Here is a 57,219-nt window from a genome sequence, read left to right on the forward strand (position 1 = left end):
AGAAAAGCTGTCCTCAAAATAAAAAATGCCAAATCGATGCACTCATCGTCCGCAAGCCTTGATATTAAAAGGTTTTTCCAAAAGTAGAAAATCGGGAAAAGATAGGCCTTATTGGATAAAGAAAATGCGCATTTTTCTATTTTGTATGGATATGAAAAAGATTTTCGTTCTTTTGGCGTTTTTCTGTATGGCGCCCCTGTCTTGGGCGGCGCAGGATTCTCGTTTTGAACAAGGCGCGCGCTTTGAATCCGCCGGGCAATATGAAAAGGCTCTTGGCGAGTATCGGGCGATTTTGGCGGGCGATCCGCACAATGCGCAGGCTTTTTGGGCGGCGGGCAATGTCCGTTTCAAAATGAAGGATTACAAGGGGGCGATTGCCAATTTCCAACTGGCGTATAAATATGCACCGAAAATGGCAGAAGCCTATGAAGGCTCGGCAAAAGCTTATGAAAAGCTAGGGGACAAGGGAAAAGCCGAAGCGGAACGTAAAAAGAATCCAAATTACAAAGGGAAAGAATCTCCTTCGGTAAAAGAAAACGCAAAGGCGGGAACGGACATTTTGGCAAAAACCAAGGCCGCTTTTGAAGCTAAAGATTACAAGGCCGCTTGTGCTGCTGCCCGTGAGGTCTTGACGCAAGAGCCCGGTAATTCTGGGGCATATTATTATGCGGGCGCAGGACGCTATGAACTGGGAGAATTCGACAAGGCCGAGTATAATTTAAAGCGGTCGTTCGGCTATGCGGAATTGGGCTTCAACGCCCACTATTATTTGGCTCTTATTTACAAAAAACAGGGAAAGAAGGATTTGGAAAAAGCCGAGTTGCAGGCTTATATCGGGCTTTCCAAAAACGAGTCGGCGATTGCTCGGGCGAAATCCCGGTTGGCGGAAATTTCCGGTGACGTTTCCGAATCCGCAACCCAAGTTCCAGAAGAAAAAACGGAGACGTCGAAAATCGAATCCGCAAAATCGGAGGAACTTCGGACGCCGTCCGCGGAATTGCCGGAAAAAACGCCTGTCGATTCGGTGAAAAAGAAAGTGCCATCGCCCGAACCGAAGAAAGTTTCAGAAAATCCCATGGAGAGGGCGAACGAAGCGTATCGTCAAGGAGACTACGCCGCCGCTTTGTCGCTTTATCAGGCGTTGCAAAAAAAATACCGGGATGAAAATATGCGGGCCTATCTTCTTTTTCAAATCGGCAATGTCTATCGGATTCGTCGGGATTTTCGTTCGGCGGTGTCCAAGTATCGTGAACTTGTAGAATTGTATCCGAATGGGGAATGGGCTGTGGAAGCGCAGCGCGCCTGGGAAGACGCCGTGTGGCAAGAGAAAAATGCGGAGTTGCTTCCGCGTTAGGGAATAAGCCTATTCCAAAGGCGAAACATCTCGCTGTCCGCGAGAAAAATTCACTTTGTGAAAAAGAAATTCTCGTTCTGAAAAAAGTTCCCCCCTGCGAAAGAATCGGCCTGTTTGAAAAAAGCTTAGGCTTTGAAAAACTTTAATTGCGGACATTTCATGGAGAAGTATATCATCCCCAAAAAAGGACTAGTCCGCTTGGAGCAAAAGCCCTTTTAGATATTGCCCTTCGGGAAAGCTGGTTTTTACAGGATGATCGGCGGGTTGGCCGAAACGTTTGATGATTTGCATTGTTCGGTGTGCGTCCTGGGTCGCGTCGGCGACGATTTTTTGGAAAAGTCCCATTTCCATGAGACCGGAACAGCTGAATGTCGCTAAAATGCCATGCTCGTTCAAAAGTTTTATCGCCAGCAAATTGATGTCTTTGTATCCGCGCGCTCCTTTTTCGAGATGCGCTTTGTTTTCAATGAATTTTGGCGGATCAAGAACGATAAGGTCGAAGGTCTTCCGGCTGTCTCGGCATTTGCGCAGGTAGGCAAAGACATCCGCTTCGACGAGTTCCACGCGGCTTTTATCAAATCCGTTTTTTTGAATCAGCGAATCGGCAATGTGGAGTGCTTCTTGAGAAACGTCCACTTCGGTAACTAGGCTGGCACCATTTTGCAGGGCGAAAAGTCCGAAGCCGCCCGTGTAAGAAAAACAGTTGAGAACGTGCTTTCCCTGTGCGAATTTTCCAACTTCAAAGCGGGCGTCCCGTTGGTCCAGATAGTATCCGGTCTTGTGTCCATTCCAGATGTCCACGTCAAAAAGGATCCCGTTTTCCCGCATTTCAATTGGTGTGCGAGGCACATCGCCATAGACGATTCCTTTTCGCAAGGGAAGCCCTTCTTTTTCGCGGACGTCGGCATCGCAGCGTTCCAAAATTCCTTTGGCTCCGGTCTTTTCCGCTAGAATTTCATACAATGTCGTGCGAAAATATTCTGCTCCAGCTGAAAGGATTTCGATGGACAGGAAGTCGGCGTATTTATCGACGATGCAGCCCGGAATGCCATCGTTTTCTGCGTGAATCAGGCGGAAAGCCGCCGTTGGATCTTTGACGTCAAAGCCGCGCAAGCGGCGATTTTCAATCGCCCTGTCGATGACGTTTGCAAAGAAATTCCGATCGATGGGAGTGCGCTCCCGGTAAGTCCAAAAACGGGCCCGGATTTGCGAATCGGGAGAGTAGGCGGCGTAGCCCAAAAATTCCCCTTGTGCAGAACGCACTTCGACGGTTTCTCCGGATTGCGGATTGCCGATAACATGTTGAATGGCTCCGCTGAAAATCCACGGATGATTTCGGATCGCGGATTTTTCTTTTCCCCGGACGAGAACGATGGCGGGAAATTCAGCGCTGGACATTACAGAGAATCCTGAAATTGGTGGAAACAGTCCAAAAGCTCGCTGTAGGAATTTGCCGAATCGAGCTGGGGAAATTTTTCGGTGACGTTGGATGGGGCGAACAGGAACGAACCTTTGTCCGCCGCCAGAAGCATTCCCGTGTCGTTGAAGGAATCGCCTGCGGAAAAGACCTTGAAATTCAGCGATTTTAAAGCTTCGACGGTTTTTCTTTTTTGATCCTGCAAACGTAAATGATAGCCGGTAATCTTGTCGTTTTGAACAATCAGGTTGTGACAGAAAATGGTCGGCAGGTTCATTTTTTTGATGAGCGGGTAGGCGAATTCCTGAAAAGTGTCGGAGAGAATAATGACTTGGGCTTCATCTCGCAGGGTCGCTAAAAATTCCGTGGCGCCATCCAGTAGCGGAAGGCTGCCGATGACTTTTTGAATGTCCGAAAGCTTTAAATGTTCGCGTTCCAAAATGCGGAGACGTCCGCGCATAAGCTCATCGTAATCCTGAATGTCGCGCGTGGTCAGACGCAATTCGGGAATGCCCGTTTTTTCGGCGAAAGCTATCCAGATTTCGGGGGTTAGAACCCCCTCCATATCGAGGGTGACAACACATTGTTTGGTAAACATAGGCGTTCTTATTTTAAAAGGCGGTTGTTGATAATTTCTTGGATTTCGTCCGGAGTGACCACATACTTGTTCCGGCAAAAATCGCAGACGAGTTCCACGTTTTCGCCGCTTTGAATGAGTTCTTGCAAGTCGTCCGTTGGAATGCTGGCAAGCGATGCCAGGGAACGTACTTTGCTGCACGGGCAATAAGGGCGCGGTTCGATTTCGCGGACAATCGTTGTCGGGTATTCGCCGGAGATGGTATTCTGGAGAAGCTCCAGATTGAATCGGTTTCCGTCAAAGAATTCCGAAAAGGGCGGCAACTTGGCAATTTGTTTTTCCAGAACGTCGAGCTCTTCATCGGCAATGTCGGCATAAGGCTCCAAGTAGAATCCGACGGCGTAGTCCAATTTTTGCGGGTTATCCTTGTTCAGGCGGGCCTCGATTCCCACAGCGGATCGCGTTTGCGCCGATTGCAGCATATAGACGGAAAGATTTCTGCCCATGCTTTCGGAAACCGCTTCGATAATGCTTTCCCGCGCCCGTTTTCCGTGTTCGTCCAAAGTGACGACTTCAAAGCGTTGAGGGGAAAGAGCCGGCTCGTATTGCTTATTGTGCAAAATTTCATCTTGCGGAATCATCGCTCGGAAAAGGCCTTGTGGGGTGGAGTCCGCTTCGGCAAAAGAAATGTCCCCGGAAAAAGAAACTTTGACACAGACGGTGCCGGGAAATTTCAGGCTGGACGAAAGAAACAGGGATGCGATAGAGGTTTCCGCCAAAAGCTTTAGTGCTTCTGAGGACGCTCCGTGCATTTTGCCGACTTCTTCGGCGGAATGGGTAATGTCCGCCAGAACAAGGCGAAAGGGAACGTGTGCTCCTGTCGCGCGAATCAGACGGTCTTTTTGAGAATGTTCCATCATATTGTAAATATAGGAAAATGAAAGGGCCGCCCGGTTGGACGGCTTTTGGAGATGGGCTTATCGCAAAATATTTATGCGGTATATTCTTTGAACCATTCGGCAAAGCGGGCGATGCCGTCTTCCAAATTGACGCTGGGTGTGTATCCGATTTCCTGTTCAAGGGCTTCGGTGTCTGCCCAAGTGATTTCCACATCTCCCGGTTGCATAGGAAGCATTGTCTTTTCGGCTTCGTGCCCAAAATTTTTTTCGAGAGTGGCAATGAAATCCATCAGTTTGATGGGTTCTCCGCGTCCGATATTATAAAGGCGATTGAGAGCTTCCGATTTTTCGGTTCCATTGTAGGCAATGCGGCGGATTCCTTCTACAATGTCGTCGATGTAGGTGAAGTCGCGCATCATGTTGCCGTTGTTGAACACTTTAATCGGGCGGTTGTGCGTAATGGCATCTGCAAAAAGCCACGGAGACATATCAGGACGTCCCCAAGGCCCATAGACGGTAAAGAAGCGAAGGCCCGTCAGGTTCAAGTGAAAAAGATGGTGGTAGGTTTCGGCCATCAGTTCGTTGGAACGCTTGGTGGCGGCGTAAAGGCTGGACGGTTTTTCCACGCGATCCGTGGTGCGAAACGGCGTTTCGGTATTGCGTCCATAGACGCTGGAAGACGAGGCATACACAAGATGCTTGGGCGGAAACGCTCGTGCGCATTCTAGAATATTTAAAAAACCGGTAATATTGGAATCCACATAGCTTTGCGGATTGATGAGGCTGTATCGGACGCCGGCTTGGGCGGCCAGATTGACAACGATGTCGAACCGGTTTTCTTGGAAAAGCCGAAAAACCGTTTCTTTATCGGCCAGACTGCATTCCGTAAAATGAAAACGTTCGGAGGGAATGCGTGCCAATCGGTCGCGCTTGAGTTTTGGGTCGTAGTAGTCGTTCAGGTTGTCGATGCCAAAGACTTCATGACCGTCTTTCAAGAAGGCGAGAACGGTTTCGCAACCGATAAAACCCGCCGCTCCGGTAACAAATACTTTCATGGGAATCTCTTTAGAAACCGATGCCAACCGAGAAGAAGGGACAGGACATTGTGTCAAAGTCCAGCATAAAGGAATGGTCGTCTTCTTTCCAGTTGTGACCGTTGTAAGTGTGGAAATAATAGTGGGTGCTTCGGAATCCGGCGAAAACGGCAAAACGGCGAATGCTCGCCTGCAAGCCTATGCCGCGGACATAACCGAAAATCAGTGGGTTTCTGTAATAATCGTCGTCCAGAATGGAGTAGCCGAACATTCCTCCCAAAAATCCCAGTGCACGAATCTGGTAGTTTGTGCTGCGGATAAAGGAAAATCCGATTTCAAATCCGCCTTGAAGAAGCAAATTGTCCGCGGTTGTCGATTTCTTCTTGCTGGATTTGTCTTTGGGCGTATAATCTATATCGAAGCGGTTATAGGAAAAAGCGCCGAATAGGGAAATCCAGTTGTTGACGGCGTATTGACCGGCGACTCCAATCATGTTGGAAATATCAACGTCAATATGGTAGCGCTTTCCTTTGCGCGTCATATGATAGGCGACATTTGCTTTTTTGATAGAGGAAATTTCATAGAGAAAGCCGATGCCGAAGGGATGTCTTGTGGAATAATCCGCAGTGTTTATTCCCGCATTTGCAGAGGAATCTTTTTCGAGCGGAGCATTTGAAGCGACATTTATAGAATCGGCATTGCTTTCCGTATTCGCTCCGGCAGTAGAGTCTTTTTCGATCGGAGCATTTGAAGCGACATTTGTTGAATCGGCATTGCTTTCCGTATTCGCGCTGGCAGTAGAGTCTTTTTCGATCGGAGCATTTGAAGCGACATTTATAGAATCGGCATTGCTTTCCGTATTCGCTCCGGCAGTGGAATCTTTTTCGATCGGAGCATTTGAAGCGACATTTATAGAATCGGCATTGCTTTCCGCATTCGCACCGGCAGTGGAGTCTTTTTCTGCTGGAGTGGGGGAGACGACTTTCACCGAGTCTGGTGGAATAGCATTTGATGAAGTGGGTTCTGCAAAAGCGGAGATTACGCCGAAAATGCTCACGGCGATGGAAATAGAGCCAAAGAAACGATTCAGATAAAACATCGTCCTCTAATTCTACATTTTTTTGGAACTCTTTTTCCAGATTTTTACAAATTTTCGGGAAAAATACTTTTTACTTAAAGAATTGTCGGTTTTAAATCATCGGCTGGCGTCGATAGGGGATTGGCGGTGGTGGCCTCGGTTAGGGCCCTTTGGAAATGAGGCTCTTCTTTGCACGGATTTTTCCAAACGAGGCCGAAATCGTGGAAATAAAGAGAAATTTTTAGAATTTAAGAACAATTTGGTAAAAAATTGTGTATTTTCAAAGGGAATTTTTTTTACTGGAGTTTTTATGAAAACAAAAAAAATTTTGGCTCTTGGTGCGTGCGCATTATCTCTGCTTTTTACGGTCGCCTGTTCGGATGAAATGGATCCGAATGATCCCGCTTCTGTCCGCAAGCATTTGACGAAACAGGGAATTCCGTTCACCCCGAATAAATTTATGTCGTATATCGCTCAAAATGATACGGCGGCCATGTCCTTATTTTTGAAGGCGGCTTACGATATCAATTCGACAGATGGAAATGGAAATTCTGCGGTGGCGATTGCGGTGAATAAAGGAAAAGTCGATATTCTCCAGTATTTGATTCAGCATGGTGCCAAGCTGGACGGCACCAACAGCAACGGCAAAACCTATTTGGAAGATGCGATAGAGAACAAGCATCGGGAAGTGGCGCAGCTTCTGATTTCGAAAATGCGGGAATCCGGCGAAATCCAATCCACGGCTCCGGCTGTTGCTTTGGCGGCAAAGACCGGCGATGCGGAAGTTCTGAAAATGCTCGGCGATGCGGGTGCTCCGCTTGAAGTGCGCGGCGCAGATTCGTATTTCCCCATCCATTTGGCGGTGAAGGGCGGCAATTACGATGCGATGGTCTATCTGATTTCCAAGGGTGTCGATGTGAACGCCAAGTGCGGTCAGGGTTATTCTGTCTTGGACTGGGCGAAAAACGAAGGCTACACCCGCTTGATCGCTTACCTGAAAAAGCACGGTGCTAAAAATACGCCTGCCTATATTAAAGAGTTCGGTAAATAACGGTTGCATCGAAGGTGCTTTGAACTTCAAAAACGTCTGGCTCGCTGTCGGGCGTTTTTTGTATCTTTGAATCTATGGCAACTTCTAAAAATTCCTTTTCAAAAAAACGGTTGCGACATATCGCACCGCTTAGTCTCTTAAAGAGACCGATACATCCAGTATTGCCCGCTTTTCCTTTCTGCCGCTTGGTCTCATGCGATTTTTCTTCACCAAAGTCCTTTTTAGAAATAGCCTTATGAAAAAATGTTTTTTTCTCTGTTTGATCTTCTGCTGCGGCGTGGCTTTTTCCGCAGAAACGCTGGATGGCGTTCGGCGCCAGATTCAGACCGTAAACAATGAAACAGCTCGCGAAAAGAAATTGCACGCGGATGAAAAAAAGCGCCACGAGGATTTTATCCGTTCCGGGCGCGAAAAGGTGGTGTCGCTTTCCAACCAGAAAAAAGCGCTGCGCGCCGATATCGATGCGATGAAGGCGGAACTTTCCCGTTTGAATGAAGCGAGAAACAAGTCTTCTGGAGTTTCTCGTTGGTATGATTCGAAAAAGGCGAAGTATGCGCAGGAGCTTGCCGTTGTCATCGAAGAACTCGTTCCGTTTTTTGAATCGGATTTTCCGTATCGGGCAAGTGAAACCGCCGAGAGCTTGCGCGAGATGGCGATGGAGCTAAAGAAGGGCGTGATTGCCCCGGACGATGCTTTGGGAAGAGTCTTGGAAGTTTTTGTGGATCGTATTCGCATGGGATATACTACGGAAAGTTGGGACGGTTATTTAACCGATGCGGAAAGCGGTCGGCAGATGCAAGGCAAGTTTTTCCGCTATGGGACGGTGGCCGCTATGTTTGAAAGCGCGGACCAGTCCGATTATTATTGGCTGGATAGGGTGAATGGCGTCTATTCCTGGAAAAAATTTCCAGAATCTTTGGAACTTCGAGCCGACGTGAAAGACGCGTTTCGAGTTGCAGAGGGCAAATCCGCTCCGCATATCGTCAAAATCCCGATATCTTCCCGGCGAACGGATGCTGAAAACGAATTGAAGAATACAAAAGAAAGCTCGGCGCAGGAGCAGAAAAAATGAAAAACGCTTTGAAGAAAATAACCGTAGTGCTTGCCATTGGAACAGGAATTCTTTTGGCGCAGCAGCCGTTGGGCGGAAGTTCTAACGGAGACGCCTTGGTTCGGGAACGTGCGGAATTGAACAAGGCAAAAGCCGATTTGGAAGAGGCCCGCCAGAAACGGGATATGGAAGTGGCCGCTCGCTGGAACGACAGGGAAAAAGCGAATCAGGAGCGGGAACTTTTCAACCAGAAATACGAAGAAGCCAAGGACGAATTGGATCGTTTGATGGAAGAACGGGTTCGGTTGGAAGAAAATGTGCGCGTTGCCCGGGAAGATTTGGCGCAAGTCAAGGAAAATGCGGAAGGAAAAAGAGCCGAATTTTTGGCGTTGGTCGCGGACAAGAGTGTCTTGGAGCCCCTCTCTCGCTTGAAAGAGCAAGGCATTCCCTTCCGTTTGCCTGCTCGAATCGAGGATTTTAATCGCACGTCCAAGAACATGACGCTCTATCGTGACGATCCGATGAAAGTGGCTAAAAGCGTGATTGAACTGGCGAAACGGGAACTGGCGTTTAGCCGGGAAATCGAATGGAATAAGGGCGAAATTCTTTTTGGAAGCAAAGTGGCTTTTGGGGATGAACTCCGTCTGGGAGGAATTTTTGCGATGCGCGCGTCGTCTGGCGTGGACAGCTCGGTTTCGATGATGCTTCCCGCTGCGGGGGACAAAGGACGCGTCTTTTCGTGGCAGGAAATGAACACGGTGGAATCCAAGAGCGGCGTCATTGAAGCCTTTAAGATGGCGCAAGATTCGTCCTTTACGATGATTCCAGTGGATGTTCTTCTGAGTACCACCCTCTCTTCGGAACTGGCAAACGCCGAAGAAAAATCCTTTTGGGATATTTGCCGTCAGACTTTCCGCGATGGCGGCATTTTGATGTATCCGATTGCGGCTCTTTTGTTGCTGGGGCTCTTGCTGGTGCTGGAACGCGGAATCGTTCTTTCGGCGAAAGGAGTGACGCTTCGGTATCGCAAAGTGATTGAATTGGCGTCGGCGGGACAATTGGAAGAAGCCCGTGGGCTGGCGAAAAAACTTCACGGCTCTGTAGGAAAGGTGGTGCAGGCCGGTATTCTCAGGGATTATCCCGACCGCGAATCGGCGGAAAAGGCGATAGAAGAAGTTTTTGCTGGTGAGGTTCCTTCTTTGGAACGCGGGCTGTCTTCGATTTCGGTGATGGCGACGACCGCTCCTTTGATTGGACTTTTGGGAACGGTCATGGGAATGATTCAGCTCTTTCAGGTCATCACGATGCACGGGACTTCTGACCCTAAACTTCTTGCGGGTGGCATTTCGGTGGCTCTCATCACGACGGAAGCGGGACTGATTGTGGCGATTCCTTTGCAATTTTTGCATACGTTTATGGCGAATCGAGCCGATGCGATTCGGATTCGGATGGAAAAAGCGGGGCTTGCCGTTTTGAACTCCCGCTGGATTAAGGGCTAGCGATGAGATTGTTTTCTGTTTTTGAAGAAATCCGCGCGATGCTGGTTCAGGGCGGCTGGGTTTTGCTCCCGATATTTTTGCTGGGCTTATTTGCTTGGACGTTGATTTTTGAACGCTATTTTATGTATCGTCGCGCCAAGAGTCTGGGAAAATTCGGTCTTCTTCACCGGTTTCAGACGACGGTTTCGCAAACGGAAGCCTTGGGGCGGCTTGCTGTCGATTTTCGGCTGCATGAAATGCGTCATGGAATGGAATCGGATTTTGCAAAATCTTTTCCGACGATTGCCGCTTGCGCTTCGCTGGCGCCGATGCTCGGGCTTTTGGGAACGGTGTCCGGAATGGTTCACGTTTTTAAAACAATCCAGCTGTTCGGTTTTGGAAATCCCGTTCTTATCGCTGACGGAATTTCTGAAGCGTTGCTCACGACTCAGGCAGGACTTTTGGTCGCATTTCCCATCGTTCTGGCGAATAACCATTTGCAATCGAAACTGGAGCGTTTGAAGAGCAAGAGATGGAAGCAGGTGTTGCAGTTTGAAAATGAGAAGTTCTTCGGGGAGGCTAAATGAGTTTTATCCGTCGCCAACGCCGTCGAGTCGGCGGTATCGATATTTCGCCGATGATGGACATGACTTTCATCCTCCTCATTTTTTTCATTGTGACTTCTACGTTTACGCGGGAAACGGGAATCGACGTTTCCAAGCCCAAGGCGAGCACGGTGAAGGAACTTTCCAAGGAGAGCATCCTGATTGGCATTACCCGGCAGGGAACTATTCACATCAACGAGACCCAGGTGAACCTCTCTTCGTTGCAAACCATTTTGAAGCAGATGATGAACGAGGCTCCGGATAGACCTGTCGTGATTGTTTCGGACAGGGACGCGCCTTCGGGAAAAATTGTCGATGTCCTGGATGAATGCAATCTCGCCCACGTCCGGAAGGTTTCCATTTCGGCGGCAAAGGAGTAGCCTTGAAAAAACTTTCCGGAATTCTGTTTCATTCCCGATGGTTTTTTGCGGTCGTCTTGGCCGTGGTCGTCAATACTTTTTTCTTTTTAACGATTCCCGTATTGAATGTTCTGTTTTTTAAAAATGATATGGGAAGACAAAAACCGAGACTGGAAGAATTGACGGAAGTAGAAGTGTCCGTGCAGGAAAAAAAGAAAACCCAACCGCAGAAGATAATCCAGAAAATTGTCCAGCCGAATAAATTCAAGCTGAACAGCATGTCCAATGCGGCTCGCTCTCCATCGAATTTCAGCATGGATCTTTCGCTTGCCCGGGGAGATGGTGCTGGCGATGGGGTTGATGTCGGTGCTGGCGGCGGAATGCAGAATTTTGTCTATGAAGCGGGCGATGTCGATGAAGAGGCTCAGGCTCTTAAAATGGTGAACCCCGTTTATCCGGAACGGGCGAAAAAGCTGGGCGTCGCGGGCTATGTGAAAGTCTATTTGGTGATAGACGTTTATGGAAATCCTACCGATGTGAAAGTCTTGTCCGTAGATCCTCCGGGATACGGTTTTGAAACGGAAGCTTTGAAAGCGATTCGCTCTTGGAAATTTGAACCTGCCAAATTGGGGCATTATCCGGTGGCGCAAAAGGCTTCCAAGGAGTTCAAATTTGTTCCGTGATTTCTGCAAAATTTGGAGGCGTGCGATTCATAAGTCGTTTTTGAAAAAGGCGGCGTTCGCTTTATTTGTGCTGGGACTTGGCAGCGCATTCGCTCAGGATTTTTTCAAGCAGGCGAATGAACTTTACGATAAGGGCGAATACAAGCAAGCGGTAAAAATGTATCGTGCAGCGATTCAGGACGGTAGATATGAACCGTTTGCCTGGTTTAATTTGGGAAACACCCTGGTCCAGCTGAAAAAAAACAATATCGCGATGGTTGCGTATAAACGAACGGTTGAACTGATGCCGGATTTTGCAAAGGCGTGGATTCTTCTGGGCGATTTGTATTATCTGGGTGGGGATTTCGGTCTGGCGATTGCGGCTTATTATCGCGCGTTGGAATTGGGCGAAGAATCGGATCATATTCACTATGCGCTGGGCGAGTGCTTTATCCGCTCGAACAGCCTTGCTTTTGCACAAAAACATTTTGAAAAAGCGACGCAGCTGAATCCGGATAGAATTGACGCCTGGTATGGCCTTGCCGAAGTTTATGAAAAATTAGGCGATTATGAATATGCGATAAGAACATTGAAGCGCGCGGTGGACAATGCCGTTTCTGCCGGTGCGGATGTGCATTACACCCTTTCGCATTATTACAGCAAAATGGATTCGTCCAAAAAGGCGATTCGGGAAATGGAAAGCGGGCTTTTGACGGATCCGCGCAATACGTCGGCTCGGCGTTTTTTGGCGCAGATGTATTTGCAGGATGCTTCGCCGTGGATGGCGATTTTTACCCTGGAAGAGGGTTTGCGCTTTCAAAAGGACAGCGACAGGCTCCATGTGGATTTGGGGCAAATTTATTTTGCACAAAAGCGCTACGACGAAGCTCTGGAACATTACATGACAGCCTGGAAAATGGGAAATTCTCAAGGCCGCATTGGAGCCGAAAACGTGGGGAATACATTCTACAATGCGGGCGATGAAAAAAAAGCGCAAGAGATTTATTTGCGCATCATTCAAAGGAGATAAAATTTTATGGCGAAACAGAGAAAAGTCTGGAAATCCTCGGCATTGGATGCGGTAAATTTCTCGAAAGCCGACAAGGTTCGTCAAGTCTTGATTGCTGTCGCCAAGGGTGAGCACCCGGCGATTGCCGACTCGGAAAAATTATACGACTTGCTCTGCGGGATGTTTAGAAAAATAGAAGACCTGAAAAAGAATCGCGAAACCCTGGAAATGCTCTCCTGGTTCCTGAATTGCGATGCCTATTTTACAGTTCCCGAAGAAGATTTTTTATTTCTGGAAGACATCCGGGAATTGTTTGGGGATGCGGTGTCCTTTTTCTCGGAAATGGCGAATGAATCTACAGACCGCGCTTACGTTATCAATCTGATGCACGACCTGCTATTGAATGCCGTCAGCGAATACGATGCCCGCTTTGATTTGTTCTTTGCCGTTCGCCAATTTATGTCGGCAGAGGAAATTCGTCAGCTGGCGGACGAAGTTCTTGAAACATTGGACAAGCATAGCCTGGAAAATGAAAATGAAGTTTTTGCGGGCATTTTGGACGTTGCCGATGCTGCAGGTGATGCGCCGCTTTACGAAAAAATCATGTTCCGCCGAGATCCCGATAGAAAAAACGGTTCGCTTATCGCTGCCGCCAACGCCTATTATGTGGCGGGCGACATTCCCAATGCGAATCGCCTTTTGAACGAGGTGCAAAATCCCGTACAGCGGGACGAAGAGGAATTTTTGGATTTGAAGGTCGGCATTCTTTTCAAGGAAGGAAAGGAAAAGCAAGCGCATTCCCTTGCCGAAGAATTATATGAAAAATTTCCGCGGGAATATCACCTGATGAGCCTTTGTAAAATCGTGTCGCCAGATCGCAAGGAGGAATTGCTGAATGAACACGAAAGTCTTCGGCTTGGCGAATCCGTGAGTCCCGATTATGTCAATATGCTGATAACGCTTTCGGAATTCGATCGACTTTCCTGCTATTTGGAAAATCATCGGGAGCAAATCCATGCGATGGACGGCGAAACCCGTGAAGAACTGGCAATCCGTCTGGAATCCTTTAATCGCAAGGACTTGGCCAAAATGTTGCGCCGCGTTTAATCGTATTTTACTACATTTTTCGCGGTTTAATCAAGAGGTTGCTTATGAGTAAAAATTATAAAGTTGCCGTGCTTCCCGGCGACGGAATCGGTCCGGAAGTCATGAACGAAGCGGTTCGCGTTCTGGACGCTGTCGCTGCCAAGTTCGGGTTCTCCACAGAAAAAGAATGGGCCGATGTCGGCGGAATCGCCTATGATCATTTTCAGAATCCGCTGCCGGAAAGTACCCTGAAGATCGGTGAAGCTGCCGATGCGATTCTTTTCGGTTCCGTGGGCGGACCCAAGTGGGAATCCCTTCCGCCGAATTTGCAGCCGGAACGGGGCGCCCTGCTGCCGCTTCGCAAGCATTTCAAGCTTTTTTGCAATCTGCGTCCGGCACGCGTGTATAAGGAATTGGCTCCGGCTTGTCCGCTCCGCGCCGACATTGTGGGCGATGGATTTAACATTCTGACGGTTCGCGAACTGACCGGAGACGTCTATTTTGGACAACCCAAAGGCCGTGAAGGAAGTGGCAAAGACGAAATTGGCTTTGACACGATGAAATACAGCCGTTACGAAGTGGAGCGCATAGCTCGTTTTGCCTTTGACGCTGCAATGCTCCGCCATAAAAAAGTCGCGAGTATCGACAAGGCGAATGTTCTGACGACCAGCGTATTTTGGCGTGAAATCGTCAAGGAAATTCATGCGAAGGAATATCCGGAAATCGAACTCGAACATCTCTATGTAGATAATGCCGCCATGCAGCTTCTGCGTCGTCCGCGGGAATTTGATGTGCTTCTTTGCCCGAATCTCTTTGGCGACATTTTGACGGATGAATGCGCGATGCTCACGGGTTCTATGGGTCTTCTGCCTTCGGCTTCCATTGCGGAAGGTTCTTTTGGACTGTATGAACCGGCTGGTGGCTCGGCTCCGGATATCGCAGGCAAGGGCATTGCCAATCCGCTTGCCCAGATTCTTTCTGTCGCATTGATGCTTCGCTACTCCTTCAAGGAAGAAGATGCCGCGAAGGCGATTGAAACCGCTGTGGAAAAAACGATTTCCGCTGGTTTCCGCACTGGCGAAATTTGGAAAGAGGGCGACACCAAGGTCGGTACGACCGGCATGGGAGATGCGGTTCTTTCTTTCCTCAAGTAAGTTCTAAAATTTTTCGACGAAAATCGAATACGGTTTTCCTTTTCAAAAAGTCCGGCGTTTTGCTGGACTTTTTATGTTGTGAAATCGGATTCGAGTTCTTTTAAAACAGCATTTGCTTTTTATTGCTCCGGCGGATATATTTTTTACATAGTCATGCTGCATAAGAGACATGCTTGTCGCCAAAATACTTGATTACTCGTTCAGGGCTGTTGCTCACCATTTTCATGTGGGATTCCGCATGGGAGCGTAGCTTTTCGCGAGTCCGAGCCGGTGCGTTGGAAGATATTTCGTGTTTCAGGTCGGCATTAAGACGTTCGTCAGGATTCAGCTCGGGACTGTAGCTGGGCAGGTAGAATACGCTTATCTTGTCCGTGTTCGCTTCAAGCCATTCCTTTACCGGCTTGCTGTGGTGAACCCTCAGGTTGTCCATCACGAGAAACACTTTCTTCCCTTTCCCGTCTGCATACACATCCTTCACCAGAGCCGTCATGAAGTCGATGAGCTTCGTCGCGTCGAACGCCCCGTCAATCATCATCCAGTGGCACTTCCCGCGATTGTTCACCGCCGATATCATGGAAAAGCGCTCCCTGCATCCGGGAGCCTTCACGACCGGGGTCTGCCCGCAGGGGGCGTAGCTGCGGCCACGGACATCCGTGTTCACGATGGCGGTCTCGTCCGCCCAGTGGATTTCCGCATTCTCGCATACCGCATCGGCCTTTATTTTCGGGTATTCCTCTTCGAGCCACTTCTTCACCGCTTCGGGGTTTTGCTCGTACGCGCGGACAATCGGTTTTTGCGGGGTGAAGTTCCATCTTTTGAGGTAGTCGCCGACCGTTCTCTTGGCCAGCTTCACTCCAAATTCGCTGCGGACAAGCTCCGCAACCGCTTCGCGGGTCCAGAGGGCGAACTTGAACTTGAGCTGTTCGGGACGCTTGTCCCGGATTAGTTTCTGTATCTCGGATTCTTGATTGGCGGAAAGGAGCCTTTTTTCCCTTTCCTTGCGGCCCCTTGTCTTCGGCTTGAGCGCATTCATCCCGCCTTCTTCATTTTTACGATTGTCTTCCGTTTTTCGAGAAGGCTCTGGACATTCTTTCTTGCATCATCTTTTTCCATGATGCAAATATAGTAAACTTTGCTTGTTTTGTAAAGTATTTATCTGCCTAATCTATAACGAAAATAGAAACGTTTATTTGGTGGATTGAAAAATCGAGAGCGAAAGGATTTGCTCTGCCGGAATTTGAATAGACGAAACGCTCGGGGCAATTTGCTGTGGTTGGAATCCGGAAATTTTAAAACAAAAAGGTTCGGTTTCTTTAGAAACCGAACCTTTATGCGGTCGGACAGACTTGAACTGTCAAGCGGTTGCCCGCACTAGCACCTCAAGCTAGCGTGTCTACCAATTCCACCACGACCGCGTCGTGAATTGATTTACGCGCGATAATATAATTTTTGTTCTTTTCTCTGTCAAGGGGATTTTTGATTTTTTTGGTAATTATGTGCAATTATCCATGAAGTTCTCACGATTAAAAATTTTCCTCAAGATGAATTTCTTTTCGCAAGGTGAACCCGGTTATCAGTTCTAACTTCCAACTCTCAACTTCCAACTCTCAACTCTCAACCGATCCCTGAGCTAGCCGAAGGGCACTAACCATTAACTTGTTTCAGGGATGCTTGCTTCCTTTAGGCGAATAGTCTCTTGATTATGAAAAGATGATAGGAGGATTTTCTTTTGACGGAAAGTGTCCGGTTTTAGAAATTCAAGTTGCTGAATGATATATTAGAAATGGGTTTTCTTTTCTCTGGTTCTACATTTTTGAAAGGTTTGCTTGCAGAGAAAAGTAAATGCTATAAAAACGGCTCTTTTTTTTGCTTTTTTTGCCCTCAAATAAGCATAGAATTCTATTTTTGTACCACAAAAAATTTTGAAAACTCGAGGTAACTATGTCCGGACACTCTAAATGGGCTACGACGAAACGTAAAAAAGCAAAAACCGACGTTGCCCGCGCAAAAGCCTGGAACAAATTCATTAAGGAAATTTCGATAGCCGCCAAACTCGGCGGCGGAAATCCCGATGCAAACCCGCGTCTCCGTGCGGCAATCCTCAAGGCCAAGAGCCAGAGCCTTCCCGCGAAGAACATCGAATCTGCTATTGCCAAAGGCACGGGCGAAGGCAAGGATGTGGTCATGGAGGAACCGGTTTACGAAGGTCGCGGTCCCGGTGGAGTCGCCATTTTTGTCAAGTGCATGACCGACAATAAGACGCGCACCGTTTCCAATATCCGGAATATTTTCAATAAGAATGGCGGAAGCATGGGGGAAGCGGGCTCTGTGGCTTGGGCTTTTACGCACAAAGGCGTTATCGACGTGGATGCCGAAAAATATGCGGAAGACCAGGTGATGGATGTCGCTTTGGAAGCGGGAGCCGATGATATGGCGACCGAAGACGGCGTACATGAAATTTCGACGACTCCGGAATCTTTTGATGCCGTCACAAAAGCTCTTGAAGCCGCTGGCATTGAAATGCTCAGTGCTGAAATTTCCTATGTGCCGAACGATCCGGTCAAGCTGGATCACGCCGATGCCCAGAAGCTGCTCAAAATCATCGACAAGTTTGAAGATGATGACGATGTTCAGGACGTTTATCACAATGCGGAAATCAGCGACGAGGACATGGACGCCGCGGAATAATTCGGCTCTTGTATTTTTTTAGGCTCGGTTTTTCCGGGCCTTTTTTTATAAAAAAAGGGGCTTGCTGTATGGAATTTGGAGTAGTGCAACGTGTTGAAAATTCAGAAGGAATATCTTGTTTGGAAGGCGTTTGCTGCCCTTCGGCAGGCTCAGGGACCGCTGGTTGGTGTGCTTCGACGGACTCAGCAACCATGCTTCGACAAGCACGGCAGCCGTTGGTTAGTGAGCTTGTCGAACTAGTCAAGCACACGGATCACTAACCGAATCGGGTGGAATTTCGTATATAAGGTCCCAAAAAATCCTTTGCAGGAATTTTTCCTGAATCTATTTCAAAAGTTCTTTAATCAAATTTTCCAACTGTTCGTCGCTTTTTTTGGAAAGATCGCTGAAACGGTAATAGGAACCGTCCTTGTTTACCACGAATACGACAGGAACGTAACCCGTTCCGTAACGAGGGCCAAATTTGGTGTTCACGTCTTGGAAAATGGGAATAGAGGCGTTGAACTGGTCAATAAAAAGCCGAATGTCGTTTTTCTTGATTCCGCCGCCAATAGAAATGCCCATCCCTAGAAGTCCCTGTGCTTCGTATTTTTTGACGAGTTCCTGAATGCTTGGGAAATGGGATTGGCAGTGCGGGCATTTGGGGCTAAAATAGTAGATGAGAAGCGGCTTGCCGCTGAAGTGGGCGAACAGCATTCCCGGGTCGTTTACGCCAGATAGCGGAATGGTGAAATCGATTTTCTGGACTTCGCCCGATGCGGAATCCTTGAATACTTCGGGCGGTTGAACTTTGACGGCATTTTGCGCAAATGAAAAAATCGAACAAGCGAAAATCAACGGCAAAACGCGGTAAAGGAAACTCATGCGGCAAAACTCCTATAAAGTATGACTAAAATACAAAATTACGCAGCGGGGGACTATGGAATTTATGGCTTCAGCCTGTGGGGGAGTCGAGGGAAGGCTCCCGTTTCGCGAACATGAGGAAGGTTGCAAATCCAGGCGACAGTTCTTTCGAGTCCGAGCCCGAATCCCGCATGAGGAACGGAGCCGTATCGGCGGACATCCAGATACCAGGAGTAAACCTCCGGGGAAAGTCCTTGCTTTTGAATGGCGGCTTCGAGAACGGCTAAATCCTCTTCGCGTTGCCCGCCGCCGATGATTTCGCCGAATCCTTCGGGAGCGAGAATGTCCATGTTGCGGACGAGTTTCGGATTTTCTGCGCTTCTCTTCATATAGAAGGGCTTGATCTCTGCGGGATAATCATAGACGACCACGGGACGGTTGAAGTGGTTGCCTACGATGGTTTCGTCGGGACCGCCGAAGTCGTCTCCCCACTGGAATGGGGCGCCAGAAGCCTGAATGATTTTGACGGCATCCGTGTAGCTGATGCGGGCGAAGGGTTCGTTCGCCGTGATTTCCAAGGCTTTGGTGTCGCGATCGAGCAGGCGGAGTTCGGAGGCGCATTTGTCGAGAACATGTTTCGCGATCGATTGCACAAGTCCTTCCGCCAGTTCGATATCTCCTTCCAGATCCATGTAGGCGACTTCAGGCTCGACCATCCAGAATTCAGTCAGATGACGGCGGGTGTTGGAATTTTCCGCCCGGAACGTGGGGCCGAAGCAATAGGCTCTGCCAAAGGCCGCACAGGCGGCTTCCATGTAAAGTTGCCCGCTTTGGGAAAGGTATGCGGTCTCGTCAAAATACGGCGTGGCAAAAAGTGTGCTCGAACCTTCGCATTCGTTGGGGGTAAAAATCGGCGCATCAACAAGGGTGAAATCCCGAGAATCGAAGTATTCCCGAATCGCCTGTGCAATGTGGTGGCGAACGGTCAAGATGGCGTGCTCGCGGGGACTCCGGATCCACAGGTGCCGCCAGTCCATCAGAAAATCCGTGCCGTGTTCCTTGGGGGAAATCGGATAGTTTTCGGTCTTGGAAACGAGATCGACGTGGGAAGCGACAATTTCAAAGCCGCAGGGAGCCTTGGGCGATTCGACGACTTTGCCGTGAACCCGGATGGAGCTTTCCTGGGTCAGATGCTTGATGGTTTCAAAATCGTCGGAGGGAACGTCGGTGATTCCCGCAACGACTTGGACGAATCCTGTACCGTCGCGAAATTGAATAAAGCAGACCTTGCCGGATGCGCGTACCCGCATCGCCCAGCCGGAAAGAACGACGCATTTTCCAATAAAATCTTTCAAATGCCGGATATATGTCTTTTGAAGCATGGCTAAAAAATAACCATTTTTCTTACATTTGTAACCGTGAAACGCTATCTTCGATTTTTCGTCTTTCTGTTTTTATTTGCAGGCTTGCCGCTTTTTGCGCAAGAGGGCGAAAATGCGCCTATCGGGCGAACGGAGGCGTTTCGCAAAAAGGTCTTTGATGGAGGAATTCCGCTGCCTCGGGAAACGAGTTATCAGCAGCAGGGCTTTGGAGTCGGACTCGGGGGCGGGGCGCTTTTTTCCAGTGGAACGCACTGCAATACGCTGGCCGTGTGGCAAGGAACTTTGGAATACTATTATGCGCAGTATTTGAGCGCGGGCTTTTCGGCTCGGATGTATGGCGGCAATGTCGATGACAAGTATTCGATGATATACCAGCGCTATCACACCCATTTGCGTATGCATCACTTGATTTGGGAACGCTGGAGCGTTTATGTGGGACCTACTCTGGGCTTTGAAACTACCGATTTGACGGAAATTCGTCATGGGGATAATGTGGACAATTCCCTTGTTTCCAAAGACGAAGAAATCGAGGCGGTCGGCTGTAAGAACGAATACAGCCTGGACGGGCTGTCCGGCGGCATCGCGATGGGAACGGGCTTCGCTTTTTCGGACGATTGGGCGGTAAACGGCGGCACCAGCATGGAATACAATACGGCGGAGGTGGGGCAGCTGACGGTCGCTTTCGGGCTGGGATTCAATCTGCGGAATCATGCGGATTTTTTGAAAAAGAATTTTCTGGGCGGCTGGATTGTTTTGGAAGGGCTTGCCCATCGCTATTTTGGAACGGACACCGGCGCTTGGGGATTGTCTGTTTTTCTCGCCTTCATCTTTAACATTTGACGGATTCCATTTTTTTTACTATCTTGGGAGTCCCCCGTGAAAATGGGGCCCTCCTGTGGCCATGGTGGTTACGGGCTGAAGTCCAAAGGGATTTTATGAAACAATACGAGACAATGGTGGTTCTTGATGCCATGCTCTCTGACGACGTGATTGCGTCCGAAGTGCAGAGCTTTGCCGAAAAGATTACCGCTGCTGGCGAAATTCTTCGTCGTGACGACTGGGGCAAGCGCAAGCTGGCTTATGAAATCAACCACAAGACTCACGGCTACTATGTCATTTTCTACTACAAGGCGGAATCTTCCGTTGTGGATACCTTGGAAAGAATTTTCAAGCTGGACGAAAATGTCCTCCGTTGGATGACTCTTGCAGATTATCCGATGACGGATATTATTTATGACAAGAACTTGAGCCAGACCGAAGACGTGACTCCGATCGACGCAGAAGAAGGGGAGGCTGAATAATGGCTTTTGAAGACAAGAAGAACAATTCCCGTGTTCGCCGCAAAAAGACTTGCTGGTTCACCGAGAACAAGGTCGCATTTATCGATTACAAAGACGAAAAGGTCCTTCGCCGTTTCATCTCTGAACGCGGCAAGATCATTCCCCGTCGCATTTCCGGCACGAGTGCCAAATATCAGCGCATGCTCGTCGAAGCTATCAAACGCGCCCGTCACATGGCTATTTTGCCGTTCGTTGCAGACACTCTGCGCTAAGGAGCAAAAATGGAAGTTATTCTGAAAGCCAACGTGCCGAATCTCGGCAACATGATGGATGTGGTTAAGGTGAAGAACGGCTACGCCATGAATTACCTTATCCCGAACAAGCTTGCCATCCGCGCTACCGAAGAAGCGAAAAAGAAAATCGCCGAAAATCGTGAAGCGATGGAAGCTCTCTTTAACAAGGAACTTGGCAAGGCGAAAGAACTTGCAGCAAAGCTCGCAGAAGTGACTGTCAACTTTTCGCGTCGCGTTGTGGAAGGCGATCGCCTTTATGGTTCTGTGACTGCCGCCGACATTGCGGACGAACTCACCAAGCAGGGTCTGAAAATTACCCGTGCTCAGGTTGCTTTGGCGGAACCTCTCAAGCAGCTTGGCAATTACCCGGTCAAGGTAAACGTCTTTGGTGAAGTTTTTGCCGAAGTGAACGTCTGGGTCGTCAAGGCCGACTAATTCCTTTTTTTTGAAAGAAAAGGCCGCTCCGTGTGGGCGGCTTTTTTGTATTGAGAAAAAGGACAGGTTTCTTTATGTGTCGTTGCGGAAGCGCAAACCGCTAAAGTTCTTCAGATCGCTATAACGAGCGGGGTAAGCGATTTGAAATGGCGGAAGTCTCGGATTGGCGAGAGGACACTCGGATCAAGCTGTCGGCAACATCGAAAAGACGATGGCCGGGATGTCGATCTTCCCTGAAAGCTTTTGATTTTTTTGCGATAAAAAAGAGACCCCGCGGGGGAGTCTCTTTCGCCAAAAACGGGATTTGCTTAGGTGATCGCTTCGCCTTGCAGCATGATGACCTTTCCCGTGCGGATGTATTCCAGCACTTCGAATTTGTCGAGCAGATGCTTCATCGCGTCGATTTTGTCCGTGTTGCCGGTAATTTGAATGATCATCGAGCTTTCCGTCATATCTACGGTTGTCGCCTTGAAGTGGTCGCAGTATTGGAGAATTTCGGTTCTCTGCTCGGCGCGGCACTTGACCTTGATCAGGGCGAGTTCCTTTTCCACGGTTTTGGAACCGGTGTGATCCTTGGCCTGGATTACGTCCACGAGCTTTTCGAGCTGCTTGATAATCTGAACCAGAATTTCCGGGTTTCCGTGCGCAACGATGTTCATGCGGCTGAAGTCGGGGTTCAGAGTCGGCGAAACGACGAGGGAGTCCAGATTGTAGCCACGGCGGGAAAATACGAGGGCGATGCGCACCAGGACGCCCGGGCGGTTGGCGACGAGTAGGCTCAGGCAGTGAGCGGTTTCTTTTTTTGCATTTTGTTCAATCATATTAGGTACTCCCTGTCGGCTTTTCGAGCTGACCTTTGGGTTGTTCCGTGAGCATTGCGGTAAGCGGGGCTCCTGCCGGGATCATCGGGAAGACGTTGTCTTCTTCTTCGCATTCGCAATGGATGAGGACGGGACCTTCGTTGTATTCGAACGCTTTTTGAATGATCCGTTCGGCATCGGCGGAACGTTTGATGCGCAATCCCTTGATGCCGTAGGCTTCCGCCAGTTTTACAAAGTCCGGGTTGCCTTCCATGCTCACAGAAGAATAGCGCTTGCTGTAGAACATATCCTGCCACTGGCGAACCATGCCCAGGTATTTGTTGTCCATGACAAAAATTTTGATGGGCAATTTGTGGATGGCTGCGGTCGCCATTTCAAATTCAGTCATTTGGAATCCGCCGTCGCCCGCAAAGCAGCAGATGGGCCAGTTTGATTCGGAACCGATACCGATTGCCGCACCGATTGCCGCGGGGAAGCCGAATCCCATCGTGCCTGCGCCGCCGCTCGTGATGAACTGGCGCGGATAATCCGCCTTGAAGAACTGGGCGACCCACATCTGGTGCTGCCCGACATCTGTCGTGATGATGGCTTTGCCCTTGGTGAGTTCATATACGGTAGAAACGATGTGCTGCATCCGAAGCCCGCCCTGCTTGGGGTAGGTGAGAGCGTAGCGTTTCTTGTATGTCTGGATGGTTTTCACCCATTCGTCCGTGTCCAAGCGGGACACCAGCGGCAGGAGCTGCTCCAGAACAAGCTTGGCGTCGCCGCAGAGGAAAGCGTCCGGCTGCAGGATTTTGCCTTCTTCGGCGGGATCGATGTCCAAATGGATGATGGTCGCGCCTTTGCAAAATTCTTCCAGCTTGCCCGTAATGCGGTCGTCAAAGCGGGAGCCGATGCTCATAATGAGGTCGCATTCCAGAAGAGCCTTGTTCGCATAGGCTGTGCCGTGCATGCCCACCATGCCAAGGGATAGCGGGTGGGTTTCAGGGAAAGCTCCCAGACCGAGAAGGGTTTCCACGACGGGGGCGTTCAATTTTTCAGCGAGTTCCTTCACCTGGCGCGATGCGTTGGAAATCAAAGCGCCGTGCCCGACAAGAAGAACCGGCTTTTTCGACTTTTTCAGCAAAGCTGCGGCCTTTTCCACGGAAGCGGTATCGGCGTGGGTCGGAATTTTGTAACCGGGCAGATGGATTTCGTCGGAGAAAGAAGCCGAGCAGTTTCCTGCGGTCACGTCTTTGGGAAGATCGATGAGGACGGGACCCGGGCGACCGGTGCGCGCAATGTGGAACGCTTCCTTCACAATGCGGGGAAGATCGTTCGGATTTTTGACGAGGAACGAATGCTTGACTGCGGCAAAAGTCATGCCGCTGGTGTCGCATTCCTGGAAAGCGTCCTTGCCGAGATTGGGAGTGGTCGTTTGTGCGGCGAGAACGACGATGGGCGAAGAGTCCATCAGGGCTGTATAGATGCCCGTAAAGGTGTTGGTGGCGCCGGGTCCGCTCGTGACGAGAACGACACCGACTTTTCCTGTCGCGCGGGCATAGCCGTCGGCCATGTGGGTTGCGCCCTGTTCATGGCGAGAAAGGACCATCTTGATGTTGGAATCAAGAAGAGCGTCGAAAAGAGGGATCGCGGATCCGCCCGGGTAACCGAAGATTGTATCAACGCCTTCGCGCTTGAGACAGTCGAGGATCACTTGTGCGCCGCTTTGTGCGTGATTTGTCATGTTGTGTCTCGAATGTTGAATGTTTTTCGATGCGGAAAATATAGAATATCTTTTGTTGAAATGGAATTTTGCCGGAAAAATATTTGATTTTTTGATTTTTGATTTTTTGGAAAAGTAAAATTTGAATGAAAAATGGCTGATTTTTTGGAAAAATGATTTTTTGAACTTTTGTTTAAAATGAAAAGCGTTTTTAAAATGGAAAAATTTGCTGTTTTGGGAAAAACAAAATTGGAAAAATGCGGTTTTGGAGCGACTTATGGGTTGTTGTCTCTGCTGTTAAAAAGGATGTTTTGTGAAAAAATTGCTTTTTGATGGGATGTGTACAATCTTCTACCAAATACTCGCTGTTGTTTTTTCAAAGCGGGAACTTTCTTCCGCAAGGGTAACTCGGTTCTTAGTTCTCAGTTCCAACTCCCCGCTCCCCACTCCCCACTCCCCACTCCCCACTCTCAACTCCTAACTTCGTGGAAGGCCTTTGTGGGTTCTGAAAATTTTCCCGGAAAATTTAATCGTTAAAAAAATGAAAATCGAGGTGGATATTTTTCCGCCATAAGCGTTTTAAATAATGTCGAGAAGACGCTTTGCAAAATTTTGGCTCCGTTTGGAGTACGATTGGAGGAACGATGATTGTCTGTGAAAAGGAAAATCTTCCGCGGGAACGCTTGGAACGGAGCGGTCCAGAAGGGCTTTCTACGGAAGATTTGCTTGCTTTGGTTCTGGGGCGGGGAAACGCCCGGAAAAATGTTTTCGCTCTTTCCGAGGAATTGGCGAAATTTCTTTCTCAATCGAGCCGTCGCCCGACGCTTGCGGAACTTTGCCGCATTCAGGGGCTGGGAAAGGCGAAGGCCGCGCAGATTCTCGCTTGTCTGGAATTGTCGAGTCGCTTTTTTATTGGCACCCAGATGACGAGTATTACGACACCGGCTCACCTGGTCGCCCGCTTGTCTTTTCTCAAGTTCAAGTCGCAGGAATGTTTTACGGTAGTATCTCTCAGCAGTGCCAACGGTGTTTTGGGAATTCATCTGATTACGGAGGGGCTTGTAAATAGTACCCAGGTTCATGCGCGGGAAGTCTTTGCCGAAGCGATACGCGACCGGGCGACGGGAATCATTCTGGCGCACAACCATCCATCGGGTTCTTTAATGGCGAGCGAGAACGACAAGGCGGTCACGAGATCGCTCAGCGCGGCTGGTCGGCTGTTGGATATTCCTATTCTGGATCATCTGATTATCTCTTTTCGGGGTTATGTCAGTTTAAAAAGGGACTTTCCGGAGCTTTTCGACGGCTATTTTCCCGAAACTTCTGAATCCGTATGTAAAAATAGAGAAACGAAGTTGCGCTAAAACAATTTGGGAAAGACAAAAAAGTTGTTTCTAACTATCTTTGAATGCAGGATTGTGGCTCGCCGGGGTCGGCGAGTTGAGGATTGGTTTAAATAAGGAGAACCAATGAAAAAAGGTATCAAGTGTTTAGCGCTGCTTGGATTATCGGTTTCAGTAGCTTTTGCTCATGAAACCTTTAACCGGGACGCGCAGCTCGGCTTCGATAAAACCTATTCGGCTCAGTCGATGAAACATGGCCAGTTGGGAATCACCGTTTTGGGAGACATTTCCAATGACAAGGGCGTTTTTGACGGCGGGGAATACTATTCCAATACCGGTCGTAACCGTATTGCCGAATATTATGGCGGAAGTGCCTATATCGGTATGGCGTTTGGCATGTTCGAAATTGTGGACGTGTCCATTATGCTTCCGTATTACTACGACCACATCGGTTTTGATGACTATACAGACGAAACGGAAAAAATTTCTGCGGGCGATGCTGCCAATCAAGGTTATTTGGGCAATTTGCGCGCCAGCTTGAAATTCCGCGCGCCTCTTCCCGAAGACCAGATGTTTGACATCGCTCTTGTTTTAGGTGCGGACTTCCCGACGACCGATGCGAACAAGCGCGGCATCTGGATTCGTCGTCCGGATTATATCAATAAGGATAAAGGCGTCGGGTATGCGTTTGGTTCGAACCAGTCCATTTTCCGCACGACCGCTGCTGTGACGATGGACCTCCGCAAAATCGATGCGGCTCCGCTCCTTTTCCATTTGAACGGCGGTTATCGTTTTACGGTCGGCAATGACGAATTCCCGAATTTCTTCTCCTTTGCCGCGGGCTTGGAAGTCTATCCGCTGCCGGTCGTTTCGATTTTCGGCGAATACTACATGGATATTGCCGACGGCGACTACAAGATTATCGACAATATGGGTATGAACGAAGCTTCTGTGGGTCTGGTGTTCCATATCGGCTCCCATCTAGACCTTCAGGTCGGCGGTCATTTCGCCATTTCCAAAGATTATACGAAGGCCCCGGTTTCGGGCGGATTCTCTCATGACGGCTCTCACCATAATTCCAATGGCACACAGGAAAAAGTGTGGCGCTACAAGACCCGCACAACGCCCTCGGCTTACGGCTTTGGCGGCATTACCTGGTCTGGCTTCCTCATCGACCCGGATAGGGATGGTGACGGCGTTCCCGATAGCGAAGACAAGTGCCCGGATGAAGCTGGCGACAAGCGCAATGACGGTTGCCCTTGGGCGAATCCCGACTTGGATGAAGACGGCATTTGCGATTCTTGGGTTGCAGAAAAAGGCTTGCATGCGGAATTTGCTGACATTTGCGAAGGGATTGACAGATGCCCGAACGAACCGGGGAATGGTTCGGACGGCTGCCCGCTGGATAATCCGGATGTCGATGCCGATGGAGTTTGTGATCCGTGGGTAGCGCAAAAGAATATGTTGGCGCAATTCAAGGGTGTTTGCGAAGGAATCGATGAATGCCCGAGCCAAGCTGGCGACATTGCGTTCAACGGTTGCCCCTCCAAGAATCCGGACCCGGATCAAGACTCGATTTGCTCTCCGTGGGTAACGGACGAAGGCCGCCTTGCGGACTTTGCCGATGTTTGTAAGGGTTACGATATGTGTCCGGGAGAAGCGGGTCCTGTGGCTAACAAGGGTTGCCCGTGGCCTGATCCGGATGTGGATGGCGACGGTCTCTGCGACGCATGGGTGACGGAGAAGGGCCTTGGCTACTTCTTTGAAAATCCGACCGACCCGAACGTAAAACAGTGCAAGGGCGTCGATAAGTGCCCGGCGGAATACGGACCGGTTGAGAATGACGGTTGCCCGCTGGAAAATCCGGACCCGGATAAGGACAGCGTCTGCTCTCCGTGGGTCTCTGAAAAGGATATGCTCGATGATTACAAGAGCGTTTGCACCGGCGTCGATAAGTGCCCGAACGAAGCTGGACCTTTGGCCACAGGCGGTTGCCCGACGGAAGATCCGGACGTGGATAAAGACAGCGTCTGCGACCCGTGGGTAACGCAGAAGGGAATGCTCGACGTGTTCAAGGATGTTTGCACGGGTCTCGACAAGTGTCCGTATGATTCCGGCTCCGTGAAGAACAACGGCTGCCCGCTGGACAATCCGGACTCCGATAATGACAGCGTCTGCGATCCGTGGGTGACGCAGAAGGGAATGCTCGATATGTTCAAGGATGTTTGCACGGGTCTTGACAAGTGCCCGCTGGATTCCGGCTCGGTTTCGAACAACGGTTGTCCGCTAGACAATCCGGACTCCGACAACGACGGTGTCTGTGATCCGTGGGTGACGCAGAAGGGAATGCTCGATATGTTCAAGGATAAGTGCACGGGTCTCGACAAGTGCCCGTATGAAGCCGGTTCCGCCGCCGCGGATGGCTGCCCCGTCGAAGATATCAAACTGGAAGTTTACTTCTCGAGCGGAAAGTCGAAGCTCACCGCTAATTCAAAGAGAACCCTCCGCGAATTGGCCAAGAACCTGAATTCGAAGGAACGCAAGAACGAACGTTACCAGATCCTCGGTTATACAGATGACCGCGGCAAGGAAAGCGCTAACTTGAAGCTTTCTCAACAGCGGGCCAATGCGGTCGTCACCGAATTGGTGAAGAACGGCGTTGACAAGAGCCGTTTGGAAGCCGTCGGTAAGGGTGAAGCGGATCCGATTGCGGACAATAGCACTGCAGAAGGTCGCGAACTGAACCGCCGCATCATGATGAAGCGTATTCAGTAAGATTGACTTCTCGAGCGGGTTCTGAACGGACTCGCCCGGAATGAAAAAAGACTCGGTGTTGCGCCGGGTCTTTTTTTGTGTACAGTGGACTCTCGATTTTGAAAAGCTACTTTGTTTGCAAAATTTTTATCGGGAATTTTCAAATGGCGATTTTTACAGCGTGCATTGCTTTCTTGATGATTTATAAGGCTTTATAGACATTTTCATTGTTGTATCCGTTTCCAAGTTTATCGGAAAGTGCTGCTCTTTTCATTCAAAGGAGTGATTTCTATATTGCAAGCATGGAATCCTATATATTTCAGCATGTTGCATTTGAAGGATCCGGTGCCATTCTCCCTTATTTGGAATCCCTCGGACATCACGTCCATCTGGTTCGGCTTTATGCCGACGAAGAACTTCCGCAAGCCGCCGATGTGGATTTTGCAGTCCTGCTGGGCGGCCCCATGAGTGCGCTGGACGAAAGCGAATATCCGTTTCTTGCCAAAGAAAAACAGTTTTGCCGTGAAATGTTTGCAGCGAATAAACCCTTGTTGGGAATTTGTCTAGGCGCACAGATTTTGGCGAATGCTTTCTTCGCTCCGATTCGGCAGAATCCGGAAAAGGAAATCGGCTGGTTTCCGGTTGTTTTTGAAAACGGATTTTCGATAAACGTGTTTCATTGGCATGGGGAAACTTTTGATATTCCGGAATATGCGATGCCCTTGGCGTATAGCGAAGGATGCCGAAATCAGGCTTTTAAAATCGGTCGAATGATGGGGCTGCAATTCCATCTGGAAACGACGGAGGAATCCATGCGGGCGTTGTGGGAAAATGCGGCGGATGAATTAGAGTCGGCGATTTCTTCAAAAGCAAAATATGTGCAGACAAAGGAGCAAATGCTTGCTGCGGGAAAACGATACATTCCGCAGGCGAACGCTCTGTTGAAAGAATTTTTAAACGCCATTTTGGTATAGGCAAATGAAAGAAATTCTTCAATTTGATAATGAATATCTTTGGCATCCGTATGCGGCTTTGCGGAAAACGCCGGCCCGTTTTTTAGCGCTCTCGGCGAAGGGGACCAAAATCCAGACGGCAGAAGGCCTGGAATTGATTGATGCGGTTTCAAGTTGGTGGTGCATGGCTCATGGGCATAACGCTCCCGAGATAGTCGAAGCGATTCAGGCGCAGAGTCGAAAAATGTGCCACGTGATGTTCGGCGGATTTACGCATGAACCGGCAATTGAATTGGGAGAAAAGCTGGTCTCGTTTTTGCCGAAAGGGTTGAATAAAATTTTTTATGCGGACTCGGGAAGTATTGCTGTGGAATGCGCGGCAAAAATGGCGGTTCAGTATCAATATGCCAAAGGTCATCCGGAAAAGTGCAAATTGGTGGCACTCAAAGGTGGTTATCATGGCGATACGGCGGGCGCTATGGCTTTGAGCGATCCAGATGGAATGCACATGCTCTTTCGGGGAATTATGCCGCAACATTATTTTGCGGAGCGTCCCTGTTCGCGGGCGGACGGTGCTTTTGACGAAGCGGATTTTAAGTCGATGGAAAAAGTTGTCGCTTTGCACGAAAAGGAAATTGCCGCTGTGATTTGCGAACCGGTTTTTCAGGGCGGGAACGGCATGTGGCTTTACCATGCGGAGTACTTGAAACGCCTGCGAAAACTGTGTGATGAAAAAGGCATTCTATTGATATTTGATGAAATCGCTTCGGGGTTTTATCGAACGGGACCGCGATTTGCGATGGAACATGCGGGCGTTTTGCCGGATATTGTTTGCATAGGCAAGGCTCTTACAGGAGGAAGCATCACGCTTGCTGCATGTGTGGCTTCGGAAATGGTGGCGGAAACCATCACGGAGAGTAAAATTTCGGCGTTTATGCACGGCCCGACTTATATGGCGAATCCTCTCGCTTGTGCGGCTGGAATCGCCTCGCTGAATTTGTTTGCAAATAGGGATTACCGTTTGGAAGTTGCCCGCATTGAAAAGCGCTTAAAGCAAAATCTTTTGCCGTTGCGAAATCTTGAAAATGCAAAAGACGTGCGAGTTCTTGGGGCGATAGGCGTTTTGGAATTGAAAGCGAAGCCCTCTGCGGAAGACGTTTTGAAAATTATTCGGAATACGGGAATTTGGCTGCGACCGTTCTGCAATTATGTTTACACGATGCCGCCGTTGATTACGACCGATGCGGAATTGGATAGGATTTGCGAAGCGATTCGTTTGATTGGCGAATGTGAACCTCAGCCGTCTAGCGATGGCGATGATGAATTTCATGAATAAGGATTGCATACAAAGGAAATGAAAAACGGATATTTTGTTACAGCGACGGGCACGGATGTCGGTAAAACTTTTGTCACCGCTCTTCTGGTCAAAAAATGGCGGGAATCGGGAATCGATGCGGGCTATTACAAGGCGGCTTTAAGCGGCGCGGAATATATAAACGGCAAATGGGTCGCTGGCGACGCCGATTACGTCAAGCGAATTGCAGGTCTTCCCGACTCCCAGGAAGAGCTGGTCAGTTACATCTATAAGGAAGCTGTTTCCCCTCATCTGGCTGCCCGCAAGGAAGGCAATCCGGTGGAACTTTCCAAGGTCAAGGAAGATTTCAACGCGGCAGATGGCCGCCATGAATTTATGTTCGTAGAAGGCAGCGGTGGAATCATTTGCCCGATACGCTATGACGAAGCTGATGCGGCGTCGGCATGCGAGAAAATCGTCCCGGATATCGCCGGCCAAAAAATTTTTCTGACGGATATTATGAAAACGGTAAATCTTCCGCTTTTGATTGTGACTACCGCTGCTCTCGGAAGCATAAACGCCTGCGTTTTGACCGTTGAATACGCTCGTCAGCAAAAACTTGAAATTCGAGGAATTATCGTGAATCGCTACGGCGCAAGCGGCAACCTGCAAATGGAAGACGATAATATCTTCATGATGCAGGAAATGACGAATCTCCCCTTACTCGCCAAAATAAAACAAGGCGATACCGACCTAGGCACCGCCCCATTCTAAAAGTTTGCGGATTTCTAGCAAGGTTAGCATCTGCTTATCAACTCTCCCAATTTGCTTGGTTAGCGACTAGTGATTAGTGCCCTTCGACTAGTTCGACAGGCGGTTACAGAGCTGTGCACTAACCAGCGGCAGCTGTGCTTCGACTGGCTCAGCAACCGGCGGTCCTTGAGTTTATCGAAGGGCAGGGATCGGTTGGATGTATAGGAGAAACGGCTAGCCAGAATGCAAAGTGCCTCGCAGTCTGCGAGAAGAAATTCATCCTGTGAAAGAAAATGCCCATTTTGAAAAAGAGTTTCCCTCTTACAAAAAGAAATCTCACCCTTAAGTGTTAATTTGTAAACAACTTGTAGAAATACAAGAACGCTTAGCAAAACGCCATATCCCCCGCAACACCTGGGTCATCACATTCTTTAGAACTACATAAACAACGCCCCAATTTCCAAATAGAATTTTACAAATTCTTTTCATTTCCTTTTCAACAAAAACACTTCCTTTTCTCACTTGCCTTTTATCTTTAAAGCATGATGAAAAAAACGAATTTTGAAAATTTCACAATCGAACGGGATGTCAGCTGGATGTTTTTCAACCATCGCATTCTGGAAGAAGCGCAAAAGAAATCGGTTCCCCTGCTGGAACGCCTTTCTTTTCTCGGCATTTACTCCAATAACTTGGACGAATTTTTCCGAGTTCGCATGGCCTCCCTCAACCGTTTTAAGGAATACGCCAAAAAGCAAAGCAAGTCGGAATACGCTAAAATCTGCCAGACTTTGAAAATTATCAATACGCTGAACAAACAATACGCCAAGGAATACGAACAAATTATCCTGCAAGTGCAAAATGCCTTAAAAGCAGAAAAAATTTTTCTTCTGAAAGAAATGGAATTAAATGGCGAACAGCAAGAGTTTATTCAAAAATTGTATTATGAAAAATTGAGCGGCTACATTTCTCCGGTTTGGCTGAATACGTTAAAAGGTCTAAGCAATACGGCGGATGATTGCGTACATTTGGTTGTGCAAGCCGACGAAAAATTCGCCCTTATGGAATTACCTGTTTCTAAATTCGGGCGCTTTATCCGGCTTCCAGATAAAAACGACAAAATTTGCCTTATGTATTTGGACGATGTGGTGCGAGTTTGTCTTCAGGGAATGGGATTTAAAACATTTTCCGCATATTCTTTCAAATTTACGAAAGACGCCGAAATCGAAATCGACAACGATTTTTCGACAGGTTTTGTGCAAGAAATATCCAAAGGCGTCAAGAACCGGAAAAAGGGCGAGCCGATTCGCGTTCTTTATGACAGCAGCATGCCCAAAAAGGCTTTGGAAAAACTGCTGGAGAAATTGAAAATCGATAATCTGGATACGGTACTTGCTTCGGGAAGATACCAGAATCACAAGGATTTGATTCGGTTTCCCGATTGTGGCCGAAAAGATTTGAAATATCCCCTTTGGCAACCGATTCGCAAAAAGGAATTTGAAAGCGAGAGTACGCTGCAACTGGTTTCTGAAAGAGACCGCTTTATTCACGTTCCTTATCACAGTTTTGATTCTTATATCCAGCTTTTGCGGGAAGCAGCGATTCATCCGGAAACCAAGAGCATCAAGACTACACTCTATCGGCTGGCAAAGGATTCCCAGGTGATTCAGGCTCTGATGTGTGCGGCGCAAAACGGGAAAAAAGTGACGGTCATTATCGAGCTTTTGGCACGCTTCGACGAAACTTCCAACATCAACTGGGGCAAAAAGATGAACGAAGCGGGAATTCGCGTGATTTACGGTGTGCAAGGTCTTAAAATTCACAGCAAAATCACCTATATCGAATCCAAGCAAAAAAGCGTCGCTGTCATTTCTACGGGAAATTTCCACGAAGGCAACGCCAAAGTTTATACCGATTTTTTGATGATGACTTCCCGAAAAAATATTGTAAGCGAAGTGGCCAAAGTTTTCGATTTTATTGAACGGCCATACAAACCCGTCAAATTCAAGGAACTCATCGTCAGCCCCAACGACATGCGCAAAAAACTCCTGCATTTGATTGATGTAGAAATCAAGAACAAACAGGAAGGAAAAAACGCCTACATTCTTGGAAAAATTAACCATGTCGTAGATTTGAAAATCATCAAGAAATTGTACGAAGCCTCCAATGTCGGCGTTTCCATTCAAATGCTTGTCCGCGGCAATTCCTCGGTGATGACAGGCATTCCTGGAATCAGTGAAAATATCCGATTCCAAGGAATTATCGACAGGTATCTGGAGCATTCCCGCATATTGATTTTCTGCAACGGCGGCGATGAAAAATACTTTATCGGTTCTGCCGATTGGATGCCCAGAAATTTCGACAAACGCATTGAAGTTCTCGCACCCGTTTACGATGAATTGTTGAAGCAGGATTTGAAGCGCATCGTTTCCTTTGGACTGAAGGATTCCAAGCAGGGTCGCATTGTCGATGGCTCTGGAAAAAACTCTAGCGTTGAAAATCCCGAGGGCAAAAATTTCCGTTCCCAAGAAAAGCTCTACGATTTTTATAAAAAGGAAAATAAATGACAGAGAAAACGTTGAATCTGGCGGCAATCGATATCGGTTCCAACGCGGCAAGGCTTTTGATTAAATCCCTTTCAGAGGAAAAGGACGGGATTCATTTTTCCAAGCTTTTGTTTTTGCGGATTCCACTCCGATTGGGAATGGACGTATTTTCCTCGGGAAAAATTTCCGACGAAAAAAAATCCCATTTTGTTCACACGATGCAAGCGTTCGCCCATCTGATGAAAGCCTATAACGTCCAGTGTTACAAGGCTTGCGCCACTAGTGCTATGCGGGAAGCCAAAAACAATCGGGAAGTTTTAGAGCTGGCACGTCAAAAATCCAAGCTGAAAATAGAACTGATCAGCGGCGAGGAAGAAAGCCGGATTATCTATGAAAACCATTTGAATCTGCTGCAACTGAAAGGCCATTTTTTATTTGTGGACGTGGGCGGAGGATCGACAGAAATCGCCTTGATGATGGACGGCATCAAAATTGCAAACGCTTCTTACAATGTGGGTGCCATTCGACTGCTAAAGGAAAACGCCGATGGGGAAGAGTTGAAAAAAATGGAAAAGGAATTGCGGGAGATCACGCAGGAATGTTCCAACCTGACTATTATCGGATCCGGCGGAAACATCGGTAAAATTTACCGCATCGTTTCTAAATCGAGAAAAGACGACGATATTATCCCCATTGAAACACTGGGCGGATTTTCGTCGCTAACGCGACTTAGGTTTGTAGTTTAACTTGCGTATAAATATACTCTAAAGGGGTCATAAAGTCAAGCCTTTTTCGAGGCCTGTTGTTCAGTTTATCCTGTATCCAGCGAACTTTCCGGGGAGAGATTCCCTTGAACGACTCCTTCTTGGGAAGATATTGGCGTATTAGACCGTTCATGTTCTCGTTGGCACCGCGCTCCCAGGAGTGGTACGGGTTCGCAAAGTAGTAATCCGCCTTCATAGCTTTCGCTATTTCTGCGTGACAGGCGAACTCCTTCCCGTTGTCCGAAGTGATTGTGAGAATCTTGACTTCGAACGTTTTCTCAAAGTCCTTCAGCGCCCTCACAAGCGTTCTCTTCAGGTCTTTCGCGTTCTTCGTCGGAAGATACCTTATCAGGCTGTAATTCGTCATCCTGTCGTTGATCGTGAGCAGGTTCGCGTCATGGTCCGCGCTGTTTATCAGGTCTATCTCGATGTCGCCTACGCGTGATTTCTCGTCCACGATTGCCGGACGTTCCTCGATGGGCACGCGGCCTACAATCTGGCCTCTCTTGTCCTTCTTCTCCCCGCGCTTACGGTATGGTTTCTTGCCGTGCCGCAAGTGCTTCTTCAGGTCCTCGTCCTTGTTCACATGCCTGTATATCGTGGCGACGCTAGGGACACCCATCCCATCGAGTTTCGCGCGTCCGTTCACCTGTTCGGGAGAGTAGTCTTCCTTGATTTTCCCGTCCACGATTTTCCAGTCGTCCTCGTCGTAGTCGTAATGCAGGTGACTTGTCGCGGCAAGGAGGTCTGCCCGTTCCTGCGACTTGACCGGGTCGTAATGCTGGCGGCCGCCGCCCCTGTTTAGTTCCCTGTAGATTGTGGATTTGTGGACCTTCAGCTGCAAGGCTATGTTTTTCGGGGGGATCTTTGCCGCATTGAGCGCTCGTATTTCGTATCTTTGTGCTTGGTTGAGACTCACCGCCATGTCCTTTTTTGGTAGAATCGGCAAGGTAGAAAAGTTTCGGCCAGGTTCCCCAGGGGCTAGCCCTAGGGAACTTTTTTTCTTCCCGATTCAACCTATATCAGTCGCATTGACGGTGAAAATTCGCGCTGGAAAAATTTTACCAAAAAATCCGCAAAATGGAAATTGAAGAGCGGATGCGCCTGTATGATTTGAAATCCGATCGTGCCGACGTGATAGAACCTGCGGCCAAAATTTTTTTAAGAATCGCCAAATGCAGCGGCGCCAAGCAAATTCTGGTTCCGAATTTGGGGCTTACGGACGGTTTGATAAGCGAACTCGGACGACAGTATTTTCGAAAGGGAGGGGATCTCTTCTAAAAGTTCATTTTTAAAAAGTTGCATTCGAGAGGCTTGGGTTAGGGACTCGTTTAGAAGGGGTTGAAATTTACATAATTGTAAAAGTTTCTTGTCCTTTGCAAAAAAAGACCGCATTGAAGATAGGGATTGCGCATAAGTTTTTATCTTTGAAACATGAATACCAAGATTTATTATACCCTTACCGACGAGTCTCCCTTTTTGGCGACTCAATCTCTTTTGCCTATTTTCCGCTCTTTTGCTAAAGTGGCGAATATCGATGTGGAAACAAAAAATATCTCTTTGGGTGCGCGTATTTTAGCGGCTTTTGCAGAACGTTTGCCCGCAGAAACGTCGTTTTTTAAAATGCCTGTTTCCGACGACTTGGACTTTTTGGGAAAGCTTACGCAAGATTCTCAAGCCAATATCATTAAATTGCCGAATATCTCCGCATCGCTTCCTCAGCTCAAGGCGGCGATTGCTGAACTTCAAAAGAATGGTTACGCCGTTCCGGATTATCCTGATGAACCGAAAAACGCCGAAGAGCAAGAAATCCAATCTCGCTATGACAAGATCAAAGGTTCTGCGGTGAATCCTGTTCTTCGTCAAGGAAATTCGGATCGCCGGGCTCCGCAAGCCGTAAAGAATTACGCCCGCAAGCATCCCCATTCCGACGGCGTTTGGAATGAATCTGTCAGGACTCATGTTTCGAGTATGACCGCGGATGATTTTTATGGAAATGAAACTTCTGTGACTTTGTCCGAAGCGGATTCTTTTAAAATTGAATTTGTTTCGGAATCGGGTGAAGTGAAGGAATTGCGCCCGGCCAAGCCGCTTCTCGCAGGTGAAATTTTGGATTCCACGGTGATGCGCATGAAAAGTCTGGAGCGTTTTATCGCGGAACAGATGGACGATGCCAAAAAACAGGGTGTGCTTTTCTCGGTGCATTTGAAAGCGACGATGATGAAAGTTTCCGATCCCGTGATGTTTGGTGCATTTGTACGCATTTTCTTTAAAGACGTCTTTGACCGTTATGCGGATTTATTCAAGGAATTGGGCGTCAATGCGAACAATGGATTGGGCGATCTTTACAAACGCCTTTCGGGAAATCCTCGGGAAGAAGAAGTCAAGGCGGCAATCGATGCGGCTTTGGCGCAGGGACCGGATTTGGCGATGGTCGATTCCACCAAGGGGATTACGAATTTGCATGTGCCGAGCGACGTGATTATCGACGCTTCCATGCCCGCGATGATCCGCAACTCGGGCTGTATGTGGAATAAGAATGGCGAATTGCAGCAGGTCAAAGCCTGCATTCCGGATCGCTGCTATGCGGGAATTTATGACACTGCGATTGAATTTTGCAAAAAGAATGGAGCATTCGACCCCAGTACGATGGGGACGGTTCAAAATGTGGGTTTGATGGCTCAAGGTGCCGAGGAATACGGAAGCAGCGACAAAACGTTTATTGCTACGGGAGCAGGCGAGATTCACGCCGTCAATGGCGAAGGCAAAATTCTGCTTGCGCAGAAGGTGGAAAAGGGCGATATTTTCCGGATGTGCCAAACGAAAGACGCTCCTGTTCGCGATTGGGTAAAGCTTGCCGTGAATCGCGCCCGGACTGCCAAGATGCCTGCAATTTTCTGGCTGGATCCGCAGCGTGCCCACGATATGGAAATCCGGAAGAAAGTGGAAAAATATCTGAAGGAACACGATTTGGAAGGCCTTTCCATTTCGATTCTTTCGCCGACGGATGCGATTTTTGAAACCATGACTCGTGCCAAAAAAGGCTTGGACACTATTTCGGTGACAGGCAATGTGATGCGGGACTATCTGACGGATTTATTCCCAATTTTGGAAGTCGGCACTTCGGCCAAGATGCTTTCCATTGTTCCGTTGATGGCGGGCGGCGGAATGTTTGAAACGGGAGCTGGCGGAAGCGCTCCGAAGCAGGTTCAGCAATTCCTTGCCGAAAATTATTTGCGCTGGGATTCCTTGGGCGAGTATTTTGCTTTTGCGGCTTCCTTGGAACAAGTGGGAACGCCAAAGGCGAAAGTGCTTGCCGATGCGCTGGATAAAGCGAACGAAAAAATTCTGGAAAACAATCGCACTCCGGAACGCAAACTCGGTGGACTCGACAATCGCGGTTCTCATTTCTATTTGGCGTTGTATTGGGCGCAGGAACTGGCTGCGCAGACTGCCGATATGGCCATCGCGGCACATTTTGCTCCGGTCGCAAGAGCCTTGGAAGCGGGCGAAACGGAAATTGTGGATGCTTTGGCAAAGGCGCAGGGCGTTCCTGTGGATGTCGGCGGCTACTATGTGACGGATCCGGACGCTCTGAAAAAATGGATGCGTCCCGTTGCACAATTCAATGCGATAATCGACGGCATTTAAGCGTTTTCGCACTTCGGCGAGAGAAACGAGGAATCAAGGTTTCTAATGGGAAATCTTGATTTTTTTTTTCGTTAAAATTTCCTACATTAGCGGCATGGTAGAAGATGTATCCAAAGAATTGAAAGCGGACAGCGAAGAAGCCGCCGAGCTTCCTAAAATTGAATCGAACGAAGATTTGGCGCGTATTGTGCAGGCGTTGGTGTTTGCGTCTCCGGATGTGGTGACCCTCAAAAAACTGAAAGAAATTATCGGCGATTTTTTGGATTCCAAAACCGTTGCCGAAGCACTTCGATTGGCCAATGACAGTTTGAACCGGATGGATTCTCCTTTTGAAATTGTGGAACAGGCTGGCGGCTACCGCTTTCGTACCCGCGCCCGATATTATCCGTGGGTTCGCAAATTGTTTCCGGATGCAAATTTGCGCCGACTTTCGCAGGCCGCTTTGGAAACGCTTTCGATTGTCGCGTATAATCAGCCGATTACCCGAGCCGAGCTGGAAAAAATTCGAGGCGTTGCTTGCGACGGACCGTTGAAAAGTCTGTTGGAAAAGAAGTTGATCGCTCTGGGCGCCAGGGCGGAAACCATCGGCAATCCTTATACTTATGTGATTACGGAGGATTTTCTCAAGTATTTCGGCATCAACAAGATTCCTGAAGATTTGCCGCGTCTGCGAGAATTCCAGGATCTTTTGAATGCCAACGAGATAGTTCCTAACTATGCGCAAAACGATAAGCCGGATTCGCCCAAACCGCCGGTTTCTAATCCTTCGCAAATTGAACTTTCTATGGGGACGTCGTGAGTTGCACACCATTGATGAAGCAGTATTACGAGATTAAGGCTCAGAATCCCGACTGCATTTTGTTTTTTAGAATGGGCGATTTCTTTGAACTTTTTGAAAATGACGCTGAAATCGCTTCTAAAATTTTGGGGCTGACTCTGACCAGCCGGAATAACGGGGCTTCGGGAAATACGCCGCTCTGCGGTTTTCCGCATCATGCTTCCGAAAGATATTTTCCCAAGATGGTTGCTGCGGGCTACAAAGTGGCGGTGTGCGAACAGGTGGAAGATCCGAAACTCGCCAAGGGAATTGTCAAGCGCGCGATTGTAGAAATCATCAGCGCAGGAACTTCGATGAACGAAGCGATTCTGGATGCAAAGGCCGCCAGCTATCTTTGTGCGATTCTTCCTCAAAAAAATACGATTGCTTTTTCCTTTGCTGATGTGACGACGGGATATTTTGCGGTTTCCGAATCGCCGATTCCGAATTTTGAAAGCGAACTCGCCCGCAGAATGCCCAAAGAAATTCTTGTCCCGGCGGGAATGGATTTGCCGCAATCCATTGTAGAATTTGCCCGCAGCGAAAACATTCTTTTGACGACGGTCGCCGAAGAGCATTACGAATGGAAGCGGGCGTCGGAAGTCATTGAAAATCATTTTAAAGTAACCAGCCTGGAATCGTTGGGCTTGGACGGGCAAGTTGAAAAGACGCGGGTTTCCGGAGCGATTCTCTGGTATCTGATCGATCAGAAAAAATCGGAGCTTTCGCACATTACGCATTTGGAACTTCTGGATTTGGGCGAATACATGGTTCTGGATCCATCGACCCTTCGCAATTTGGAGCTGGTGCGCCCGCTGAATGCAGACGATGTCCGCAGTACGCTGATGTTCGTGCTGGATTATACGGTGACGGCGATGGGGGGGCGAAGGCTTCGCGAATGGATTTCGCACCCGCTGATTTCTGTCCGGAAAATTGAAGAGCGTTCTGAAGCGATTGCGGAACTGGTTGCAAATCCGATTGTTCTAGATGAACTCAAACTGGCTCTGCGAGAAATTCTGGACATGGAACGCCTTTTGGGGCGAGTCGGCAGCGGTCGTGCAAATGCCCGGGATCTTTATGGTTTGGGCAAATCGCTTTCCAAGGCGGTCAAGGTTGCCGAATCGCTTTCGTCTTTGAAATCGCCGATTTTCCACGCTCTTGCCGAAACGCTTTTGTCCGCCGAGGGCAAGGGCGACGATATTTTGAAAATTCTCAACGACGAGTTGCCCATTACCGTGCGAGAAGGCGGAATGATTCGCACCGGAGCGGATGCAGAACTGGATAGGATGAATGCGGAAATCCAGGATCGGCGGGAATGGATTGCTTCTCTTGAAGCGCGGGAAAGGGAACGCTTGGGCGTAAACACTTTGAAGGTCGGCTACAACCGGGTTTTCGGCTATTACATCGAAGTTTCCAAAATCCATTCGGACAAAATTCCGCCGGAATATATCCGCAAGCAGACGACGGTGAACGCCGAACGTTACATTACTCCCGAAATGAAGGAGTGCGAAACGATTATCTCTAGTGCGGAAAGTCGCATTCACGATGCGGAATACCGCATATTTTGCCGCCTTCGCGAATCGGTGAATGCCGAGCGTCACGAACTGCAGCAAATCGCCGAAGCTGTTGCGGAAACGGATGCGTTTTTCAGCCTTTCGGTGGCGGCTCGCAAGCGCGGCTATGTGCGCGCGGAAGTCTTTGAAGGAACCGGCATCGAAATTCGGGGCGGTTTTCATCCGGTCATCGTTTCGGCGAATCCAGACTTGGCTTTTGTTCCGAATGACGTTTCCCTGTCTCCCGATGCGCATCGCATGATGCTGATTACGGGACCGAATATGGCGGGTAAATCCACTTACTTGCGGCAGACGGGATTGATTGTGCTGATGGCGCAAATCGGTTCTTTCGTGCCTGCGGAATCGGCGAGAATCGGCGTTGTAGATCGCATTTTCACCCGCGTTGGTGCCAGCGACAGATTGTCCCGCGGTCTTTCCACTTTTATGGTGGAAATGATTGAAACGGCGAACATTTTGCGCAATGCGACAGAAAAGAGCTTGGTGCTTTTGGACGAAATCGGTCGGGGAACCAGCACGTTTGACGGGCTTTCCATCGCCTGGGCGATTTTTGAAACTCTTCACGACAATCCGAAACGCGCAGCGATTACTTTGTTTGCAACGCATTATCATGAAATGACGACATTGGCGGATTCTTTGGAACATGCGGGCAATTATCAGATCGCTGTCCGGGAAGATGGCGACAAGCTCATTTTTTTGCATCGGATTCTGGCGGGGGCTTGCGATTCCAGCTATGGCATTCATGTCGCCGAAATGGCGGGGCTTCCTTCCGAAGTGGTTCGGCGGGCCCGGAAAATTTTGCTCCGTCTGGAAAAGTCGCATATCGATCCCAGCGATGCCAAGCAGGTGGAAAAAATGCGGGAACAGCCGCAAGTGGATATGTTCGCTTCCCCGGATGAAGACACGCAGCTTTTGCTGGAAGAACTCCGGCGTTTGAATCCGGAAGAGATGACACCGTTGCAGGCGTTGCAGACTTTGACGGAACTGAAGGCGCACTATGCCAAGTGAAAGGACGTCCATTCATTTTACGGTTCTGGAAGATTACGTTTATGACAATCGCCTCAACGGGGATTCTTCCCTTCACGGGCTGGAGCATTGGCACCAGGTGGAGTTCAACGGCTTGATGCTCGCCAAAAAAACGCACGCCGATGAAACGATTATCCGACTGTTTGCGCTTTTTCACGATTCTCGCCGGGTTTCCGACGACTACGACGAATTCCATGGGAAATACGGAGCGGAATACGCCGAAAAGCTTCGGGCCGAGCATTTTTTTGATCTGGACGAAGAGCGGTTTGCGCAGTTGTTGCACGCCTGCCGTTTTCATACGACGGAAAATGCTTCCGGTGAAGCGACGATTGACACTTGCTACGATGCGGATCGCTTGGATTTGGGAAGGGTCGGCATTGTTCCTGCCCCGGAAAAGATGGCCACGAAATTTGGCAAAGAAATCGCTGGAAAATTGCAAAAAATCGCTTCGGAAAATCACCGCAGCTGGATTCGGGATTTTGCTCTGCATATTTGATTTTCTTACGGCAACGCCCCCTTTTTTCTTTTTCTTCCGAAGGCGTTTTTAATTATCTTTTGAAGCGTGCTAGAGAAAATTTTATATTCGCTGATTCCGCTGATTTCGGCATTTCCTTTGTTTATGATGCTTGTGGAAATGCATGGAAGGCGGCCATCTGGTCGGCAGTGGTTCTGGTTTGCTTTTTCGGTTGTTTTTTTTGTGTGGCATGGGGTTGTCGCCCGTTTTATCGCTCCGCTTCCCGAAACCCGCCCGCTTGTCCCGCTAGGGGATTTGCTTTTGATTTTTGCCTTCACCCTTCTTTTTATTCAGGAAGAAAACCGTAAGTCCCAGGAGCCGATTCAAAATACCTACATACTTAAAGGCTGCACTGCCCTTGTCGTCTATTCCGCAATTTTGATTCTCTCTTCCTATTGCGTCGATTCTCCGATATTTTTGATTCCTCTATTTGCGACGGCGCTTCTCGCTTTTTATTTCGACCGGTTGTATTCATCGATGTCGTATTATCCCAAGCCTCGTCTGCATTTGGTCTATGGCTTTTTCATCTTGTCCGTTTTTTTGGTTCTGCCCGTATTCCGCCTTTTTTTCCTGTTTCAGATTGCGTATGTTTTCGCCCGCAGGTATCGCAATTGGATTGCGCACAAGGATAGGATTATTGCCGCGCACGACGAAGAGCGCAAGGTCAATCATAAGATTGTGGCGAAAATGGGGGAGACGGTCAATGACTTTTCGGATTTGCACGAATCTTTGGCGCATTTTTTGGAAAACCTGGCCGAGGGTATTGATGCCAAGTCCGCGGCTATCTATGTGTGGGACGAACAGAACGGCCTTTTCCGCTGCTCGGATATCTACGGCGTTTTTTTCCCGCTGACCCGCGGCAACGAGATGAGCTTCACCCATGTCGAAGCGCTTCGGGAAATTGCGCTTGCGCAGAATATTACGGAACCGGACAATATCATTTGGACTTGCGGAATGTCGCAGACGGGAGCGTTCATCCCTTATGCCAATCAGGATTCTCGCATTCTTTCTTTGGAAAGCCGGGCAGCGAATATCCGGTCGGTCATCGTGGAACCGTTGAATTTCAACCAGCAGCTTTTGGGCGTTCTCGTGGTGGAAAATAAACTCTATGAACGCTATTTTTCGGAAAGCGATTACTACTTGGTACAGAACTTTGCGCATTATGCGACGATGATTCTCAAGGCGAACGAAGCGGTTTTAGAACGCCAGAATCAGGCGCGGACCCAGGCGGAGTTGCAGTTGGGGTTTCATATCCAGTCGGGACTTTTGCCGCACCGGATTCCGCAGTTCGAGGGCATTTCGCTTTCGGGTTCCATGACTCCAGCCAAGGAAATCGGCGGCGATTATTTCGATTTTTTGACTTTGCCGAACGGAAATTTGGGAATTGTCATCGGAGACGTTTCGGGGAAGGGCGTTCCCGCGGGAATGGTGATGACGACCCTCTACGCTTTTTTGCATGCGGAGTGCCGTTACTTTGTGAATACTTATCGGGCACTTGTCAATGTGAACGCGGAGCTTTCGGGCCGCATCGCAGAAACGATGTTCGCGTCGCTCCTCTTTTTTGAATGGAACCCGCGCACCAAGGCTCTGCATTATACGAGCTGCGGGCACGAGCACATTTTGCATTTCCGGCAAAAGGAGAATCGTCTGGACACCATCAAGAGCGGGGGAATTGCCCTTGGCATGATCGATGACAACAGCAAGATAATTCGCGAAAAGTCGTTGCTGGTGCAGTCGGGCGATATGGTGCTGCTTTATACGGATGGCGTCACGGAAGCGGTGAACGATAAACGGGAAATGTTCGGGCTTTCGCGATTGCAGGCGTTTGTGGAAAAGTATCACGGGCTTTCGTCCGAAGAAATTCGCATTGCCTTGCTGGACGAATTGAAGAACTTTGCCCACGGTGCGGCTTTGGCGGATGACATCACGGTTCTCGTGATGAAATTTTAGCTTGTGTTTGGATGGTTGGTAAAAATCCGGTTGTCCATTTTGGGTTTATGGCGTTTCCCATTTTGAAGTGAGGCTCGAGTTTGGCGACTTCTAAAAACGGCTTTGGTGAAGGAAATGAAAAGTGAAAGACGAGATTGTCAAATCCCTTTTGGAAATGCCGCATCAAGATGGCGATAGGCTGCCTTCGATAAGAATTTTGATGCAGACGATGCGTGCCGCTTCGGGAACGGTTCAAAATGCGATTGCTCTTTTGAAGGCGCAAGGTCTGGTGTATTCGGACCCGGGGCGAGGAACTTTTTGGGGACAGCGGCAGCGGGTGAAAATCGAAGTGCCGAATCCCGACGGGCGACAAACCCTTTGGGAAAAATTTCAGTCGGACCTCCGTTCGGGAGTTTTTTCTTCGAATATGCCGTTGCCGTCCAAGAAGGAATTGGCGGATCGCTATCGGGTTTCGCCGTACTTGTTGGAGCGATGTTTGCGGGATGCTTGCGCAAGGGGCTTTCTTGTTCGCGAAGGAAAACGGCGTTATACTTTTCCGAAGCAGGGGAAAAAGTCGGAGTCGGAAATCCTCTTTATCACGCGTTCGACTTCTTGGGGCGCTTTTCATCCTGTCAGCGAACGGGAAATGGATTTTTTGCGTTGCGCTTATCGGCTAGGAGCGGAAAAGCATTATCAGTTGCGGCTTCTCGGTTTTGATGAAAAATCGGGGCGTTTTGTAGATAGAAATGGCTGCGTTCATTCTCTTTCGGATTTTCCCCGTGCAGTCGGGGCGATGGTTTCGACGCTGCTGGTGCAAAAGCCGTTAAAGCTTTTGAATGCCTTGATTTCCGCCGGTTTTCCGATTTCAGTCTGGTGGGAGCATCCGCATTCGGATTTGGACGGGACTTTTTTGAAAAAGGCGGGATGGATGTTTTTCAATTCCGCTTTTGGAAAAAATCCGGGAATCGTCGTGGGAAAGCATTTGCTTCAAAAAGGTTTTTCTCGAGCGGTTTACATTTCTCCCTATCATGCGAGTTCCTGGTCTATGGATCGTTTGCAAGGGTTGAAAGAATGCGGGCTGGACATGGTTCCCTGTATCGATGAAAGGCATGCCAGTCCTTGGGATTTTCGCTGTTTAGCGAGTCAAAAAGGTCCGAAATTCAGCGTGGATATTCGGGCGAGGAAAATAGAAAAGGGGATTTTGAAAAAGCTGTTGAAAGACGCGCCAACACAAATTCCCTGGGTGACTGTTAACGATGAAGTCGCCGGACTTTTGCGCGAACTGGAAGAAGAGGGCGCTTTAAAAGAAATTCCGTATCTCGTCGGATTTGACAATTCTGCCGAAAGCTATTTGCTGCGGCTGGATTCGTTCGACTGCAATACGGAAAAATTGGTGGAGCAGATGTTTTACCATCTGGAACTGGGAAAAAAGGACCCTTTTCACAACGGCCTTTTGCGGGAAATTCCCGGAAAGGTCGTGGAAAAGTAAAGCCCTTTTTTCTGTTATTTCAAGGCGTCGAAGAGGGCGAACACCATGCCCGGGCGGAAATATTTTCCGGCGGTGTATTTGAGCGCCGTGCTGTGCAGGACGGTGAACAAATCCTCTTCAGCGATTTTGGCTTTTTTGGCGAGAGGGCCGTAGGCCTTTTTGAATGCGGCGAGATTCTTCGGAAGTTTGGGCGAAACCCGCTGGTCGGCGAGGAGTGCGCCCTTCTTGACGAGCTCGGCAATCAGCGTCTTGGCGGCGGTCGCCGAAACTCCAGCTTTGACAAGGACGTCTTCGTGGAGGCGGCAGCTTCCATTGAATCCTTCTGGAGCAGCGAACGGAATTTTCGCTTCTTCGTAAAGGTTCTGGATCATGCTGTTCACCATGTCGCGAGCCTTGTCAAATTCTTCGTGGAGAATCATACCGCTGGCAATGCTGTATTGGATGCCAATCCACACGTCGTGGGCCTGGAAGTTGAACTCGTCCAAAGGAGAACCGTCTTTGTGAACAAGATTCGCGGCACCGAGGAGTGGCGTGTTCGCTTTGTAATTCGTCTTGTAGATCCGATCCAAAGTTCGAGCGGCTTTGTCAAAATCGGTCAGCGGTTCCAGCCCGAGCAAGCGCAAGTAGGTGTCGGCGAGCATGGAGTCTGCAAACACATCGTCGCAATCCAATTCCAGCTTGGCCCGGAAGGATTCGGTGAAAGCTTCGGGAGCGGAACCGAGCAGAAATTCTTTTTTGAATTGGCGCAGTTCCCGCTTGGAGAGATTCACGTCGTCGGGAATTTCCGAGTAGTTTACCCAGTGGTTGAGTTCGCTCAGCTTTTGAGCGTCGGAACCGGAAAGGGGAATTTCGTCTGCGAGCGCTTCGACCACTTTGTCGAAATGTTCAAAGTTCACGTCCTTGGCTTCAATCGGAGTGGCAAAGAAATGGAAATAGCCTTCGTTTTCGTCCCAGAGCGCTTCGTGGAATTCCGCTTCGGCTTCGTCGGCTTTTTGGTTCCAGGCGATAGCGCGGGAACTGTCGCCGACGAGTTCGGCGATTTTTGCTGCCGCGCGGAGTCCGGCAATCCAGAGGGATCCGCAATAGACGGAAATGCCGTTGGAAGAAAGGTTGTCGAAGGTGTCGTCGGTGCCGTGGGTCAGCGGGAAATTCTGGCCTTCATCGACCATTTTTTCCAGATATTCCATGCAGGCATAGACCGCATCCTTGCAGGATTCCAGAACTTCTTTGTTCCCGGTGAATTTGTAATGACGGAGAACCATCAGAACGTATTTGGGGGCAAGGTCTTTCCATTCTTTAACGTTGTGCCAGTCGTAGGCGTCGGGTGCCGGGTCAAAAGGACTGCCGAGGTCATGGATGACGGCTCCGGTCACTGCGCGGGGGCCTTCGAGTTTGGCTTCCGGCAGATCGGCAAAGGGATGGTTTACATATTCGTGATGCCTGCGGACATTCGAATCGCTTGCCAGAATCGCGTCGGCGAAACGCTTCATCACGACGCCGTCCAGTCGGGGCATCAACGCCAGCAGAGAGAAGCTGCCGTAGAAGTAAACGTCAAGAGAATTGAAGAACGGATAGTCGGCGCATTCGCGAACGAGGAAATTGTCGTCTTTGTCCCAGACAGTCGCTTCGGGAATGAAGCTGAGAGTGTTCAAAGCCAGGCTGCGGAATTCCGCCTGCTTCTTTTTGTCTTTGGGGAAAAGTTTGGAAAGTGCTTTTTCGGGGGTGAGGGCGTGGAACGCTTCGCCGAAAGACTTTTCAAATTCGGCATCGAAGTTGAGAGCTTCGGAAAGCATCGCGCGGACTCGGCCATAAGGCTCCGGGAAGAACACCGTGTATTTTTTCAGATTTTCTTTGCCCTGGAAACGGATGTGGGCAAAATCGAGAACCGTGTTGAACTGCACCCGCGTTCTGGCGTGGGGTTTCAAACGGATGGTGACGGCGATGGCGCCGGCGACGGTTTCCCGACCGCTGTAAACGTTTTTCACAAAGGTCTTGGATACTCGACCGCTTTGCAGTGCGCCTGCGAGAACCGCCTCTTGGTCGTTCCGGTAAAAGAGCGGCTTTGTCGAAACGTTCACGTCGTCTTTGGGATTCCAGGCCACGCTGATTCCCATGCAGCCGTCAAAATCGCTTTCGGCAAGGGAAGCCTTGTTGTAAAACTCGACTCCCTTCACCTCTCGACCATCGGCGAGGGTTTCGTTAAATTCAACGCCCTGCGGATTTTTGGCGACGGGAACCAGAACAAACGAAGAATCCTGGACGCCTTCGCGAGCCTTGCGCACCTGGTAACCGCAGTAGTTTTCCTGCATCTGCACCAGGGTGATTTCCCGGACATCCTTTGTCGGGTTGTAAAGTTCATAGCGGACTGCGCTGACGGGCAGGCTCGAAAGGCGTTCGTTGTTCGGCAGGATGTAGCTGTATTGGTAACGGCTGATTTGGACGCCGGCATTTCCCAAAAATCTTGTGCGGGAAAGGGGATATTCCGCAGTATATTCCATCTTCTGCGCGTCGTATCCTTTTTCTCCCAGAAATTCGGTTTCGCATCCGAAAGCCGCGGTCAGCGCTCCTTTCCGTTCCACTTTTTCGCCGAGCTCGCCGTCAAAAAAGTCGATAAGGACGGCTCGGTTAAATTCCGGGGAAGTCGTCTTGCCCGCATCGATCATCGCCTGCGTGCGGGGGCTGAATTCCGTATGCCAGCGGTAAAGGGCGTCTTTGTTGGTTTCAAAAAATTTCTTGTCGGCGAGAATTTTTTCGATTTTTTTCAGAGTGTCCTTTTCGTTCTTTTCCGAAAAAAGCGGATTCCCATTAGCGTCCTTCAACACATAGAACTGATTCTTGCGGGAAAATTCAAAGAAATTGCGGATGGCGAGCGGGGCGTTCTTGCGGATGACGGATTCACGGAAAAAAACGTTTTGCAGACGCAGGTCGTCCGGATTTGTGGCGCGAATCTGGATGCCGGGAATGATGCCCGTGACCGGTGTCGTTCCTGCGGGCGTTGCCGTATAAGTGCTTCCGATGCCGCCGACGGCAATCCCTGTTGTTGCGGGAGTTGTGGTGAGCGGCGTGTACCACGGCTGAATAAATTCCACGGCGAGACCTTTGGTCATCAGCTCTTTCACGTTGCCGTTGAGTTTCGCGGATTCTAGATATTTATCAAATGTCATGACGAATGTTCCTATGGTTGATTTTATTGCAGAAGGGAATTTAGAAAAGTTATCTTTGCGGCATGTTTACTTTTGGCGTATTTGCTTCGGGTGGCGGCAGTAATTTCAAAGCCATCCTTTCCCATGCAAACGACGGATCTTTGGGTGGTGCTTGCCGTTTTTTGGTGACAAACAACGCTTCTTGTGGTGCAGTAAAAATTGCCGAGGAACAGGGCATTCCTGTTTTTCATATTTCTTCCAAGACGCATCCCGACAAGCGGGATTACGAAAAAGCCCTTTTGCAGGTCGTCCAAAAATTTCCCGTAGATTTTGTTGCGCTTTGCGGGTTTATGAAACGCATTCCGGATTCCTTTTTGCAAACGATGGAAAATCGCATTTTGAATGTGCACCCGTCTTTGCTTCCCAAATATGGCGGTGCCGGATTTTTTGGAATACACGTCCACGAAGCGGTCCTGGCGGCAAAAGAAAAAGAGTCGGGCGTCACCATCCATCTGGTTTCGAGCCAATACGATTCGGGCAGGATTTTGGCGCAGGTCAAAGTTCCCGTGATGCCTTCCGATTCACCGGAAGAATTGGCGAAGCGGGTTCTTGTGCAGGAACATCTTTTGTTTTGGAAAACGTTGAAAGATTACGCTGAAAATTTTTCCTCTGCTAAATAATTCAAAATTTGTTTTGGAACGCACTCGCGATGAAATGGAAATCTCCTGAATTTTTGAAAGGCGTGCAGTCGCCGATAGAGGGCGAGCGGGCTTTTCGGTCCGAGTATCCCCAAAAAATCATCATCGGCGTGGATGAAGTGGGCAGGGGGCCGTTGGCCGGTCCTGTCGTCGCTTGTGCAGCCGTGCTGAAAGAAGGGATTTTGGACAGCGCGTTGAAGGATTCCAAAAAATTGAGCCGCATCAAACGCGAAGCGATGTACGAACAGATTCAGTCGGAATGCCTGTGCTATGCGATTGCGAGCGCGAGCGTGAGGGAAATCGACCAGATGAATATTCTGGATGCGGATTTCTTGGCGATGCGCCGGGCTTTGAACGCATTGGGAGTGCAAGGTCTCGCTGTTTCGGAACCGGAATTGCCAATCGTTTCAAGCGGAAAACTGCCGTCTGGAATTCAGGTCGTCATTGCTGTCGATGGAAATTTGAAAATTCGAGGCGTTCCGCCAGAAACGCAAGTTGCCGTTGTGAAAGGGGACGCCCTTGTGGCGAGCATTTCGGCGGCGTCCATTTTGGCGAAGGTGTTTCGGGATCGCTACATGGATGCTCTGGCTTTAAAATATCCGGGCTACGCATTTGAAAAAAATGCGGGCTATGGAACGAAAGCGCATTTGGATGGAATTCGAAAATTCGGGATGACGCCGGAACATCGTCAAAGTTTTCATCCGAAAAGCCTGCAAGTCGAAATGGAACTTCGTGACTAGAGGGGAAAATTCTACACGCACTTGCCAATGCCGACAATGGCCGCAGTCCGTGCCCGCAGACGCGTTTTTCCAAGCCCTAGAATTTGTACGGAGCCGTTCGCGTAGTTTTTCACCAGTTCGATTTCTCGGGGGGAAAATCCGCCTTCGGGTCCTACCAGCAGCGTGGTTTCCTTCTCTAGCGTCGGCAGATTTCTTTCGCCGTCCATATCGCAAAGGACGATGTCCCCGCGGTAATTTTTTATCCATTCTTCCAACGGAACGGGGCCGCGGATTTCGGTAAGCCAGGCTTTCAGGGATTGTTTGAGGCTCACGGTGGCTTTGAGTTCACAACGCCGCACGACTTTTTGCAGATTGGAATCTTTGGGTTCCTCGGAATGTTCCGTCCGCAGCAAAGTGATGCTCGCGACTTCCATCTCTCCCACATGCAGGGCGATTTCTTCGTTGCTGTCGTCTTTGAGACAGGCGATTCCCAGATGCAGAAGCGGCTTGGGACGATTGGATTCCTTGATGCTTTCAACCCGGATTTCGCAGCAATGCGGATCCGCTTTTTCCACGATGCCCGTTGCCAAGTGTCCCTTGCCGTCGGTCAGTTGCAGAATGTCGCCGGGGCGAGCGCGGCAAACTCGAATGGCGTGCGCGCTTTCTTCGGCGGAAAGGGGAAGAACGCCTTTGGTGAGTTCGGGAACATAAAATCGGGTATCCGGAGATTTCATAGCTAAAAAATAAATTCTAAATTGTGCGCTATGAAGCGAATAAAGGCCGTTGTATTCGATTTGGACGGGACTCTCTACCTTTCGGGAAAGCCTTATCCGCAGGCTGTGCAGACCGTCCAGAAGGTAGCGCAAAAAGTTCCTGTCTATTACATGTCGAACAATACGAGCAAATCGCTGGTGTTTTACATGAACCGTCTTGTTCGCATGGGGCTCCCGTTGCAGAACAAGGACCGCATCCTTTCGGCGATGACCTTTGCCCTTTCGGAAATCCACAAGCGCGGCATCAAGAACGTCTATCTCTTTGCCAACCCGGAAGTTTCGGAATGGTTCGCCGCTGAAGATCCAATGCTCGACATCCATGCGCCCATGGATAAAACGGAATTGGTACTGGTCGCTTACCATTCTTCTTTCAATTATCGGGACCTGTGCGAAGTCTCGTGGCGACTGGAGCGGGGGGCGGATTTTTGGGTGACGCATTCGGATTTTGTCTGTCCCGACGAATTGGGGCCTGTGCCGGACATCGGTAGTTTTATGGCGATGTTCAAGGCGGCGACGGGGCGCGAACCTTCTCGCATTTTTGGAAAGCCGAATCCCGAAATGCTTTCGCCGCTGATGGAATTCGTGTCTCCCGAAGAGATTTTGATTGTCGGCGACCGTCTTTATACCGATTTTGAATTGGCGATTCGTTCGGGTTGCCATTTTGCTCTGGTTTTGTGCGGGGAAACGAAAGCGCGCGATGTGCAGCGCCTTGCTCGTCAGCCGGATATCATTGCTGAGCAGGTTTTTGATATCGACTTCGACAAGCTTATCGGCTGAGAGGAATTGCCTGTGGAGGGCTCTCGGCGCAATTGATGAGAGATGTTGCAAAAAAGCCCCGCACAAAGCGAGGCTTAAATTCTAAAAATATGAGTTACAAATTTCGGATTTCTTTTTCGGAAAGGCCAGAAACATTCGCGATGAGGTCTAGAGACGCTCCATTGTTTTTAAGCGCTTTCGCCATTTCCTTGCGGGCATTCAAATCACCGATTTCAATTCCTTCGGAACGTCCTCTTTCTAAGCCTATCCCGATACCTTTTTCAACGCCGATTCCGACGCCTTCCTCGTACTTGGCGGCGAGGGCCTTTTCTTCGGCGTCGGCGATGGTCTCGTAGCCGTAGGCTTCGGATGTCTTGATGAAGTCCATTTTGAGTTCCTCCTTTTCCTTTGAGGGGATCAATGCCTTCAAATATATAAATGTTTCCGTGATGAAGCTTTCCGCTTCTGCGCGAGGGAGTTCCAGCTTAATAAAGAGCTGAATGCCAATGAGAAAAGCCCCGCATAAAGCGAGGCTTGGATTTGAAAATGTGAATTATAGATTTTGAATTTCCTCTTCAGAAAGGCCAGAAACATTCGCGATGAGGTCTAGAGACACTCCATTGTTTTTAAGTGCTTTCGCCATTTCCCTGCGGGCATTTAAATCGTCAATTTCGATACCTTCGGAACGTACTTCTTCCCGTCCCCTTTCCATACCGATTACAATACCTTCCTCACGGCCATACTCAACACCTTCCTCGTACTTGGCGGCGAGTTCTTTCTCTTCAGCCTCGGCGATGATCTCGTAGCCGTAGGCTTCCGACGCGGTGATGAAATCCATGCGAAGTTCCTCCTTCTGTGTGCTGTTCAGCCAGCGTTTCAAATATAGAAACGTTTCTGTGACGAAGCTTTCCGCCTCCTCTCGGAGGAGTTTCGGCATAATAAAGAGCTGAATGCCAATAAGAAAAGCCCCGCACAAAGCGAGGCCTAAGTTGGAAATAGGAATTACAAGTTTTGGATTTCATCTTCAGAAAGGCCAGAAACATTCGCGATGAGGTCTAGAGACGCTCCATTGTTTTTAAGCGCTTTCGCCATTTCCTTGCGGGCATTCAAATCACCGATTTCAATTCCTTCGGAACGTCCTCTTTCCAAGCCTATCCCGATACCTTTTTCAACGCCGATTCCGACGCCTTCCTCGTACTTGGCGGCGAGGGCCTTTTCTTCGGCGTCGGCGATGGTCTCGTAGCCGTAGGCTTCGGATGTCTTGATGAAGTCCATTTTGAGTTCCTCCTTTTCCTTTGAGGGGATCAATGCCTTCAAATATATAAATGTTTCCGTGATGAAGCTTTCCGCTTCTGTGCGAGGGAGTTCCTTGAGCGTTCGGATGGCCGTTTGCAAGTGCGCGTGCATCGCCTTGCTGTGGAACACGTATTTCATCGCCACGAGGGCGAGCGCGATTTTCGGGGAGAGCTTCCCGATTTCCTCCGGAGCGAAGGCGTTTCCGATATCGACGAGTTCTAGCCTGAACGGCAATCCGATGTTCCGGTAGTATTTCGGATAGTTTGGGAACATCGTTTTATTTTCCAGATTCCAGCTTTCCCTGCCGTTGTAGAAGACGATGGCGACGGTCGGGATGTTCCTCTGGTTTTTCGCCATGATGTGATACCAGTACTTGACGAGCTGAGCAATGATGTTCGGGTCCTTTGAGGACTTGTGCTCCTCGAGGATGCCGACGAGGAGGTCGGCATCGCGCGCCTTGTTGTGGTCGGAAACTTCGCTGTCTGTGATTTTGACGGTGAACGCCAGGTCCGCATAGCCGAAACTTTCCGTGTCGCTGAAGGATTCGGAGATTTCCGTGAGGGTCGAGAGGTCCACGGTCTTCAGGAATTCGGCGAGGCTTTCGTTGTGCCTGGCGGCGAGCTTCAGGAGTTCCGCGGCGCGTTCCGGAGCCTTGAAGACGGAGCGGAAGTAGGAATCGTGCCCGGTGCGGGCGTTTGCGTTGTTTTCTTTCATGGATTTCCTTTTTGGAATGCGGACTTCCCCAAATGAAAGCCCATGATGTACAACGCGCGAACGGGCGATTTTAGGAAAATTTTTTTGTAAAAAGTTTTTTTGCAAGGCATTTCCTCGAGGATAGTCGCGCTCCGCTCGCAATGATGGTGAAAATTGTTCGGGGTGATGTGGAAAACCGCTTGCCATCTCGCTGCAACGGAAGAATATTCGCTGAAAAGTGAAAACAAAATATTTTTCTAAAATTTGTGTCAAATAGAAAGATTGAGGAAAAATGGCTTACTCTTTTTTAAATCTTGCGGAAGATGTCCTAAAAACCGCTGCGGCAAAGGATTAAACCGGTCGGAAATTTTTAGACGGTAAAAGCGCGGTTCCTTAGTTGAAAAAAATAGATTCAACTCAAGAAAAGGAACTCAAAATGGACAACAAGGACCTGAAGGCGGCAAGTAGCCGCACAAGCATCAACGAGACCGCGAAACGCACCCGCAGGGTGCTTGACGACGCATTCAAGGCGAAGGTCGCCCTGGCCGCCCTCAAGGAAGACAAGACCCTCGGTGGACTCTCCGCCGAGTTCGGCGTGCACGCCAACATGATCAGCCAATGGAAACAGGAACTGATCAAGAACGCCTCGGTGGTCTTCAGCGGCCCCAAGAAGGAAAAGCAGCGCATCGAGGAACTCGAGAAGGACGTCGAGGAAGCCAATACGCTCATCGGCAAGAAGGAGCGCGACATCGAGTTCCTAAAAAAAATTTGAAGAAATTGGGACTTCTGTAAGGAAGGGCATGGTGGAGCGCCAGGACGCCGAATACACGGTCACGGAACAGTGCGAGCTGCTGGGCATCTCCCGCAGCGGAGTCTACTACGTACCGACGGTGTCCGAACGCAAGATCGAAATCATGAACTATATGGACGAAATCTACACGGACGCCCCGACATCGGGGCAGCGTAAGATACAGACCGAACTGGAGAAGACCTACGGAATCAAGGCGGGGCGGGATCTCATCCGCACGCTCATGCGCAAGATGGGCCTCCGCGCCATCCATCCGGGTCCCCGCACGACCGTGCCGAACGCGACGCATCGGAAGTATCCCTACCTGCTTCGGGGCGTGAAAGTAACGCATGTGAACCAGGAGTGGAGTACCGACATCACCTACATCCGGCTCAAGCACGGGTTCGTGTACCTGACCGCGATTATCGACTGGTACAGCCGCCGGATACTCGCATGGAGGCTCTCAAACTCGCTGTCGTCGGACTTTTGCGTGGATGTGCTTCTGGAGGCCGTAGGCAAGTACGGTTGGCCGGAGGTGTTCAATACCGATCAGGGTTCGCAATACACTTCCGAGAAGTTTACGAAGTGCTTCGAGGACGAGGGCTGCACGGCGAAGCTGTCTATGGACGGCAAGGGCCGTTCACTGGATAACGTGTATATCGAGAGGTTCTGGCGAACGCTCAAGTACGAGGACATTTATCTGAAAGGCTACATGGACATGAAGGAGTGCTTCAAGGGAATCAAGGCATTCATCGACAGGTATAACGATCGTCGCAGGCACTCTTCCCTCGTATTGCCCGTTTTTTTGGACAAGAACCCGGTCATTTTTTAGAAGAAGTATTGGCGGAAACCGACAGCTCCGCACGAAAGGACGAAATCTAGTTTTTTCATTTTTTCCTGCTTCGAAATCCAAGGCGGGCAAGAAAATGGCGTAATGTACGTTTTTTTGTGAAAATCCGGAAGCGGAAACGGGCGAAAAAAATTTTGGAACGCCTCCGCTTGAATCCAGAATATTATATAATTGCTCCGTGCGAAAATTTCGTGTTAAACAATCCGTTCTCGATTTTTGGAATCGAATCCCGCCTCAAAAGCGCAAGGCGATCGGTATTGTCGGCTGTGTTTTCAAGTGGATATACCGCATCTTGAATCGGATTATCCGGTTGGTGCTGCTTTCCCTGACGCTTTATGCCATTGCCTTTACCCTGGTCGCTTCGTTTCTTTTATACAGGGCGTTTTTGTATGGTTACGAAATCTATGACAACGTGAAGACTCTGGAATACGAAAATCCCGAAATGAGCCGCTACATGGATGCGCTTGTCGATTCGAACCCGAACGTGAAATTGAAGCACCGCTTTGTTCCTTTGGACAGCATCAGCCCGCATTTGCGGAAGGCGGTCATTGCGAGCGAGGACGCGGGATTTTATTACCATCCGGGATTTGACGTGCGAGCGATTGCTGAGGCTTTGGATGCGAACCGCTATTACGGGAAAACGAAATTCGGCGGCAGCACGATTACGCAGCAGCTCGCCAAGAATCTTTTCCTTTCCGGGGAACGCTCGTGGGAACGGAAGTTCAAGGAGCTCGCCTATGCGCTTTTGATGGAGAAGATGCTCGGCAAGGATCGCATTTTGGAACTTTATTTGAATTACGCGCAATGGGGAAAGACGATTTTTGGCTGTGAAGCGGCAAGTCAGGAGTATTTTAAAAAGAGCGCGTTCAAGCTGAATCTGGACCAGGCTATCAATATGGCGGCGGTTCTCGCAAGCCCGGGCAAGCACAATCCGAATGCGCGTTATAGTCGCTTTATGGCGAGTCGCCGGACTGTGATTTATCAGAACATGTTCCCGAAGCGCGACAGTCTGAAGGTGGACAGCCTGAAGGAATTGAATGCCCCGCCGGAAGAGGCGAAGGCTGCCCTTCCCATTGCGGAATAGTGCTTTGGGGAATATTGAAAAAGGAGTTTCGATGTCGTTTATCGATTTGGTCAAATCCCGTTACAGCTGCCGGAAATTTTTGGCGCAGGCTGTGGAAAGGGAAAAATTGCAGATGGTGCTGGAATCCGGGCGCCTTGCTCCGACGGCGCTGAATCATCAGCCGGTTAAAATTTTTGTTATCCAGTCGGAAGAAGCACTGGCGAAGTTGCGTGGAGTGACTCGGATGGCATACAATGCGCCTGCCGTTTTGATGGTCTGCTATGACAGGGAGCAGTGCTACCGCGCGCGGAATTACAACGACGACCATGAATGCGGCGACTTGGATGCGAGCATTGTCGCGACGACGATGATGATGCAGGCGACGGAACTCGGGCTAGCCACGTTGTTTGCCCGCGGATTCAATGCGGTGGAAATTGCGCGGACTTTTGAACTTCCCGAAAATTGGAAGGTGAGCTGCCTTTTGGATTTGGGATATGCCGATCCGAACGAGGGCGGCCCTTCGCCACGGCATTCCGTGCGCAAGTCCATGCCGGAATTCGCCGAAGAACTTTAAATGTTTGGACGCCAGATTTTTGCGTTGCTTGGCGTTTGCGCGCTGCTTTTTTGTTGTGAAAAGGAAAACGCTTCGCCGAAAAAAGAGCGCAGTATTGTGGTCGTCTATGAAAACGACGTGCATTGTCAAGGCGAGGGCTATGCGAAATTCGCCGCCGTTCGCGATGCCGTGCGGGATACGGCGGATGTCCTCACCGTTACGTCGG

Annotated in this window: 54 protein-coding genes, 1 tRNA gene and 1 pseudogene (2 of these 56 cut by a window edge); 38 read left to right on the forward strand and 18 right to left on the reverse strand. The window is 49.3% G+C overall.

The features are described from left to right. Together BGX14_RS13725 and BGX14_RS13730 are read left to right on the forward strand one after the other, a co-directional pair. On the forward strand, window positions 1-22 hold the 3' portion of the coding sequence (locus BGX14_RS13725; RefSeq protein WP_073306215.1) for a site-specific integrase. Its footprint begins 1,052 nt before the window's first position; the window shows 22 of its 1,074 coding nt (coding positions 1,053-1,074); the start codon falls outside the window, past its left edge; the stop codon is at window positions 20-22. 129 nt (window positions 23-151) lie between these two features. Further along, the gene (locus BGX14_RS13730; protein WP_158223338.1) at window positions 152-1,354 is read left to right on the forward strand and encodes a tetratricopeptide repeat protein; all 1,203 of its coding nucleotides are present in this window, start codon (window positions 152-154) and stop codon (window positions 1,352-1,354) included. A gap of 189 nt (window positions 1,355-1,543) precedes the next feature. Here BGX14_RS13730 and BGX14_RS13735 read toward each other — a convergent pair whose 3' ends face one another. The 5 genes from BGX14_RS13735 to BGX14_RS13755 all read right to left on the reverse strand — a co-directional run bounded on the left by BGX14_RS13735 (window position 1,544) and on the right by BGX14_RS13755 (window position 6,380). Continuing rightward, window positions 1,544-2,752: a class I SAM-dependent rRNA methyltransferase gene (locus BGX14_RS13735; RefSeq protein ID WP_095880187.1), complete on the reverse strand. Its 1,209-nt coding sequence runs from the start codon at window positions 2,750-2,752 to the stop codon at window positions 1,544-1,546. Next, a complete protein-coding gene (gene thrH / locus BGX14_RS13740; protein ID WP_073306212.1) occupies window positions 2,752-3,369 on the reverse strand; it encodes a bifunctional phosphoserine phosphatase/homoserine phosphotransferase ThrH in 618 nt (205 codons plus the stop codon). The genes BGX14_RS13735 and thrH overlap by 1 nt, the downstream gene beginning before the upstream one ends. An 8-nt stretch (window positions 3,370-3,377) precedes the next feature. Next, on the reverse strand, window positions 3,378-4,268 hold the full coding sequence (locus BGX14_RS13745; protein ID WP_233126559.1) for an Hsp33 family molecular chaperone HslO: 891 nt from the start codon (window positions 4,266-4,268) through the stop codon (window positions 3,378-3,380). Window positions 4,269-4,339: 71 nt separating this feature from the next. Beyond that, window positions 4,340-5,302, reverse strand: a complete 963-nt coding sequence (locus tag BGX14_RS13750; protein ID WP_073306219.1) for an NAD-dependent epimerase/dehydratase family protein — start codon at window positions 5,300-5,302, stop codon at window positions 4,340-4,342. A 10-nt stretch (window positions 5,303-5,312) separates the two neighbouring features. After that, window positions 5,313-6,380 carry a hypothetical protein gene (locus BGX14_RS13755; protein ID WP_095880188.1) on the reverse strand — a complete coding sequence of 356 codons (1,068 nt, stop codon included), beginning with the start codon at window positions 6,378-6,380 and terminating at the stop codon, window positions 5,313-5,315. A gap of 289 nt (window positions 6,381-6,669) precedes the next feature. Here BGX14_RS13755 and BGX14_RS13760 point away from each other — a divergent pair, with 289 nt between their 5' ends. Then, entirely contained in the window at window positions 6,670-7,410 is a 741-nt protein-coding gene (locus BGX14_RS13760) for an ankyrin repeat domain-containing protein (RefSeq protein WP_095880377.1), read from the forward strand. On the opposite strand, the gene BGX14_RS16220 is transcribed toward BGX14_RS13760, so the two are convergent. Continuing rightward, window positions 7,391-7,774 carry a hypothetical protein gene (locus BGX14_RS16220; RefSeq protein ID WP_233126588.1) on the reverse strand — a complete coding sequence of 128 codons (384 nt, stop codon included), beginning with the start codon at window positions 7,772-7,774 and terminating at the stop codon, window positions 7,391-7,393. The genes BGX14_RS13760 and BGX14_RS16220 overlap by 20 nt on opposite strands. On the opposite strand from BGX14_RS16220, the gene BGX14_RS13765 reads away from it, so the two are divergent. From BGX14_RS13765 to leuB, 8 genes are read left to right on the forward strand one after another with little or no spacing between them, the layout of a single operon-like run. Further along, window positions 7,688-8,482 carry a DUF3450 family protein gene (locus BGX14_RS13765; RefSeq protein ID WP_233126582.1) on the forward strand — a complete coding sequence of 265 codons (795 nt, stop codon included), beginning with the start codon at window positions 7,688-7,690 and terminating at the stop codon, window positions 8,480-8,482. The genes BGX14_RS16220 and BGX14_RS13765 overlap by 87 nt on opposite strands. Then, window positions 8,479-9,960, forward strand: coding sequence for a MotA/TolQ/ExbB proton channel family protein (locus BGX14_RS13770; RefSeq protein WP_095880190.1), 1,482 nt, complete (start codon window positions 8,479-8,481; stop codon window positions 9,958-9,960). The genes BGX14_RS13765 and BGX14_RS13770 overlap by 4 nt, the downstream gene beginning before the upstream one ends. A gap of 2 nt (window positions 9,961-9,962) precedes the next feature. Next, a complete protein-coding gene (locus BGX14_RS13775; protein ID WP_073306208.1) occupies window positions 9,963-10,526 on the forward strand; it encodes a MotA/TolQ/ExbB proton channel family protein in 564 nt (187 codons plus the stop codon). Beyond that, the gene (locus tag BGX14_RS13780; protein ID WP_073306207.1) at window positions 10,523-10,924 is read left to right on the forward strand and encodes a biopolymer transporter ExbD; all 402 of its coding nucleotides are present in this window, start codon (window positions 10,523-10,525) and stop codon (window positions 10,922-10,924) included. Before BGX14_RS13775 ends, BGX14_RS13780 begins: the two co-directional genes overlap by 4 nt. A 2-nt stretch (window positions 10,925-10,926) precedes the next feature. After that, window positions 10,927-11,586 (forward strand): energy transducer TonB, encoded by a 660-nt coding sequence (locus tag BGX14_RS13785; protein WP_233126560.1) that lies wholly within the window; start codon window positions 10,927-10,929, stop codon window positions 11,584-11,586. After that, window positions 11,576-12,595: a tetratricopeptide repeat protein gene (locus tag BGX14_RS13790; protein WP_095880191.1), complete on the forward strand. Its 1,020-nt coding sequence runs from the start codon at window positions 11,576-11,578 to the stop codon at window positions 12,593-12,595. Before BGX14_RS13785 ends, BGX14_RS13790 begins: the two co-directional genes overlap by 11 nt. Window positions 12,596-12,601: 6 nt before the next feature. Next, a complete protein-coding gene (locus BGX14_RS13795; RefSeq protein ID WP_073306205.1) occupies window positions 12,602-13,681 on the forward strand; it encodes a hypothetical protein in 1,080 nt (359 codons plus the stop codon). A 44-nt stretch (window positions 13,682-13,725) separates the two neighbouring features. Then, complete coding sequence (leuB, locus tag BGX14_RS13800; RefSeq protein WP_073306204.1) at window positions 13,726-14,814, forward strand: 3-isopropylmalate dehydrogenase; 1,089 nt, start codon at window positions 13,726-13,728, stop codon at window positions 14,812-14,814. A 151-nt stretch (window positions 14,815-14,965) separates the two neighbouring features. On the opposite strand, the pseudogene BGX14_RS13805 reads toward leuB, so the two are convergent. Both BGX14_RS13805 and BGX14_RS13810 read right to left on the reverse strand, forming a co-directional pair. Continuing rightward, window positions 14,966-15,859: pseudogene (locus BGX14_RS13805) on the reverse strand (IS630 family transposase); the annotation flags it as partial. 286 nt (window positions 15,860-16,145) lie between these two features. Beyond that, window positions 16,146-16,229 (reverse strand) — tRNA-Leu (locus tag BGX14_RS13810). Between the two features lie 526 nt (window positions 16,230-16,755). Here BGX14_RS13810 and BGX14_RS13815 point away from each other — a divergent pair. Continuing rightward, window positions 16,756-17,502, forward strand: coding sequence for a YebC/PmpR family DNA-binding transcriptional regulator (locus tag BGX14_RS13815; RefSeq protein WP_073306406.1), 747 nt, complete (start codon window positions 16,756-16,758; stop codon window positions 17,500-17,502). A gap of 324 nt (window positions 17,503-17,826) precedes the next feature. Here the strand turns inward: BGX14_RS13815 and BGX14_RS13820 are convergent, their stop codons facing one another. Next, window positions 17,827-18,366, reverse strand: coding sequence for a TlpA family protein disulfide reductase (locus BGX14_RS13820; RefSeq protein ID WP_073306404.1), 540 nt, complete (start codon window positions 18,364-18,366; stop codon window positions 17,827-17,829). 62 nt (window positions 18,367-18,428) lie between these two features. Further along, window positions 18,429-19,727, reverse strand: a complete 1,299-nt coding sequence (asnS, locus tag BGX14_RS13825; protein WP_095880192.1) for an asparagine--tRNA ligase — start codon at window positions 19,725-19,727, stop codon at window positions 18,429-18,431. A 36-nt stretch (window positions 19,728-19,763) separates the two neighbouring features. Here asnS and BGX14_RS13830 point away from each other — a divergent pair, with 36 nt between their 5' ends. The 4 genes from BGX14_RS13830 to rplI all read left to right on the forward strand — a co-directional run bounded on the left by BGX14_RS13830 (window position 19,764) and on the right by rplI (window position 21,735). After that, a complete protein-coding gene (locus BGX14_RS13830) occupies window positions 19,764-20,567 on the forward strand; it encodes a hypothetical protein (protein WP_095880193.1) in 804 nt (267 codons plus the stop codon). 95 nt (window positions 20,568-20,662) lie between these two features. Beyond that, window positions 20,663-21,028 carry a 30S ribosomal protein S6 gene (gene rpsF / locus BGX14_RS13835; protein WP_073306398.1) on the forward strand — a complete coding sequence of 122 codons (366 nt, stop codon included), beginning with the start codon at window positions 20,663-20,665 and terminating at the stop codon, window positions 21,026-21,028. After that, window positions 21,028-21,279 carry a 30S ribosomal protein S18 gene (gene rpsR / locus BGX14_RS13840; protein ID WP_073306396.1) on the forward strand — a complete coding sequence of 84 codons (252 nt, stop codon included), beginning with the start codon at window positions 21,028-21,030 and terminating at the stop codon, window positions 21,277-21,279. The genes rpsF and rpsR overlap by 1 nt, the downstream gene beginning before the upstream one ends. A 9-nt stretch (window positions 21,280-21,288) precedes the next feature. Continuing rightward, complete coding sequence (gene rplI / locus BGX14_RS13845) at window positions 21,289-21,735, forward strand: 50S ribosomal protein L9 (protein ID WP_073306395.1); 447 nt, start codon at window positions 21,289-21,291, stop codon at window positions 21,733-21,735. A gap of 308 nt (window positions 21,736-22,043) precedes the next feature. Here rplI and ilvN read toward each other — a convergent pair whose 3' ends face one another. Together ilvN and ilvB are read right to left on the reverse strand one after the other, a co-directional pair. After that, a complete protein-coding gene (ilvN, locus tag BGX14_RS13850; RefSeq protein ID WP_073306060.1) occupies window positions 22,044-22,556 on the reverse strand; it encodes an acetolactate synthase small subunit in 513 nt (170 codons plus the stop codon). Between the two features lies 1 nt (window position 22,557). Continuing rightward, window positions 22,558-24,282 (reverse strand): biosynthetic-type acetolactate synthase large subunit, encoded by a 1,725-nt coding sequence (ilvB, locus tag BGX14_RS13855; protein ID WP_073306061.1) that lies wholly within the window; start codon window positions 24,280-24,282, stop codon window positions 22,558-22,560. A 623-nt stretch (window positions 24,283-24,905) separates the two neighbouring features. On the opposite strand from ilvB, the gene radC reads away from it, so the two are divergent. From radC to BGX14_RS13890, 7 genes are all read left to right on the forward strand, one after another. Further along, on the forward strand, window positions 24,906-25,625 hold the full coding sequence (radC, locus tag BGX14_RS13860) for a DNA repair protein RadC (protein ID WP_073306062.1): 720 nt from the start codon (window positions 24,906-24,908) through the stop codon (window positions 25,623-25,625). 105 nt (window positions 25,626-25,730) lie between these two features. Continuing rightward, on the forward strand, window positions 25,731-28,379 hold the full coding sequence (locus tag BGX14_RS13865; RefSeq protein WP_095880194.1) for an OmpA family protein: 2,649 nt from the start codon (window positions 25,731-25,733) through the stop codon (window positions 28,377-28,379). A gap of 281 nt (window positions 28,380-28,660) precedes the next feature. Then, window positions 28,661-29,332 (forward strand): type 1 glutamine amidotransferase, encoded by a 672-nt coding sequence (locus BGX14_RS13870; RefSeq protein WP_073306064.1) that lies wholly within the window; start codon window positions 28,661-28,663, stop codon window positions 29,330-29,332. A 4-nt stretch (window positions 29,333-29,336) separates the two neighbouring features. Beyond that, window positions 29,337-30,647, forward strand: a complete 1,311-nt coding sequence (gene bioA / locus BGX14_RS13875) for an adenosylmethionine--8-amino-7-oxononanoate transaminase (protein WP_073306065.1) — start codon at window positions 29,337-29,339, stop codon at window positions 30,645-30,647. Between the two features lie 18 nt (window positions 30,648-30,665). Further along, entirely contained in the window at window positions 30,666-31,379 is a 714-nt protein-coding gene (bioD, locus tag BGX14_RS13880; RefSeq protein WP_073306066.1) for a dethiobiotin synthase, read from the forward strand. 521 nt (window positions 31,380-31,900) lie between these two features. Beyond that, window positions 31,901-33,922, forward strand: coding sequence for an RNA degradosome polyphosphate kinase (locus BGX14_RS13885; protein ID WP_198951215.1), 2,022 nt, complete (start codon window positions 31,901-31,903; stop codon window positions 33,920-33,922). Continuing rightward, entirely contained in the window at window positions 33,919-34,647 is a 729-nt protein-coding gene (locus BGX14_RS13890; RefSeq protein WP_095880196.1) for an ethanolamine ammonia-lyase reactivating factor EutA, read from the forward strand. The genes BGX14_RS13885 and BGX14_RS13890 overlap by 4 nt, the downstream gene beginning before the upstream one ends. Here BGX14_RS13890 and BGX14_RS13895 read toward each other — a convergent pair. Then, complete coding sequence (locus BGX14_RS13895) at window positions 34,631-35,590, reverse strand: IS30 family transposase (RefSeq protein WP_095878741.1); 960 nt, start codon at window positions 35,588-35,590, stop codon at window positions 34,631-34,633. The two genes, BGX14_RS13890 and BGX14_RS13895, sit on opposite strands and share 17 nt — an antisense overlap. A 155-nt stretch (window positions 35,591-35,745) precedes the next feature. On the opposite strand from BGX14_RS13895, the gene BGX14_RS13900 reads away from it, so the two are divergent. From BGX14_RS13900 to BGX14_RS13930, 7 genes are all read left to right on the forward strand, one after another. After that, window positions 35,746-35,946, forward strand: a complete 201-nt coding sequence (locus BGX14_RS13900) for a hypothetical protein (protein WP_095880197.1) — start codon at window positions 35,746-35,748, stop codon at window positions 35,944-35,946. A 153-nt stretch (window positions 35,947-36,099) separates the two neighbouring features. Next, the gene (locus tag BGX14_RS13905) at window positions 36,100-38,316 is read left to right on the forward strand and encodes an NADP-dependent isocitrate dehydrogenase (RefSeq protein WP_095880198.1); all 2,217 of its coding nucleotides are present in this window, start codon (window positions 36,100-36,102) and stop codon (window positions 38,314-38,316) included. A 94-nt stretch (window positions 38,317-38,410) separates the two neighbouring features. Further along, window positions 38,411-39,115: an SMC-Scp complex subunit ScpB gene (scpB, locus tag BGX14_RS13910; protein ID WP_078775709.1), complete on the forward strand. Its 705-nt coding sequence runs from the start codon at window positions 38,411-38,413 to the stop codon at window positions 39,113-39,115. Beyond that, complete coding sequence (mutS, locus tag BGX14_RS13915) at window positions 39,112-41,712, forward strand: DNA mismatch repair protein MutS (protein ID WP_143394266.1); 2,601 nt, start codon at window positions 39,112-39,114, stop codon at window positions 41,710-41,712. The genes scpB and mutS overlap by 4 nt, the downstream gene beginning before the upstream one ends. After that, window positions 41,702-42,226, forward strand: a complete 525-nt coding sequence (locus BGX14_RS13920) for a hypothetical protein (RefSeq protein ID WP_095880200.1) — start codon at window positions 41,702-41,704, stop codon at window positions 42,224-42,226. Before mutS ends, BGX14_RS13920 begins: the two co-directional genes overlap by 11 nt. 66 nt (window positions 42,227-42,292) lie before the next feature. Beyond that, window positions 42,293-44,194, forward strand: a complete 1,902-nt coding sequence (locus tag BGX14_RS13925) for a GAF domain-containing SpoIIE family protein phosphatase (protein ID WP_095880201.1) — start codon at window positions 42,293-42,295, stop codon at window positions 44,192-44,194. A gap of 121 nt (window positions 44,195-44,315) precedes the next feature. After that, window positions 44,316-45,662, forward strand: a complete 1,347-nt coding sequence (locus tag BGX14_RS13930) for a GntR family transcriptional regulator (RefSeq protein WP_095880202.1) — start codon at window positions 44,316-44,318, stop codon at window positions 45,660-45,662. Window positions 45,663-45,676: 14 nt separating this feature from the next. Here the strand turns inward: BGX14_RS13930 and BGX14_RS13935 are convergent, their stop codons facing one another. After that, window positions 45,677-48,826, reverse strand: coding sequence for a GH116 family glycosyl hydrolase (locus BGX14_RS13935; RefSeq protein ID WP_095880203.1), 3,150 nt, complete (start codon window positions 48,824-48,826; stop codon window positions 45,677-45,679). Window positions 48,827-48,888: 62 nt separating this feature from the next. Between BGX14_RS13935 and purN the strand changes: the two genes are divergently transcribed. Both purN and BGX14_RS13945 read left to right on the forward strand, forming a co-directional pair. Continuing rightward, window positions 48,889-49,485, forward strand: a complete 597-nt coding sequence (gene purN, locus BGX14_RS13940) for a phosphoribosylglycinamide formyltransferase (protein ID WP_073306091.1) — start codon at window positions 48,889-48,891, stop codon at window positions 49,483-49,485. Window positions 49,486-49,514: 29 nt separating this feature from the next. After that, a complete protein-coding gene (locus BGX14_RS13945) occupies window positions 49,515-50,243 on the forward strand; it encodes a ribonuclease HII (protein ID WP_073306094.1) in 729 nt (242 codons plus the stop codon). 11 nt (window positions 50,244-50,254) lie between these two features. On the opposite strand, the gene BGX14_RS13950 is transcribed toward BGX14_RS13945, so the two are convergent. Further along, entirely contained in the window at window positions 50,255-50,956 is a 702-nt protein-coding gene (locus tag BGX14_RS13950) for a 16S rRNA (uracil(1498)-N(3))-methyltransferase (protein WP_095880204.1), read from the reverse strand. A gap of 30 nt (window positions 50,957-50,986) precedes the next feature. On the opposite strand from BGX14_RS13950, the gene BGX14_RS13955 reads away from it, so the two are divergent. Beyond that, complete coding sequence (locus tag BGX14_RS13955; RefSeq protein ID WP_073306093.1) at window positions 50,987-51,772, forward strand: HAD-IIA family hydrolase; 786 nt, start codon at window positions 50,987-50,989, stop codon at window positions 51,770-51,772. A 94-nt stretch (window positions 51,773-51,866) separates the two neighbouring features. Here the strand turns inward: BGX14_RS13955 and BGX14_RS13960 are convergent, their stop codons facing one another. The 3 genes from BGX14_RS13960 to BGX14_RS13970 all read right to left on the reverse strand — a co-directional run bounded on the left by BGX14_RS13960 (window position 51,867) and on the right by BGX14_RS13970 (window position 53,761). Beyond that, a complete protein-coding gene (locus tag BGX14_RS13960) occupies window positions 51,867-52,139 on the reverse strand; it encodes a hypothetical protein (RefSeq protein ID WP_143394267.1) in 273 nt (90 codons plus the stop codon). Between the two features lie 165 nt (window positions 52,140-52,304). Continuing rightward, window positions 52,305-52,589: a hypothetical protein gene (locus BGX14_RS13965; RefSeq protein ID WP_143394268.1), complete on the reverse strand. Its 285-nt coding sequence runs from the start codon at window positions 52,587-52,589 to the stop codon at window positions 52,305-52,307. Window positions 52,590-52,753: 164 nt separating this feature from the next. Beyond that, window positions 52,754-53,761, reverse strand: a complete 1,008-nt coding sequence (locus BGX14_RS13970) for an Rpn family recombination-promoting nuclease/putative transposase (protein ID WP_158223339.1) — start codon at window positions 53,759-53,761, stop codon at window positions 52,754-52,756. Window positions 53,762-54,176: 415 nt separating this feature from the next. On the opposite strand from BGX14_RS13970, the gene BGX14_RS13975 reads away from it, so the two are divergent. From BGX14_RS13975 to BGX14_RS13995, 5 genes are all read left to right on the forward strand, one after another. Beyond that, entirely contained in the window at window positions 54,177-54,512 is a 336-nt protein-coding gene (locus BGX14_RS13975; protein ID WP_143394270.1) for a hypothetical protein, read from the forward strand. Between the two features lie 28 nt (window positions 54,513-54,540). Continuing rightward, the gene (locus tag BGX14_RS13980; RefSeq protein WP_095880209.1) at window positions 54,541-55,359 is read left to right on the forward strand and encodes an IS3 family transposase; all 819 of its coding nucleotides are present in this window, start codon (window positions 54,541-54,543) and stop codon (window positions 55,357-55,359) included. 196 nt (window positions 55,360-55,555) lie between these two features. Next, a complete protein-coding gene (mtgA, locus tag BGX14_RS13985; protein WP_158223340.1) occupies window positions 55,556-56,461 on the forward strand; it encodes a monofunctional biosynthetic peptidoglycan transglycosylase in 906 nt (301 codons plus the stop codon). Window positions 56,462-56,492: 31 nt separating this feature from the next. Continuing rightward, window positions 56,493-57,014, forward strand: a complete 522-nt coding sequence (locus BGX14_RS13990; RefSeq protein WP_078777082.1) for a nitroreductase family protein — start codon at window positions 56,493-56,495, stop codon at window positions 57,012-57,014. Further along, window positions 57,015-57,219: the 5' portion of a bifunctional UDP-sugar hydrolase/5'-nucleotidase gene (locus BGX14_RS13995; RefSeq protein WP_095880211.1), read on the forward strand. It continues 1,334 nt past the right edge of the window; the window shows 205 of its 1,539 coding nt (coding positions 1-205); its start codon is at window positions 57,015-57,017; its stop codon lies beyond the right edge, outside the window.

It is taken from the genome of Fibrobacter sp. UWS1 (assembly GCF_002300445.1).
In the GTDB taxonomy this organism is placed as follows: domain Bacteria; phylum Fibrobacterota; class Fibrobacteria; order Fibrobacterales; family Fibrobacteraceae; genus Hallerella; species Hallerella intestinalis.

Bases quoted from the DNA above. Each gene is read 5' to 3' on its own strand.
- thrH (WP_073306212.1), bottom strand. From the start codon at position 3,369: ATGTTTACCAAACAATGTGTTGTCACCCTCGATATGGAGGGGGTTCTA.
- bioA (WP_073306065.1), top strand. From the start codon at position 29,337: ATGAAAGAAATTCTTCAATTTGATAATGAATATCTTTGGCATCCGTAT.
- BGX14_RS13735 (WP_095880187.1), bottom strand. From the start codon at position 2,752: ATGTCCAGCGCTGAATTTCCCGCCATCGTTCTCGTCCGGGGAAAAGAA.
- BGX14_RS13890 (WP_095880196.1), top strand. From the start codon at position 33,919: ATGACAGAGAAAACGTTGAATCTGGCGGCAATCGATATCGGTTCCAAC.
- purN (WP_073306091.1), top strand. From the start codon at position 48,889: ATGTTTACTTTTGGCGTATTTGCTTCGGGTGGCGGCAGTAATTTCAAA.
- BGX14_RS13750 (WP_073306219.1), bottom strand. From the start codon at position 5,302: ATGAAAGTATTTGTTACCGGAGCGGCGGGTTTTATCGGTTGCGAAACC.
- BGX14_RS13780 (WP_073306207.1), top strand. From the start codon at position 10,523: ATGAGTTTTATCCGTCGCCAACGCCGTCGAGTCGGCGGTATCGATATT.
- BGX14_RS13960 (WP_143394267.1), bottom strand. From the start codon at position 52,139: ATGGACTTCATCAAGACATCCGAAGCCTACGGCTACGAGACCATCGCC.
- bioD (WP_073306066.1), top strand. From the start codon at position 30,666: ATGAAAAACGGATATTTTGTTACAGCGACGGGCACGGATGTCGGTAAA.
- BGX14_RS13920 (WP_095880200.1), top strand. From the start codon at position 41,702: ATGCCAAGTGAAAGGACGTCCATTCATTTTACGGTTCTGGAAGATTAC.
- BGX14_RS13900 (WP_095880197.1), top strand. From the start codon at position 35,746: ATGGAAATTGAAGAGCGGATGCGCCTGTATGATTTGAAATCCGATCGT.
- BGX14_RS13950 (WP_095880204.1), bottom strand. From the start codon at position 50,956: ATGAAATCTCCGGATACCCGATTTTATGTTCCCGAACTCACCAAAGGC.
- BGX14_RS13815 (WP_073306406.1), top strand. From the start codon at position 16,756: ATGTCCGGACACTCTAAATGGGCTACGACGAAACGTAAAAAAGCAAAA.
- BGX14_RS13885 (WP_198951215.1), top strand. From the start codon at position 31,901: ATGATGAAAAAAACGAATTTTGAAAATTTCACAATCGAACGGGATGTC.
- BGX14_RS13770 (WP_095880190.1), top strand. From the start codon at position 8,479: ATGAAAAACGCTTTGAAGAAAATAACCGTAGTGCTTGCCATTGGAACA.
- BGX14_RS13975 (WP_143394270.1), top strand. From the start codon at position 54,177: ATGGACAACAAGGACCTGAAGGCGGCAAGTAGCCGCACAAGCATCAAC.
- BGX14_RS13820 (WP_073306404.1), bottom strand. From the start codon at position 18,366: ATGAGTTTCCTTTACCGCGTTTTGCCGTTGATTTTCGCTTGTTCGATT.
- BGX14_RS13935 (WP_095880203.1), bottom strand. From the start codon at position 48,826: ATGACATTTGATAAATATCTAGAATCCGCGAAACTCAACGGCAACGTG.
- BGX14_RS13895 (WP_095878741.1), bottom strand. From the start codon at position 35,590: ATGGCGGTGAGTCTCAACCAAGCACAAAGATACGAAATACGAGCGCTC.
- BGX14_RS13990 (WP_078777082.1), top strand. From the start codon at position 56,493: ATGTCGTTTATCGATTTGGTCAAATCCCGTTACAGCTGCCGGAAATTT.
- BGX14_RS13775 (WP_073306208.1), top strand. From the start codon at position 9,963: ATGAGATTGTTTTCTGTTTTTGAAGAAATCCGCGCGATGCTGGTTCAG.
- rpsF (WP_073306398.1), top strand. From the start codon at position 20,663: ATGAAACAATACGAGACAATGGTGGTTCTTGATGCCATGCTCTCTGAC.
- radC (WP_073306062.1), top strand. From the start codon at position 24,906: ATGATTGTCTGTGAAAAGGAAAATCTTCCGCGGGAACGCTTGGAACGG.
- leuB (WP_073306204.1), top strand. From the start codon at position 13,726: ATGAGTAAAAATTATAAAGTTGCCGTGCTTCCCGGCGACGGAATCGGT.
- ilvN (WP_073306060.1), bottom strand. From the start codon at position 22,556: ATGATTGAACAAAATGCAAAAAAAGAAACCGCTCACTGCCTGAGCCTA.
- BGX14_RS13945 (WP_073306094.1), top strand. From the start codon at position 49,515: ATGAAATGGAAATCTCCTGAATTTTTGAAAGGCGTGCAGTCGCCGATA.
- rplI (WP_073306395.1), top strand. From the start codon at position 21,289: ATGGAAGTTATTCTGAAAGCCAACGTGCCGAATCTCGGCAACATGATG.
- BGX14_RS13755 (WP_095880188.1), bottom strand. From the start codon at position 6,380: ATGTTTTATCTGAATCGTTTCTTTGGCTCTATTTCCATCGCCGTGAGC.
- BGX14_RS13760 (WP_095880377.1), top strand. From the start codon at position 6,670: ATGAAAACAAAAAAAATTTTGGCTCTTGGTGCGTGCGCATTATCTCTG.
- BGX14_RS13795 (WP_073306205.1), top strand. From the start codon at position 12,602: ATGGCGAAACAGAGAAAAGTCTGGAAATCCTCGGCATTGGATGCGGTA.
- rpsR (WP_073306396.1), top strand. From the start codon at position 21,028: ATGGCTTTTGAAGACAAGAAGAACAATTCCCGTGTTCGCCGCAAAAAG.
- ilvB (WP_073306061.1), bottom strand. From the start codon at position 24,282: ATGACAAATCACGCACAAAGCGGCGCACAAGTGATCCTCGACTGTCTC.
- BGX14_RS13745 (WP_233126559.1), bottom strand. From the start codon at position 4,268: ATGATGGAACATTCTCAAAAAGACCGTCTGATTCGCGCGACAGGAGCA.
- BGX14_RS13970 (WP_158223339.1), bottom strand. From the start codon at position 53,761: ATGAAAGAAAACAACGCAAACGCCCGCACCGGGCACGATTCCTACTTC.
- BGX14_RS13965 (WP_143394268.1), bottom strand. From the start codon at position 52,589: ATGGATTTCATCACCGCGTCGGAAGCCTACGGCTACGAGATCATCGCC.
- scpB (WP_078775709.1), top strand. From the start codon at position 38,411: ATGGTAGAAGATGTATCCAAAGAATTGAAAGCGGACAGCGAAGAAGCC.
- BGX14_RS13905 (WP_095880198.1), top strand. From the start codon at position 36,100: ATGAATACCAAGATTTATTATACCCTTACCGACGAGTCTCCCTTTTTG.
- BGX14_RS13730 (WP_158223338.1), top strand. From the start codon at position 152: ATGAAAAAGATTTTCGTTCTTTTGGCGTTTTTCTGTATGGCGCCCCTG.
- BGX14_RS13980 (WP_095880209.1), top strand. From the start codon at position 54,541: ATGGTGGAGCGCCAGGACGCCGAATACACGGTCACGGAACAGTGCGAG.
- BGX14_RS13955 (WP_073306093.1), top strand. From the start codon at position 50,987: ATGAAGCGAATAAAGGCCGTTGTATTCGATTTGGACGGGACTCTCTAC.
- BGX14_RS13865 (WP_095880194.1), top strand. From the start codon at position 25,731: ATGAAAAAAGGTATCAAGTGTTTAGCGCTGCTTGGATTATCGGTTTCA.
- BGX14_RS13870 (WP_073306064.1), top strand. From the start codon at position 28,661: ATGGAATCCTATATATTTCAGCATGTTGCATTTGAAGGATCCGGTGCC.
- asnS (WP_095880192.1), bottom strand. From the start codon at position 19,727: ATGCTTCAAAAGACATATATCCGGCATTTGAAAGATTTTATTGGAAAA.